58 protein-coding genes (1 of these 58 running past the window's edge) are annotated in these 54311 nt (G+C 65.3%); 23 read left to right on the forward strand and 35 right to left on the reverse strand.

All coding sequences use genetic code 11. The features are described from left to right. A protein-coding gene (locus tag O3301_RS18925) for an ATP-binding cassette domain-containing protein (protein ID WP_289915840.1) crosses the window boundary here: on the forward strand, nucleotides 1-428 show its 3' portion. The gene continues 412 nt to the left of window position 1, outside the view; 428 of the gene's 840 nt are visible here — the last part of the coding sequence; its start codon lies off the left edge, out of view; it ends in the stop codon at nucleotides 426-428. Here the strand turns inward: O3301_RS18925 and O3301_RS18930 are convergent. Next, nucleotides 373-1095 (reverse strand): HAD-IA family hydrolase, encoded by a 723-nt coding sequence (locus O3301_RS18930; protein ID WP_289899006.1) that lies wholly within the window; start codon nucleotides 1093-1095, stop codon nucleotides 373-375. The two genes, O3301_RS18925 and O3301_RS18930, sit on opposite strands and share 56 nt — an antisense overlap. Before the next feature lie 55 nt (nucleotides 1096-1150). Beyond that, nucleotides 1151-1606 carry an META domain-containing protein gene (locus O3301_RS18935; RefSeq protein WP_305057152.1) on the reverse strand — a complete coding sequence of 152 codons (456 nt, stop codon included), beginning with the start codon at nucleotides 1604-1606 and terminating at the stop codon, nucleotides 1151-1153. Nucleotides 1607-1755: 149 nt separating this feature from the next. On the opposite strand from O3301_RS18935, the gene O3301_RS18940 reads away from it, so the two are divergent. The 5 genes from O3301_RS18940 (at nucleotide 1756) to O3301_RS18960 (ending at nucleotide 6890) form a co-directional block, all read left to right on the forward strand. After that, nucleotides 1756-2706 (forward strand): hypothetical protein, encoded by a 951-nt coding sequence (locus O3301_RS18940; RefSeq protein WP_289915836.1) that lies wholly within the window; start codon nucleotides 1756-1758, stop codon nucleotides 2704-2706. Continuing rightward, on the forward strand, nucleotides 2703-4178 hold the full coding sequence (locus tag O3301_RS18945) for a PLP-dependent aminotransferase family protein (RefSeq protein WP_305057153.1): 1476 nt from the start codon (nucleotides 2703-2705) through the stop codon (nucleotides 4176-4178). The genes O3301_RS18940 and O3301_RS18945 overlap by 4 nt, the downstream gene beginning before the upstream one ends. A 177-nt stretch (nucleotides 4179-4355) precedes the next feature. Beyond that, nucleotides 4356-5492: a benzoate/H(+) symporter BenE family transporter gene (locus O3301_RS18950; RefSeq protein WP_305057247.1), complete on the forward strand. Its 1137-nt coding sequence runs from the start codon at nucleotides 4356-4358 to the stop codon at nucleotides 5490-5492. 91 nt (nucleotides 5493-5583) lie between these two features. Then, nucleotides 5584-6315: a CPBP family intramembrane glutamic endopeptidase gene (locus tag O3301_RS18955; protein WP_305057154.1), complete on the forward strand. Its 732-nt coding sequence runs from the start codon at nucleotides 5584-5586 to the stop codon at nucleotides 6313-6315. Between the two features lie 35 nt (nucleotides 6316-6350). Then, complete coding sequence (locus tag O3301_RS18960; RefSeq protein WP_289905544.1) at nucleotides 6351-6890, forward strand: gamma carbonic anhydrase family protein; 540 nt, start codon at nucleotides 6351-6353, stop codon at nucleotides 6888-6890. Between the two features lie 4 nt (nucleotides 6891-6894). Here the strand turns inward: O3301_RS18960 and O3301_RS18965 are convergent, their stop codons facing one another. The 9 genes from O3301_RS18965 to O3301_RS19005 form a co-directional block, all read right to left on the reverse strand. Continuing rightward, entirely contained in the window at nucleotides 6895-7254 is a 360-nt protein-coding gene (locus O3301_RS18965) for a hypothetical protein (RefSeq protein WP_099664554.1), read from the reverse strand. Next, nucleotides 7236-7631 (reverse strand): helix-turn-helix domain-containing protein, encoded by a 396-nt coding sequence (locus O3301_RS18970; RefSeq protein WP_305057155.1) that lies wholly within the window; start codon nucleotides 7629-7631, stop codon nucleotides 7236-7238. Before O3301_RS18970 ends, O3301_RS18965 begins: the two co-directional genes overlap by 19 nt. 75 nt (nucleotides 7632-7706) lie before the next feature. Continuing rightward, on the reverse strand, nucleotides 7707-8627 hold the full coding sequence (locus O3301_RS18975) for an acyl-CoA desaturase (RefSeq protein ID WP_305057156.1): 921 nt from the start codon (nucleotides 8625-8627) through the stop codon (nucleotides 7707-7709). Beyond that, complete coding sequence (locus O3301_RS18980) at nucleotides 8627-8944, reverse strand: DUF3144 domain-containing protein (protein WP_092712778.1); 318 nt, start codon at nucleotides 8942-8944, stop codon at nucleotides 8627-8629. Before O3301_RS18980 ends, O3301_RS18975 begins: the two co-directional genes overlap by 1 nt. A gap of 71 nt (nucleotides 8945-9015) precedes the next feature. Continuing rightward, nucleotides 9016-9486 (reverse strand): gluconokinase, encoded by a 471-nt coding sequence (locus tag O3301_RS18985; RefSeq protein ID WP_305057248.1) that lies wholly within the window; start codon nucleotides 9484-9486, stop codon nucleotides 9016-9018. A gap of 38 nt (nucleotides 9487-9524) precedes the next feature. Next, the gene (locus tag O3301_RS18990) at nucleotides 9525-10028 is read right to left on the reverse strand and encodes an OmpA family protein (RefSeq protein WP_305057157.1); all 504 of its coding nucleotides are present in this window, start codon (nucleotides 10026-10028) and stop codon (nucleotides 9525-9527) included. Between the two features lie 16 nt (nucleotides 10029-10044). Next, nucleotides 10045-11304, reverse strand: a complete 1260-nt coding sequence (locus O3301_RS18995; RefSeq protein ID WP_305057158.1) for a diguanylate cyclase domain-containing protein — start codon at nucleotides 11302-11304, stop codon at nucleotides 10045-10047. An 8-nt stretch (nucleotides 11305-11312) separates the two neighbouring features. Continuing rightward, entirely contained in the window at nucleotides 11313-11894 is a 582-nt protein-coding gene (locus tag O3301_RS19000; RefSeq protein ID WP_257218658.1) for a YfiR family protein, read from the reverse strand. A 195-nt stretch (nucleotides 11895-12089) separates the two neighbouring features. Further along, nucleotides 12090-13742, reverse strand: coding sequence for a Na+/H+ antiporter (locus O3301_RS19005; RefSeq protein ID WP_289911619.1), 1653 nt, complete (start codon nucleotides 13740-13742; stop codon nucleotides 12090-12092). A gap of 194 nt (nucleotides 13743-13936) precedes the next feature. On the opposite strand from O3301_RS19005, the gene O3301_RS19010 reads away from it, so the two are divergent. From O3301_RS19010 to O3301_RS19025, 4 genes are all read left to right on the forward strand, one after another. Beyond that, nucleotides 13937-15235 carry a cytochrome c gene (locus tag O3301_RS19010; protein WP_305057159.1) on the forward strand — a complete coding sequence of 433 codons (1299 nt, stop codon included), beginning with the start codon at nucleotides 13937-13939 and terminating at the stop codon, nucleotides 15233-15235. 16 nt (nucleotides 15236-15251) lie between these two features. Next, a complete protein-coding gene (locus O3301_RS19015) occupies nucleotides 15252-15719 on the forward strand; it encodes a (2Fe-2S)-binding protein (protein ID WP_305057160.1) in 468 nt (155 codons plus the stop codon). Then, complete coding sequence (locus O3301_RS19020; protein WP_305057161.1) at nucleotides 15712-18030, forward strand: xanthine dehydrogenase family protein molybdopterin-binding subunit; 2319 nt, start codon at nucleotides 15712-15714, stop codon at nucleotides 18028-18030. The genes O3301_RS19015 and O3301_RS19020 overlap by 8 nt, the downstream gene beginning before the upstream one ends. Nucleotides 18031-18207: 177 nt before the next feature. Further along, nucleotides 18208-18873 carry a dienelactone hydrolase family protein gene (locus O3301_RS19025; protein ID WP_077402643.1) on the forward strand — a complete coding sequence of 222 codons (666 nt, stop codon included), beginning with the start codon at nucleotides 18208-18210 and terminating at the stop codon, nucleotides 18871-18873. Nucleotides 18874-18882: 9 nt separating this feature from the next. Here O3301_RS19025 and fghA read toward each other — a convergent pair whose 3' ends face one another. The 9 genes from fghA to O3301_RS19070 form a co-directional block, all read right to left on the reverse strand. After that, entirely contained in the window at nucleotides 18883-19749 is an 867-nt protein-coding gene (gene fghA, locus O3301_RS19030; RefSeq protein ID WP_305057162.1) for an S-formylglutathione hydrolase, read from the reverse strand. Nucleotides 19750-19805: 56 nt separating this feature from the next. Then, nucleotides 19806-20669 (reverse strand): NAD-dependent protein deacetylase, encoded by an 864-nt coding sequence (locus O3301_RS19035; RefSeq protein WP_305057163.1) that lies wholly within the window; start codon nucleotides 20667-20669, stop codon nucleotides 19806-19808. Nucleotides 20670-20717: 48 nt separating this feature from the next. Continuing rightward, a complete protein-coding gene (lepB, locus tag O3301_RS19040) occupies nucleotides 20718-21389 on the reverse strand; it encodes a signal peptidase I (RefSeq protein WP_305057164.1) in 672 nt (223 codons plus the stop codon). A 156-nt stretch (nucleotides 21390-21545) separates the two neighbouring features. Beyond that, nucleotides 21546-21791, reverse strand: coding sequence for a hypothetical protein (locus O3301_RS19045; protein ID WP_251351185.1), 246 nt, complete (start codon nucleotides 21789-21791; stop codon nucleotides 21546-21548). Next, a complete protein-coding gene (locus tag O3301_RS19050; protein ID WP_289905532.1) occupies nucleotides 21788-22039 on the reverse strand; it encodes a hypothetical protein in 252 nt (83 codons plus the stop codon). Before O3301_RS19050 ends, O3301_RS19045 begins: the two co-directional genes overlap by 4 nt. Before the next feature lie 126 nt (nucleotides 22040-22165). Then, complete coding sequence (locus O3301_RS19055; protein ID WP_369812209.1) at nucleotides 22166-23794, reverse strand: oleate hydratase; 1629 nt, start codon at nucleotides 23792-23794, stop codon at nucleotides 22166-22168. Nucleotides 23795-23873: 79 nt separating this feature from the next. After that, nucleotides 23874-24413: a GNAT family N-acetyltransferase gene (locus O3301_RS19060; RefSeq protein ID WP_305057166.1), complete on the reverse strand. Its 540-nt coding sequence runs from the start codon at nucleotides 24411-24413 to the stop codon at nucleotides 23874-23876. 123 nt (nucleotides 24414-24536) lie between these two features. Beyond that, nucleotides 24537-25121, reverse strand: a complete 585-nt coding sequence (locus O3301_RS19065; RefSeq protein WP_289905528.1) for a DinB family protein — start codon at nucleotides 25119-25121, stop codon at nucleotides 24537-24539. Between the two features lie 3 nt (nucleotides 25122-25124). Beyond that, entirely contained in the window at nucleotides 25125-25325 is a 201-nt protein-coding gene (locus O3301_RS19070; protein WP_305057167.1) for a hypothetical protein, read from the reverse strand. Between the two features lie 34 nt (nucleotides 25326-25359). Between O3301_RS19070 and O3301_RS19075 the strand changes: the two genes are divergently transcribed. Together O3301_RS19075 and O3301_RS19080 are read left to right on the forward strand one after the other, a co-directional pair. Next, on the forward strand, nucleotides 25360-26277 hold the full coding sequence (locus O3301_RS19075; RefSeq protein WP_289911603.1) for an HDOD domain-containing protein: 918 nt from the start codon (nucleotides 25360-25362) through the stop codon (nucleotides 26275-26277). Between the two features lie 262 nt (nucleotides 26278-26539). Continuing rightward, a complete protein-coding gene (locus O3301_RS19080) occupies nucleotides 26540-27004 on the forward strand; it encodes an alpha/beta hydrolase (protein WP_305057168.1) in 465 nt (154 codons plus the stop codon). Here the strand turns inward: O3301_RS19080 and O3301_RS19085 are convergent. The 8 genes from O3301_RS19085 to O3301_RS19120 form a co-directional block, all read right to left on the reverse strand. Beyond that, a complete protein-coding gene (locus O3301_RS19085) occupies nucleotides 27001-27702 on the reverse strand; it encodes an ABC transporter ATP-binding protein (protein ID WP_305057169.1) in 702 nt (233 codons plus the stop codon). The two genes, O3301_RS19080 and O3301_RS19085, sit on opposite strands and share 4 nt — an antisense overlap. After that, complete coding sequence (locus O3301_RS19090; RefSeq protein ID WP_305057170.1) at nucleotides 27695-28408, reverse strand: ABC transporter ATP-binding protein; 714 nt, start codon at nucleotides 28406-28408, stop codon at nucleotides 27695-27697. Before O3301_RS19090 ends, O3301_RS19085 begins: the two co-directional genes overlap by 8 nt. Continuing rightward, nucleotides 28401-29363 (reverse strand): branched-chain amino acid ABC transporter permease, encoded by a 963-nt coding sequence (locus O3301_RS19095; RefSeq protein WP_305057171.1) that lies wholly within the window; start codon nucleotides 29361-29363, stop codon nucleotides 28401-28403. Before O3301_RS19095 ends, O3301_RS19090 begins: the two co-directional genes overlap by 8 nt. Beyond that, nucleotides 29360-30232 (reverse strand): branched-chain amino acid ABC transporter permease, encoded by an 873-nt coding sequence (locus O3301_RS19100; protein WP_035817692.1) that lies wholly within the window; start codon nucleotides 30230-30232, stop codon nucleotides 29360-29362. Before O3301_RS19100 ends, O3301_RS19095 begins: the two co-directional genes overlap by 4 nt. 105 nt (nucleotides 30233-30337) lie before the next feature. Then, complete coding sequence (locus O3301_RS19105; RefSeq protein ID WP_305057172.1) at nucleotides 30338-31504, reverse strand: ABC transporter substrate-binding protein; 1167 nt, start codon at nucleotides 31502-31504, stop codon at nucleotides 30338-30340. 60 nt (nucleotides 31505-31564) lie between these two features. Continuing rightward, on the reverse strand, nucleotides 31565-33103 hold the full coding sequence (locus O3301_RS19110; RefSeq protein ID WP_305057173.1) for a class I adenylate-forming enzyme family protein: 1539 nt from the start codon (nucleotides 33101-33103) through the stop codon (nucleotides 31565-31567). Nucleotides 33104-33114: 11 nt separating this feature from the next. Further along, nucleotides 33115-34269 (reverse strand): acyl-CoA dehydrogenase family protein, encoded by a 1155-nt coding sequence (locus O3301_RS19115; protein ID WP_034782861.1) that lies wholly within the window; start codon nucleotides 34267-34269, stop codon nucleotides 33115-33117. Nucleotides 34270-34308: 39 nt separating this feature from the next. Then, nucleotides 34309-35133 (reverse strand): IclR family transcriptional regulator, encoded by an 825-nt coding sequence (locus O3301_RS19120; RefSeq protein ID WP_099664531.1) that lies wholly within the window; start codon nucleotides 35131-35133, stop codon nucleotides 34309-34311. 277 nt (nucleotides 35134-35410) lie between these two features. Between O3301_RS19120 and O3301_RS19125 the strand changes: the two genes are divergently transcribed. Both O3301_RS19125 and O3301_RS19130 read left to right on the forward strand, forming a co-directional pair. Next, nucleotides 35411-37417, forward strand: coding sequence for a TonB-dependent siderophore receptor (locus tag O3301_RS19125; protein WP_305057174.1), 2007 nt, complete (start codon nucleotides 35411-35413; stop codon nucleotides 37415-37417). 30 nt (nucleotides 37418-37447) lie between these two features. After that, nucleotides 37448-37984: a molybdopterin-dependent oxidoreductase gene (locus O3301_RS19130; RefSeq protein ID WP_305057175.1), complete on the forward strand. Its 537-nt coding sequence runs from the start codon at nucleotides 37448-37450 to the stop codon at nucleotides 37982-37984. A gap of 51 nt (nucleotides 37985-38035) precedes the next feature. Here O3301_RS19130 and O3301_RS19135 read toward each other — a convergent pair whose 3' ends face one another. The 3 genes from O3301_RS19135 to O3301_RS19145 are packed head-to-tail and all read right to left on the reverse strand — an operon-like array spanning nucleotide 38036 to nucleotide 40917. Beyond that, the gene (locus O3301_RS19135; protein WP_305057176.1) at nucleotides 38036-38965 is read right to left on the reverse strand and encodes an alpha/beta hydrolase; all 930 of its coding nucleotides are present in this window, start codon (nucleotides 38963-38965) and stop codon (nucleotides 38036-38038) included. Further along, nucleotides 38962-39828: an alpha/beta fold hydrolase gene (locus O3301_RS19140; RefSeq protein ID WP_289905513.1), complete on the reverse strand. Its 867-nt coding sequence runs from the start codon at nucleotides 39826-39828 to the stop codon at nucleotides 38962-38964. The genes O3301_RS19135 and O3301_RS19140 overlap by 4 nt, the downstream gene beginning before the upstream one ends. A gap of 27 nt (nucleotides 39829-39855) precedes the next feature. Then, complete coding sequence (locus tag O3301_RS19145) at nucleotides 39856-40917, reverse strand: sugar phosphate isomerase/epimerase (RefSeq protein WP_305057177.1); 1062 nt, start codon at nucleotides 40915-40917, stop codon at nucleotides 39856-39858. 139 nt (nucleotides 40918-41056) lie between these two features. Between O3301_RS19145 and O3301_RS19150 the strand changes: the two genes are divergently transcribed. Next, a complete protein-coding gene (locus tag O3301_RS19150) occupies nucleotides 41057-41656 on the forward strand; it encodes a TetR/AcrR family transcriptional regulator (protein ID WP_152255998.1) in 600 nt (199 codons plus the stop codon). Nucleotides 41657-41693: 37 nt separating this feature from the next. On the opposite strand, the gene O3301_RS19155 is transcribed toward O3301_RS19150, so the two are convergent. After that, the gene (locus tag O3301_RS19155; protein ID WP_305057178.1) at nucleotides 41694-42065 is read right to left on the reverse strand and encodes a flagellar basal body protein; all 372 of its coding nucleotides are present in this window, start codon (nucleotides 42063-42065) and stop codon (nucleotides 41694-41696) included. A 168-nt stretch (nucleotides 42066-42233) separates the two neighbouring features. Here O3301_RS19155 and O3301_RS19160 point away from each other — a divergent pair, with 168 nt between their 5' ends. From O3301_RS19160 to O3301_RS19180, 5 genes are all read left to right on the forward strand, one after another. Next, nucleotides 42234-43421 (forward strand): dienelactone hydrolase family protein, encoded by a 1188-nt coding sequence (locus O3301_RS19160; protein ID WP_305057179.1) that lies wholly within the window; start codon nucleotides 42234-42236, stop codon nucleotides 43419-43421. Nucleotides 43422-43532: 111 nt separating this feature from the next. Beyond that, the gene (locus O3301_RS19165; RefSeq protein WP_305057180.1) at nucleotides 43533-45038 is read left to right on the forward strand and encodes an NYN domain-containing protein; all 1506 of its coding nucleotides are present in this window, start codon (nucleotides 43533-43535) and stop codon (nucleotides 45036-45038) included. Between the two features lie 136 nt (nucleotides 45039-45174). Beyond that, on the forward strand, nucleotides 45175-45792 hold the full coding sequence (locus O3301_RS19170; protein WP_152282767.1) for a hemolysin III family protein: 618 nt from the start codon (nucleotides 45175-45177) through the stop codon (nucleotides 45790-45792). Nucleotides 45793-45883: 91 nt separating this feature from the next. After that, nucleotides 45884-46765, forward strand: a complete 882-nt coding sequence (locus O3301_RS19175) for a LysR family transcriptional regulator (protein WP_099664521.1) — start codon at nucleotides 45884-45886, stop codon at nucleotides 46763-46765. Nucleotides 46766-46774: 9 nt separating this feature from the next. Continuing rightward, entirely contained in the window at nucleotides 46775-47020 is a 246-nt protein-coding gene (locus O3301_RS19180; RefSeq protein WP_305057181.1) for a hypothetical protein, read from the forward strand. Here O3301_RS19180 and O3301_RS19185 read toward each other — a convergent pair. Both O3301_RS19185 and O3301_RS19190 read right to left on the reverse strand, forming a co-directional pair. Then, a complete protein-coding gene (locus tag O3301_RS19185; protein WP_305057182.1) occupies nucleotides 47010-49889 on the reverse strand; it encodes an EAL domain-containing protein in 2880 nt (959 codons plus the stop codon). The two genes, O3301_RS19180 and O3301_RS19185, sit on opposite strands and share 11 nt — an antisense overlap. Nucleotides 49890-50043: 154 nt before the next feature. Beyond that, a complete protein-coding gene (locus O3301_RS19190) occupies nucleotides 50044-50814 on the reverse strand; it encodes a transferase spermidine synthase (RefSeq protein WP_305057183.1) in 771 nt (256 codons plus the stop codon). Between the two features lie 154 nt (nucleotides 50815-50968). On the opposite strand from O3301_RS19190, the gene O3301_RS19195 reads away from it, so the two are divergent. Together O3301_RS19195 and O3301_RS19200 are read left to right on the forward strand one after the other, a co-directional pair. Beyond that, nucleotides 50969-51244 carry a hypothetical protein gene (locus O3301_RS19195; protein ID WP_034757372.1) on the forward strand — a complete coding sequence of 92 codons (276 nt, stop codon included), beginning with the start codon at nucleotides 50969-50971 and terminating at the stop codon, nucleotides 51242-51244. A 37-nt stretch (nucleotides 51245-51281) separates the two neighbouring features. Beyond that, nucleotides 51282-52433 carry a diguanylate cyclase gene (locus tag O3301_RS19200; protein ID WP_289911574.1) on the forward strand — a complete coding sequence of 384 codons (1152 nt, stop codon included), beginning with the start codon at nucleotides 51282-51284 and terminating at the stop codon, nucleotides 52431-52433. A 6-nt stretch (nucleotides 52434-52439) separates the two neighbouring features. Here the strand turns inward: O3301_RS19200 and O3301_RS19205 are convergent, their stop codons facing one another. Further along, nucleotides 52440-52769: a hypothetical protein gene (locus O3301_RS19205; RefSeq protein WP_251351213.1), complete on the reverse strand. Its 330-nt coding sequence runs from the start codon at nucleotides 52767-52769 to the stop codon at nucleotides 52440-52442. Nucleotides 52770-53064: 295 nt separating this feature from the next. Here O3301_RS19205 and O3301_RS19210 point away from each other — a divergent pair, with 295 nt between their 5' ends. Further along, a complete protein-coding gene (locus O3301_RS19210; protein WP_099664517.1) occupies nucleotides 53065-54147 on the forward strand; it encodes a calcium:proton antiporter in 1083 nt (360 codons plus the stop codon). Nucleotides 54148-54311 lie beyond the last annotated feature (164 nt).

A 54311-nucleotide genomic window follows, 5' to 3' on the forward strand; every position in this document is an offset into this window, starting at 1 on the left:
CGGCGGCCGCCTCGCTGTGGACGGTGGGCCTGGCCGAGCGGGCGGACGACTGGCCGTCAGCGCTGTCGGGCGGGCAGAAACAGCGCGTGGCGCTGGCGCGCGCGCTCGTGCACGAGCCGCAACTGCTGCTGCTCGACGAACCCCTGGGCGCGCTCGACGCCCTCACGCGCATCGAGATGCAGCAGCTGATCGAGTCGCTGTGGCTGGCGCGCGGTTTCACGGCCGTGCTGGTGACGCATGACGTGGCCGAAGCCGTGGCCCTGGCCGACCGGGTGCTGCTGATCGAGGATGGACAGGTCACCATGGACGTGCCGGTGGACTTGCCGCGCCCGCGCCAGCGCGGCCATGCGGCGTTCGCCGCGCTGGAACAGGCTATCTTGTCGCGCGTGCTGCAACCGCAGGGTCAGATAACTGCGCCAGCACGATGAAGCCGTCGCTGTCGAGCGTCGCGACGATGGCTTCATAATTGTCGATGGCCGGGTGGCGCGTGGCCAGCGGATGCGCATGCGTGGCGGTGACGACGATGACCTTTGCTCCAGCCGCTTCGCCCGCCTCGATGCCGACGGAGGCATCTTCGAACACCAGGCAATCGGAGGGCGCCACGCCCAGTTTTTCCGCCGCCAGCAAATAGCAATCGGGCCGGGGTTTGCCCGCCTTGACGTCTTCCGCCGTCACCATGATGGCGGGTATCGGCATGCCGGCCGCCTTCAGGCGGGCCGTGGCCAGCGCGCGCGGCGCCGACGTGACGATGGCCCATTGCGCGGGCGGCAGCGATTGCAAAAAGCGCAACGCGCCCGCGATTTCAATAATTCCTTCCACATCGATGATTTCGGCGTCCGTGATGCCCTGCGATTCGCGCTGCGCGTCGACGCCGGGCAAGCGCAGTTTGGCGATGGTGTCGACCGAGCGCGCGCCGTGGATGGTGGGCAGGAAGGCTGCCACGTCGAGGCCCTGGCGCTGCGCCCAGGTGCCCCAGATGCGTTCTGCGGCGGCGATGGAATTGATGACGGTGCCGTCCATGTCAAAAAGAAAAGCCCGGTAGCGGCCGGCGGCCGATGGTGTCGGGGATGAAGACGGCGAGGGCAGTGCGGACATGGCTTCCTTCCGGATGATGGACTGGAAGCCATTGTAACGGCAGTCGATTTTTATTTCACAGGTAGACCGATTCAAACCTGGCCACGGGTGAGCCATCCTTGAGCAGGATCAGGTACTCGCCATCGAAACGGTAACCCGTCACGCTGTTCAAGTTGGCCAGCACGGTGCTTTCCAGCTGCATCAGGGGCGGCGGGCAGGCCATGCGCGTGCCGGCCAGCTGCGTGAAGCGCAGGGCAGTGCCGGCCAGCGTGTAGCCGCCCATGACCTGGTTGCAGCCCGTGAAACCATGGACCTTGCCATCGTCGGTGAGGGTGATGCGCACTTCGCGCTCCTGCTGCGGCGCCATCGTCACCGGGGCGCCATCGAGTTCCGTCAGCTTCCAGTAGGTATTCGTCAGGCTGTAGCTGGGCGTCAGGCCGGTGTCCGGCTTGGCGCTGTCGGACGTGGCGGCGCAGCCGCCGGCCATGGCGATGGCGGCGGCGAGGGACAGGTTTGTGAGGCGATGCAGCATGGGGCGCTCCTGTGAGGGGGAAATGCCTGCACACTAGCAGATTTTTCGCACCGGTCCGCGTACCGCAGCGGCGAATGTTTCCATTTTGCCAGTACTGGCATTACACTCATGCTTTCTGCTGTTTCAACCTTGATCGGGGAGCCGGGCCGATGCTGCAAGCGCAAGCGCTGGATAATCGACTGGTCGCCACCAGTGCCGACGACGTGCTGGTCGACCGCATCGTGCCGGGCGCGCCGCTGGTGATCGCTTTCGGTTTTGTTTCGTGGACAACGCGTCCCGCCTTCGATTTTTACGGGCGCCTGCGCAAGCTGGAGCAGGCCAGCGGCCAGCACCTGAACAAGATCCTCGTGCGCGATTCGGGCAACGCCTGGTACCACCGCCGCATCGCGGGCCTGGGCAATCATGTGGATGAAACGGCGCAAGCCCTGCGCGAGCTGGTGCGCCGCATCGCGCCCGGCCAGGTCAGCACCGTCGGCCAGTCCATGGGCGCGTACGCAGCCGTCATGTATGGCTTGCTGCTCGAGGCGCGGCAGATCGTTGCCTTCGGACCCTTGTCTTTTCTGGACGTGCAGCAGGCGCGCCTGTACCACGAGCTGCGCTGGCTGCCCGTGATGGAGTCGCTGGCGCAAGACCCGCCGCCGTCTGGCTACTACGACCTGGCCGCCCTGTGCCGCGCCAGGGCGACGGCCGATACGCAGCTGCACCTGGTGTTCGGCACGCGGCCTGACGTGGCCCGGCCCGACGTCGCCAATGCGGGCGCCAGTGCCAGCGAATCGGTGAACCTCGACGCCATGCACGCGCAGCGCCTGGCCGCCTTCGGCCGCTGCACCCTGCACCCGTATCCCCAGTCGGGCCATGCGGTGGTGCAGCACCTGATCGACACGAAGCGCATCAACGGCTTGCTGGCCAGCTGCATACTCGGTCTCACGCTGGAAGAAGAACCCATGCCGGAGATCGGCGCCGCCTGGCAAGACTGGGTGGCGGAAAACCTGCGTTTGGGCTGCGCCGGCGAGCAGCTGGTGGCGGTGCTGCAGCAGCATGGGTTTTCGCTGGCCAGCAGCATGGCCGCCGTGGATGCGGCCCGCGCCAAGGCCCTATGACGCCGCAGTTCGAACTCGACACCCTGAAAATCCGCATCGCCGCGCCTGAACTGGCGGCGCTCGACTTGCGCGTGCGGGTGCAGCGCGCGCTGCGCCAGTTGATACTCGACGGCGTACTGGCGCCCGGCCTGCGCCTGCCGGCCACGCGCGCGCTGGCGCAGTCGCTGAGCGTGTCGCGCGAGACGGTGGAAATGGCGTATGCGCAGCTGCGCCTCGATGGTTATGTGCGGCGGCAGGCGGGATCGGGAAGTTTTGTCTCGCCGACGATAGGCGCGAGCTTGCAGGGCAAGCCTGCGACTGCGTTGCCGCCCTTGTCCGCGCAGCCGGTGGCCCTCAGCGCGCGCGGTGCGCAGATTCTCGCCAGCGGCGGCGTGGCCGACCAGCAGAGCGTGAAGGCCTTCGCCACGGGCTTGCCGGAAACGCGGGCCTTTCCGCTCGACGTGTGGGAGCGCTTGCGGCGCCAGGCCGCCGGCGAACACCAGGCCGGCGTGCTGCTGCACGGCGACCCGCAAGGCGCGGAACCGCTGCGCCAGGCCATCGCCGACTATGTGAACCTGGAGCGGGGCGCGCGGGCCACGGCGGACCAGGTGCTGGTGCTGAGCAGCACGCGCCAGGCTCTGTACCTGTGCGCGCAAGTGCTGGCCGACGCGCACGGCCCCATCCTGATGGAAGACCCCGGCTATTTCGGCGCGCGCAAGGCGTTCGAGATGGCGCAATTGCGGGTGATTCCAGTACCCGTCGATGCGCATGGCTTGTCCATCGAGCACCTGCGCGCGGACCGCAGCGGGGCCAACACGGTGTACGTCACGCCCTCGCATCAGTACCCGACGGGCGCCACCCTGGCGCTCGAGCGCCGCCTGGCCCTGACTGCCTGGACCGCCGAGCGCCAGGGCTGGATCATCGAGGACGATTACGACAGCCAGTTTCACTACGCGGGCTTGCCGACGGCGTGCGTGCAGGGACTAGACACGCAGCAGCGCACGATTTACCTGGGCACCTTTGCCAAATCGCTGTATCCGGGGCTGCGCATCGGCTACATGGTGCTGCCGCCCGCGCTGGTGAAACCGATGACGTATGCGCGCAGCATCCTCGACGGGCATACGCCGCAGCTGGACCAGCTGACACTGGCCCGTTTCATCGCCGATGGCCATTTCGCGGCCCATGTGCGCGCCATGCGCAAGGTCTACGCCGTGCGCCGCGATGCGATGGCGCAGGCCGTGCAGCGGCATTTGCCGCACGTGGTCGCGGCGCAGCTGCCGCCGGGCGGCTTGCAGATGCCGTGTCTGCTGCACGGGGGCAGGGACGAGCTGGAAACGATACGCCTGGCGGCGCAGGCGGGCATCGTGCTGCCGGGCCTGAGCCGGCTGTACGCGAGGCCGCCGGAGCGGGGCGGCTGGCTGCTGGGCTTTGCCGCGCTCACACCGCACGAGATCGACAGCGGCATCGTCCGCCTGGCCCGCGCGCTGGGGTGATCGCTCAAGTGGTCTGTTATGCATGCGTAAAGTGGCCTGCCTGAGCAGTCCATGCGGCCGTTAAGATGCCCCTTTTGAACCTCAGGCAAGGGCACACGCATGCAGACCAGTTCCACATCATCGGCGTCGATCGACAACACGGCACGGGCGCGCTGGCGCGACCTGGCGTCCCCCGCCATGGCAGCCTTCATCTCCGTCCTCGTCAACTATGGCGGCACCTTCGTGCTGGTATTCCAGGCGGCCCAGCTGGCCCAGCTGAGCGCCGCGCAGACGGCGTCCTGGGTCTGGTCGCTGAGCATCGGCGTGGGCGTGACGGGCATCTGGCTCAGCTACCGTTACCGCGCACCCATCATCACGGCCTGGTCCACGCCCGGCGTGGCCTTTTTGGCCACCGTCATGCCGCATACGCCGTATGCCGAGGTGATCGGCGCCTATATCGTGTCTGCCATCGCCTTCATCTTGCTGGGCATGTCCGGCGCCTTCGAGCGCCTGGTGCGCCTGATACCGGGCGGCATCGCCGCCGGCTTGCTGGCCGGAATCCTGCTGCAATTCGGCGTGAACGCGTTCGGCGGCGCCAGCGCCGATCCGCTGCTTGTGGTGGTATTGCTGCTGTCGTACGCCGTGCTGCGCCGTTTCACGGCACGCTTTGCCGTGGTGGGCATCATGCTGATCGGTCTGGCCCTGCTGCTGGCGCAGGGGCGCATCGATACGCAAGGCATAGCACTGGCCCTGGCCGCGCCCGTGTTCGAGATGCCGCGCTTTTCCGTGGCGTCTCTGCTGGGCGTGGCGCTGCCCCTGTTCCTGATCACCCTGACGGGGCAATACATGCCCGGCATGCTGGTGTTGCGCAATGACGGCTACCAGGTCAGCGCCAATCCCATTTTGACGGTGACAGGACTCGGTTCGCTGCTCATGGCGCCATTCGGCGCGCACGCCTTCAATGTGGCCGCCATCACGGCCGCCATCTGCACGGGCAAGGATGCGCATGCGGACCCGTCGAAGCGCTATGTGGCGGGCCTGGCGTGCGGCGTGCTGTACATTCTGGTGGGCATCTTCGGCGTCACCCTGGCCAGCCTGTTCATGGTCTTGCCGCGTCCCTTCATCACGGCGCTGGCGGGCCTGGCCTTGCTGGGCGCCATCGGCAACAGCCTGGCGCAGGCGATGGCGGACGTGCGCATGCGCGAAACGGCGCTGATCACCTTCCTGGCCACGGCCGCAAACGTGACCCTGTTGGGCGTGGGCGGCGCCCTGTGGGGGCTGGCGGCCGGGCTGGCGGCGCATGCGCTGATGCATGGCTGGCGCAAGGCGGCTTGACGGCGGCATCGCCGGACAGCTTGCCCATGTTGCCGGCCGCCGCATACAATTGCTGCGCCCGTGCCCGTTGGCACTATTGAACGATTGAACGATGCCCGAGATCACTTCCCTGGCGCAGTATCTGCTGGCGATCACGCCCGCCTTCCTCGTCTGCGCCGCCTTGCTGCTGGCCGTTCCCCGGACGGTGCCGCTGCTGCGCGTGCTCGTGCACATGCTGTTTTTCGTGCTGGCGCGCGACGCGATGACGGCGCATGGCTATTGGCAAGTGGCGGCGGGCGGCTTGCGTTTCACGGCGCCGCCGCCGGTCTTGCTGGCGCTGGGCGCCATGTCGCTGGCCCTGGTGGCGAGTACTTGCTGGCTGGAAAGCGAGGCGCGCCGCCAGATCCGCTGGCTGGGCACGCGGCCGGCCCTGTCCGTGTTGCTGGGCGTGGCGGGCGCCATACTGATCATTGCGCTGGCGACGGGCTTGAAAGCTTTGTCCGGCTTGCCGTCCCTGGCGCCCGTCGCGCCATCCGCGCTGCCCTTGCTGCTGGGCTTTGCGCTGGCGGCCAACTGTTATGAGGAATTGCTGTTTCGCGGCTTGCTGCAGCAGCAATTGCGCGCCTGGCTGCCGGCCTGGCGCGCGGCGCTGGTGTCGGGCCTGCTGTTTGGCCTGTGCCACGCCTTTCTCGCCACCACCGTCACGCAGGTGGGCGTGCCCATCCTCGTGTTCACCGTGATCGAAGGCGTAGTGGCGGGGCTGGTATATTGCCGTGCCGGCTTGCTGGGCGCATCCCTCGCGCATGGGTTGGCGATTTTTGCGCTGGCCGCCGGCTGGGTGTGAATCCTGTTGTTTAATGTTAAAGAAACGAGAAGACAATGCCTGTAAGCTCTTACCTGAATACCCGCCCCGTACTGGGCGAGCGCGTCTACCTGCATGACACGGCGCAAGTGATTGGCGACGTGCAGATCGGCGACGACTGTTCCATCTGGTGCAACAGCGTGCTGCGCGGCGACGTCAACCGCATCGTCATCGGCGAAGGCAGCAATATCCAGGACTTTTCCATGGGTCACGTGTCGCACAGGAATGCGGCCAAGCCCGACGGTTCACCGTTGACCATCGGCAAGTACGTCACCATCGGCCATTCCGTGATCTTGCATGGCTGCACCATCGGCGACGAGTGCCTGATCGGCATGGGCAGCATCGTCATGGATGACGTGGTGGTGGAAAAACACGTGATGCTGGGCGCGGGCAGCCTGGTGTCGCCGGGCAAGGTGCTGGAAAGCGGCCATTTGTACGTGGGCCGTCCCGCCGCCAAGGTGCGCGCGCTGACCGAGGCCGAGATCGCCTACCTGCGCTATTCGGCCGAGCACTACGTGCGCGTGAAGAACAATTACCTGGCCGGCGAGCCGGACTGATGCGTCAGGCTGGCGCCGTGGCCAGCGCATTGATGCGCGCCGCCATGGCGCGCGCGTCAGGCACGCCGAGTACCAGGCGCGCCCACTTTTCGCCCTGCAATTCGATGACGAGCGGCTGCGTGCCGCGCGTCATGAAGACAAACTGGCGGTCGCCACCCTTGTGGTAGGTGCCCGCCGAAATGACGCCAGGCAGGTTGGTGCCCGGGGCGCGCAAGCCCAGGGCCGTGCCGCGAAAGCCGTCATCGTCGGTGGCGCCACGCACATGCTGCAGGGGAATACGCAGGTTGCCGTGAAAGGAGGCCAGCTTTTCCCACAGGGCCAGGCGGATGGTCAGTGCATCGTCGTTCAATTCGAGGACAGGCATGGTGTCTCCTTTGGTGGTTGATCCAGATGGCTTAACAGGCGTTCGCCCAGCAGGCGGGCCGTCCCGGCGCCCGTGTCCAGCACGGCGGCGCGGCACAGCGCCGTGATGGCGGCGTCGGAGGGCGCCAGTTCCTTCAAGGCGATGATCAGCAAATCGACCGCTTCTTCCCGCGCCGGCCAGCCAGGCTGCAGCGCCTGCGCCAGCACGCGCTCGAACAGATGGCGCTTGGAGCCGAATGCCTTGTACAGGCTGCCGCGCAGCAAACCGGTCGCCTTGACCAGGTCATCGATCGATGCGGCGTTGTAGCCCAGGCTGCCAAAGACGGCGGCAGCCTGGCCGATGACGGTCGTTTCGTCGAAGTTGCGCGGTCTGGCCATGGTGCGTATGCAATGCGTGCGGCGGGGCGGGATGTCCCGTATCTGCTTCCACTATATGCATTGGTGAACGATTGGTCAATAACTATCGGCGGGCAGCCGTTGGCGCAGTTCCGGCCGCGGCGCCAGGTCGTGCGGCAGGCGCAGGCCGGAGACGAGGCCCAGGCGCCGCAACAGCAGCAGCATCCACCAGCCCGGGTCCCATTCGCCCGGCAGCAGGCCCAGCCTGGCTGAACCCGGATACGCGTGATGGTTGTTGTGCCAGCATTCGCCCATGGTCAGCAGCGAGGTCAGGCGGATATTCCGGCCTTGCACGGCGGCGCCGTCGACATGGAAGTGCATTTGCCCATGGTTGTGGGCGAAGTAGCCGATCAGCCAGTGGCCCAGCACGCCGGCGCTGACCCGCGCGCAGATGCCCCAGCAGACGAAGCCCCAGCCGCCCCAGACGTAGAACAGCACGGCCCACGGCAATTGCTGCAGCATCCAGGTTCTTTCCAGGAAACGATAAAAGCGGTCGTGCGCGATGCGTGGCTCGATGGCGATGCGCGGCGGGTGGTCGAGGTCGAGGCGGCAGTGGAGTTGCCACCAGGCATCGCGCCAGAAGCCGGCGCCGTGGCGCAGATAGGGGTGGCAGTCGGGCAGGCGCTGCGCATAGTCGCGCAGCTCGTGCTGGCGCAGCAGGCCCAGCGGGCCGCTCAGGCCCACCAGCACGCCCAGGTACACGAGTACATATTCCAGCCATTTCGGGCACTGATAGCTGTCGTGGATCAGTTTGCGGTGGCTGCCCAGCGAGTGGCCGAACAGCAGGACGATGGCCGTGCTGACGATAAACAGCGCCACGCCCGTCCAGCTGAAGAAGAACACGGCGCCAGTCACGGCGCCGGCCAGCATGGCCGTCAGCCACAGCGATGGCGGCGGCGCGTAGCGCACCACGCCGTCCAGCACTTCGCCAGCGTGGCTGGCGCGGACGCGGTGACTGTCCAGGCTGGCCGTTGGCATCAGCCCTTGGGGGCCGACGACGGTTGCGTGTACTTGTCGAAGTTGGTGATGTAATCGTTGAAGTTGTCGGTCAGCATGCGTTTGTACTGTTCCGTGAAGAAGGCCACGGCGCCTTCCTTCTCTGCCTGCATCTTGGCCACGTCGTTGCTCTTGCTGGCGACGAGGAAGGCGTTGAAGCGGGCGGCCGCGTACAGCAGCGAGGTGGCCACTTCATTGCCGCCGCTGTGCATGCATTGCTCATTGGCCAGGGCGATGACCTGGTCGGCGCGTTCCCAGAATTCGGGGCCCGGTGCTGGTTTTGTCGTTGGTGTGCTCATAGAAATCCTTCATGAAAGTGCGCGCCAGTCTACACAGGGGGCCGCGGACTGTCCAGCCGCACGGCCGCCAGTCAGGGCGTTTGCAGGATCTGTTCGAGCAGCACGGCCAGCGGCTGGCGGATATCGAGCACGATGCCGGCCTCGTCCGACTGCAGCGGTTGCAGGGTGGCCAGCTGGCTGTCGAGCAGGCTGGCGGGCATGAAGTGGCCCGGGCGCTGCAAGCGGCTTTCCAGCACGGCGCGCGGGCCGTCCAGGTGGACAAAGCGCAGGGCCGGGTCGCCTGCGCGCAGCACGTCGCGGTAGGCGCGCTTCAGGGCCGAGCAAGAGACGACGAGGCCGCTGCCTTGCGCGCGCGCCGTGGCGATGCGCTCGCGCAGGGCGGCCAGCCAGCCGGCACGGTCGGCATCGTCGAGCGGGATGCCGGCCGCCATCTTGGCCACGTTTTGCGGGGAATGCACGTCGTCGCCTTCCACGTAGGGCACGTGCAGGGCCTCGGCCAGCAGGCTGCCGACGGCGCTCTTGCCGCAGCCGGACACGCCCATCACGACCCAGCGCACGGCGGGCACGTCCAGGTGCAAGGTCAAGGCGCCGAGACGATGACGGTGACGCGGCGGTTTTCCGCCTTGCCCGTCTTGCTGGCGTTCGAGGCGACCGGTTTGCTCATGCCCAGGCCCTTGACGGTGATGTTGTCGCGCGGAATGCCCGATGCGCTCATGGCGTCGGCTACCACGTTGGCGCGCGCCAGCGACAGCTTGTTGTTGTACGCTTCCGTGCCTTCGTTATCCGTATGGCCTTCCACGCGCATGTGGGTAATGCCCACTTTCAGCAGGGCGGCGCTGATTTTCTGGATGGCATTGCGGCTCGGTGCCGTCAGCTTGGCGGCGTCGAATTCGAACAGCAGCTTGTCCGTAAAGCTCAGTTCCCAGCCTTCGTCGGTCTGGTTGAAGCCTTGCTCCTTCAAGGTGGCGACTTGCTCGGCGTTGAACAGCGGTTTGACTTCTGGCGTGCTCTGGCAGGCGGCCAGCAGGCCCAGCATGAACAGACCGAGGACGCCGCGGCGTAATTGTGTGTAGAGAAATTGCATGGTGTTGCTCCTTGGTTCAGGGGTGAATATGGGGTTGCGGCAGGCGCGCCACCTGGCACGTGCCGCGCTGCGCCTGCTTGGCGCGGTACATGGCTTCATCCGCCGCGCCCACCAGCGAGACGGCGTCGATGGCGTGGTCGGGGAAGACGGCCACGCCGATGGTCAGCGAGCTGACGATACTGTTGCCAGTGGGCAGTTCAATGGCTTGCGCCATGGCGGCGATGATGTTGTCGGCGATGTGCATGGCGTCGCTGCTGTTGCGCAGCGGCTTGAGCAGGATGGCGAATTCGTCGCCGCCCAGGCGCGCCACCAGGTCGCCCTCGCGCAATTGCTGCTTGATGCGCGCGGCGATCGTCACCAGCACCCGGTCGCCCGAGGCATGGCCGAAGGTGTCGTTGATGTATTTGAAGCGGTCGCTGTCGAGGAACAGCACGGCCACCTTGCCATTGCCGACCCGCGCTTCGAGGATGGCGCGTTCCAGCTCCGCTTCCATGAAGGCGCGGTTCGACAGGCCCGTCAGGCTGTCGTGGTTGGCGCGGTGCGACAGCGAGGCGTTTTCCTTTTGCAGATGGCTTTGCCATGCTTCCAGTTCGTCGAGCAGGGCGTTGAAGTCGTCATTGATCTGGTTCAACTCGGCAATATTGGCTGGCGGCACGCGCAGTTCGAACGAGCGGTCGCGCCGCACGCGGTGGGCCGTTTCCGCCAGGTGGCGCAGGGGCGACGTGATTTCCGTTTCCATGCGGCGTGACAGGCGCACGGCGACGGCCAGGCTGAGCACCAGGCAAGCGAGCAGGCAGGCCAGGCCGCTGAGCAGGAAGGGCAGCAGGCTGCGGCTGTGCGGCACCAGGGTGATGTTGCCGATGGCCTGGTCATTGCGCGTGATGGGGAAAGTCAGCGAATCGGGCAGCATCCAGCCCGTCAGCGCGCGTTCGATGTAGTAGCGCGTGCCATGTTGCCCACGTTCCCAGCGGGCCAGCACCTTGCCGGCCGTGTCGCTCACCTGCGCCTGGTCAATATCTTCATTGACGCCGATCAAGGCCAGCGCTTCCCTGGCGGCCTGGGAGTCGCCAAAGACGACGGCCCCTTCCACCGTGTAGCTCATCGAGCGGGCCACCAGGCGCAGGTTCTGGTCCGAATACACGCGCAGGGCCAGCAGCGCCACGGCCGTCAGGGTCAGGCCGGCCGCCAGCACGGCGATCAGCGACACGCTCAGGTGGGCGCGCCGCAGCACGCTGTCGAGCGTGGGGCGGGGCGCGCGGGCAGGCTTGGTGCTCATGCGGGCGCTCATGGCGGCGGTCCCTTGCGACGTGCAATTTGCAAGGCGTTCGGATGCACGCGCAGGCCGCTGCGGGCGATGGCGTCGAGGTTGACGTCAAAGCCAATCTGCGCCTCGTTCAGGCGCAGGCAGAACATGGTGCCCACGGTGCAGGACGTGCCGGGTTCGGCGACCGATAAAATCGGCTTGCCGATGAGCTGCGCCAGCAAGTGCTCGCGCTCTCCCTCGGGCAAGCTGCCCAGGTAGACGACGTCGCATTCGCTGGCCGCGCTTGCCGCCGCCGGGATTTTCACGCGGATGCGCTGGCCCAGGCTGGAGGCGGGCGTGTCGACGATGGCCGCGCCGTAGCGGGGCGCACCGACCATGCAGACGCGCACTTCCTGGCGCGCCACGGGCCAGCGCACATAGCTGACGATGCCAAACAGGACCTGGGCCACCTCGGCGGGACGCCTGGCGTCGGCCGCCGCGCCCGCTTGCGCCCATGCCGCGCACGGCGCCAGCGCGGTGCCGGCGAGCAGCGAAGCCAGCAGCACGACAGCGAACAGGGCTGGCGGCGCGGAGCGCTGCCGGTGGCGGGGGGAGGAGGGCACGGCGTCGGTGTCTTTATTCGGGTCGGGTGGCTACTTCTATTGTTACTCAGCAACACAGACTCTACGGAAGTCCCGGTTGAAAGTAAATCACGGCGCTACGCCATACAACCTTGCATTATAAACACGAATGTGAAAACTTGCATTCTTTACCATGAGAATTACTTGTCAACACTGCCGTGGCACGCCAGAGTGTTGCTATTCTTCCAGTGTCGCTTCCAGCAAGTCGATTTCGCGCAGCAGGCGCAAATGGATGGTGTCGTCCAGTTCGCCCGAAATGCGGCGGCGGAACAGTTCATCGCGCTCCGCATTCAGCCCTTCCAGGCGCAGCGCGCGCTCGGCCTTGGCCAGTTCCTGCAAGCGCATCGCCTCGTCGTTGCTGCTTTCGCCATACGCGAGGCGGCGCCGGTAGGCTTCGATCAGGCGGTTGGCCGCTTCCGTGACGACTTGCTGCTTGTCATTCTTGTCGATGCCTTCGCACACTTTTTCCAGCCGCGCGATGGCCGCTTCGGCGGCTGCGGCGCGGGCATTGCGCTCTTCCGTCGAACGGCGCGCGGGCGGCGCGAACACCAGGCCCTTGGTCAGCAGGGGCAGGGTGACGCTGGCCAGCAGCAGCGACAGCAGGATCACGCCCATGGCCAGGAAGATGACGAGGTCGCGCGCCGGGAAACGATTGCCATCGGGCAAGAACAGGGGCAGGGTCAGGATGCCGGCCAGGGTCAGCGCGCCGCGCACGCCCGCGAACGACGCCACCAGCAGCAGGCGCAGGCTGGGGCGCGCCAGCAGCGCCGCGTCCTTCGGTTCGCCCGCGATTTTCTTGTGGTGCTTGAACAGGGTCAGTTTCATGGAAATGAAGACCCAGAGGAAACGCATGAAGGTCAGCCCCACCGTGATGGCGATGACGAACAGGGGCAGCTTCCAGGCGCTGCCGGCGCCGATTTCGGCGGAGGCGGCCGGCAAGCCGGCCACGGTGGCGGGCAGTTGCGCGCCCAGCATGACGAAGATCACGCCGTTCAAGACCAGTTGCACGGTATCCCACACGGCCTTGCGCTGGGTGCGCGTGGCGGCCAGCGGGCGGCCGATCAGGTCGGCGTAATGCATGGACACGCCCGCCGTGGCGGCGGCCAGGATGCCGGAACCGTGGATTTGCTCGGCGCCCAGGTAGGCGGCGAACGGAATCAGGATGCTGATGAGGATTTGCAGGCCCGGCTCTTCGCCCACCTTGCTCACCAGCCATTTATTCGCCAGGCCCACGCCCCACGAGATGGCCAGGCCGATGACGATACCGCCGCCCGCTTCCTGCAGGAAACTCAGCGAAGCGGCGCCGATGGAAAAGCCGCCCGTCATCATGGCGCCCACGGCAAACGTGAAGCAGACCAGGCCCGAAGCGTCGTTCAGCAGCGATTCGCCTTCGAGGATGTGCATCAGGCGCGGCGGGATCGGGTTGCCGGCGGCGATCGCCGAGACGGCCACGGGATCCGTCGGCGACAGGATGGCGCCCAGCGCGAAGGCGACGGCCAGCGGCACGCTGGGGATCAGCCAGTCGATGAAAAAGCCCATGCCCAGCACGGTAAACAGCACCAGGCCGATGGCCAGCATCAGGATCGAGCGCGCGTCGGAAAAGAAGGCGCCCTTGGGGATGCGCCAGCCGTCGAGAAACAGCAGCGGCGGGATGAAGAGCAGGAAGAAAATGTCGGGATCGAGCGGCACTTGCACGCCAAACAAGGCCAAACCCGTGCCGCCGGCGATCTGGATCAGGGGCAGCGGCAGCTTGACCCAGCGCGAGCGGGCGAGAAAGCCGCACAGGACGACGGTCAGGACGAGGATGAGGATGATGGTAACGGTATGCATGAAGGAGCGGCGGCGTGCTGAAACGCTGATTATAAGGCGCAGCCCGCCTGCGGCGTTGCCTGCGTGTCATTGCGTACATACAACAAGTCACAATCGCGGTAAGATTGTCACCGTGGCCCTGTTGCCGCCGCCGTTGGCCGGCGGCCCGTGCGCCTTGCTTACACCCTGGCCTTTACTTTTCACTGGTTCCTGTTTTGCTCAAGAAAATCTTCACCGGCCTGCTGTTGTCGCTGGCATTGCTCATCGTGGCGGCCCTGGCCGCGTATCTGTATTACTGGCGCCCCGCGCTGGCGCCCATCGATCCGCCTGCCGCCACGGCATTTTCCCCGCAAGTGGTGGAGCGGGGCCGCATCCTGGCGGGCATGGGCAATTGCGCCGCCTGCCATACGGCCAGGGACGGCGCCGATTACGCGGGCGGCCACGGCCTGGCCACGCCGTTCGGCACGATCTATGCGACGAATATCACGCCCGACCGGCAAACGGGCATCGGCCGCTGGTCGCTGGCCGCCTTCCAGCGGGCCATGCGCGAAGGCGTGGGCCGCGATGGCGCCCATTTGTATCCCGTCTTTCCGTACACGCATTTCAACCTCGTCTCGGATACGGACTTGACGGCCCTGTACGCGTATTTCATGACGCGCCCGCCCGTGTATGCGGCGGCGCCCGCCAACAGCGTGCCGTTTCCCCTGAACTTGCGGCCGCTACAGGCGGGATGGAAGTTGTTGTTTTTCAAGCCAGCGACATTCCAGCTTGATCCTGCGCAAGGCCTGGACTGGAACCGGGGCCGTTACCTGGCCGAAGGCCTGGCCCATTGCGCCGCCTGCCACACGCCGCGCAATGCGCTGGGCGCCGAGCTGGCCGGTTCGTCCTACCTGGGCGCGGCCATCGACCACTGGTATGCGCCGGCCTTGACCAGCGCCAACACTGCCCCCTTGCCATGGACGCAGGACGAGCTGTACGCCTTCCTGCGCACGGGCGCGACGGCCCTGCACGGCGTGGCGGCAGGGCCCATGTCGGCCGTCGTGCACGAAGGCATGGGCGCCTCGCCCGATAGCGATATCCGCGCGCTGTCCGTATATTTTGCCGGCGTGGCCGGCGCTGAACAACGCCAGGTCGATACGGATGGCGTGGTCAAGGCCGGCATCGCCCGCTCGCAGAGGGTCAGCCTGGTCGACAACGACCGTGGCGCCAGCCTGTACGTGGCCGCCTGCGCGTCGTGCCACTCGAACAGCGATGGCCGGCCCGTGGCCCTGCGCCCGGAACTGAGCCTGAACAGCGCCGTCAGCGCGCCCGATCCCGCCAACCTGATCCAGGTGATATTGCACGGCATCAGCAAGGATGCGGCCATGCCCGGCGTGCTGATGCCCGGCTTTGCCGCCTCGCTGACGGACAATGACGTGGCCCAGCTGGCCGCCTATCTGCGCCGCAGCCGCAGCCACCAGCCGGCCTGGACGAACCTGGAAGCGGCCGTGGCGCGCACGCGCGCCGGCAAGTAACTCTTGAAAGTTTCTTATGTATAACATTACCATCAATGGCCAGCCCTTCGGCACCGAGACCGACGCCGAAACGCCCCTGCTGTGGGTGCTGCGCGATGAAGTCAACTTGAAGGGCACGAAGTTTGGCTGCGGCATCGGCATGTGCGGCGCCTGCACCGTGCACGTGGATGGCCGCGCCATGCGCTCGTGCATCACGCCGATTGCCGCCGTGGCCGGCTGCGCCATCACCACCATCGAAGGCCTCTCGCCCGATGGCACGCATCCTTTGCAGCGGGCCTGGCTGGCCACGCAGGCGCCCCAGTGCGGCTATTGCCAGTCGGGCCAGATCATGCAGGCGGCCACCTTGTTGAAAGATTATCCGCAACCGACGGATGCGAATATCGATGCCGTCATGAGCGGCAACCTGTGTCGCTGCATGGCGTATGTGCGTATCCGCAAGGCGATCAAGCTGGCGGCCGGCATGCAGGAGGCGCCCGGTGTTTAAGTTGCCGAAAGAAAATTCTGCTGCCCGTCCCAGCTCGTTGGGTCGGCGCGGTTTCCTGATCGCCGCCGCCGGCACGGGGTTTACTTTGGCCTTCCTGCGCGCCGACAGTTCCCTGGCCGACAGCAAGGTGGCACGCGTGCCGCCCGCCAAGCCGGCCGCGCCCGCGTTCGACCCCAGCATCTGGTTCCAGATCGGCCGCGATGGCATGATCACCGTCAATATCGCCAAGGCGGAAATGGGCCAGCATATCGGTACGGCCCTGGCGCGCATCGTCGCCGAAGAGCTGGAAGCGGACTGGAGCAAGGTACGCCTGCATTATGTGGACACGGATCCGAAATGGGGCTTGATGGTGACGGGCGGCAGCTGGTCCGTCTGGCAGAATTTCGACCCGCTCAGCCGTGCCGGCGCGGCCGGGCGCCTGGCGCTGGTCGAGGAGGGCGCGCGCCTGCTGCGTGTGCCCGTGTCCGCCTGCCACGCCAGGCTGGGCGTCGTGCATGGCCGGGGGCGGTCGATCAGCTATGGCGACATCGTGCACCGTGGCAAGCTGGCGCGCCAGTACACGCCGGAACAATTGAAAGCCATCGTGCTGAAAACGCCGCAGCAGCGCAGCCTGATCGGCCAGCACGTGCAGGCGCTCGACATTCCCGCGAAAATCAATGGCGCGGCCGTGTACGGCATCGATGCGCACGTCGAGGGCATGCTGTATGCGCGCCCGAAGATCCCGCCCACGCGCTACGGCGCGAAAGTGGTGTCCATCGATGATGCGGCCGCGAAAAAGGTCAAGGGCTACCTGCGTTCGTTCGCCTTGCAAGACCCCAGCGGCACGGTGCCCGGCTGGGTCATGGTGGTGGCCGAAACCTATGCGGCCGCCATGCGCGCGGCCGACCTGGTGCAAGTGAAGTGGCGGGCCGGCGCGGCCGCCCACGTGGCGGAGCAGGATATCCTCAACTACGCAACCAAGCAGCTGGCCGATGCCAGCCTGGGCGCCCGCGTGGTCGATGATGATGGCGTGGAGCAAGCGTTCAAGGATGCCAGCCTGCAACTGGAGCGCCACTACACGACCAGCACCGTGCTGCATTTCCAGCTGGAACCCGTGAATGCCCTGGCGCAGGAAATCGACGGCGTCTGGCACATTCATGCGGGCAACCAGTGGCAATCGTTGATCCTGCCCGTGCTGGCGCAAGCGCTGAAGGTGCCGGAGAGCAAGGTCATGCTGCATACCTATCTGCTGGGCGGCGGCTTCGGGCGGCGCCTGAATGGCGATTACTGCGTGCCGGCCGCGCTGGCGGCGCAAGCCGTGGGGCGCCCCGTCAAGATGATCTGCACGCGGGCCGACGATGCCCGCTTCGATTCGCCCCGTTCGCCGTCCGTGCAGCATGTGCGCATGGCGTTCGACGACGCGGGCAAGGTGTCGGCGATGGTGCACGAGGCCAGCGCCGGCTGGCCCACGCAAGCGATGATTCCCGCCTTCCTGGCCAAGGATAAGCAGGGCCATCCGTACGATCCGTTCGCCATCGCCGGCGCCGACCATTGGTATTCGGTGGGCGCGCAGCGCGTGCGGGCCGTGTCGAACGACCTGGCCAACAGCAGTTTCCGCCCCGGCTGGCTGCGCTCCGTGGGTCCCGGCTGGACGAATTGGGCTGTGGAAAGTTTCATGGACGAGGCGGCGCAGGCGGCCAAGGTCGATCCGCTGGCGTTCCGCCTGTCCTTGCTGCAGGCGTCGGGCCGCAATGGGGGCAGCGCGCCGAACGCCGTCGGCGGCGCCGCGCGCCTGGCCCACGTGCTGCAGCGCGTGGCGGACAAGGCGGGCTGGGGCAAGGCCATGCCGCCCGACACGGGCCTGGGCATCGCCGCTACGTTCGGCCAGGAACGCGACATGCCCACCTGGACGGCGTGCGTCGCCCGGGTCAAGGTAGACCGCAGCACTTGCATGGTGAAAGTCGAAAAATTGTTCATGGTGATCGATGCGGGCAGCATCGTCGACCCCGATGGCGCGCTGGCGCAGGCGGAAGGGGGCGCCCTGTGGGGCGTGAGCATGGCCTTGCATGAAGGCACGGCTTTCCTGAACGGCGAAGTGAAGGATACCAACCTGAATACCTACACGCCCCTGCGCATGGCCGACGTGCCCGAACTCGACATCGAATTCGTTGCCAGCACGCACACGGCGACGGGCATGGGCGAACCGCCCACGACGGCCGTGGCGCCGGCCATCGGCAACGCCATCTTCGCCGCCGTGGCGTCGCGCGTGCGGCATTTGCCAATCCGCCCGGAAGCCGTGCTGAAGGGGCTGGACCGGCACGGCGCCGTATAGTCCTGCCTTGCCGATGACGATGCGCGAACGGCTGCGCAGGAATGGCCGCGGGCTGCTACACTGAAGTTGGCCGCCCGGGGCACGCAGGCTGTCCCCGGCCCGGCAAGATCAGCGTAAAATCAGCGTACAGCTTGACTTCAGCTTTAGCTTGATCCCAGCTCGATTGCGGAGGCAACCATGCAAGAACAATTTGTCAGCATTACGGCCGATGAACTTCAAATGGATGGCGTGCTTGAAATGCCCGAACGGCCGGTGGGCATCGTCCTGTTTGCCCACGGCGCAGGCGCCGACAGCGACTATCTGGGCGCTTCCAGCCACGCCACTTCCCAGGATTTTTTGCGGGCGGGCATCGCCACCCTGCGCTTCGACCAGGGCGGCGTCGAGCCTGGCGGCGGCAGCAATGGCCACGCGTATTTCGTGCGCAGCGATATCGTGCTGCTGGCGCGCCAGCTGGAAAAAGCCCTGGGCTGGCTGCAGCTCGACCCGTCCACGCGGCGCTTGCCCTGCGGCCTGTATGGCTATGGCACCAGCGCGGCCGTCGTGATGCAGCTGGCGGCCTGGCGCAGCGCGGAAATCGCCGCGCTGGCCGTGTGCGATGGCCAGGTGGAAATGGCCGGCAAGGCGGCGCTGGAAAACGTGCGCGTGCCGTCCCTGCTGATCGTGGGCGGGCGCGACCCCGACGTGGCCGGCCTGAACCGCATGGCGTTCGCCACCTTGCGCTGCGACAAACAACTGGAACAGATCGCCGCCCCTGGCGGCCCCGACACGCGCCACCAGGCCGCCTTGCTGGCGACGGACTGGTACACGCGCCATTTCAACGGGCATACCAGCACGGCGCAGTAGCGCAGCAGCTCAGGCGGCGCGCAAGCTCTTCGCATGGAAGCGCACGTGCTCTTCCATGAAGCTGGCGATGAAGTAATAGCCATGGTCGTAGCCGGCATGGCGGCGCAGCTGCAGGGGCTGGCCAGCGTCGCGGCATGCCGCTTCGAAGACGTCGGGGAACAGTTGCTCGGGCAGGAACTTGTCGGCCAGGCCCTGGTCGATCAAGATGCCTTCGGGGAACAGCGGCGGTTGGCCCTGCCGGCCGCGCATCAGCGCGCTGGCGTCGTATTGCTGCCAGCTGGCCTCGTCGCTGCCCAGGTAGCCCGTGAACGCTTTTTTGCCCCACGGACATTGGCTCGGTGCGGCGATGGGGGCGAAGGCGGAAACGGAGCGGAACAGTGCCGGGTTGCGCAAGGCCAGCACCAGTGCGCCGTGGCCGCCCATCGAGTGGCCGAAAATGCCCGTGCGTTGCGCATCGATCGCCAGTTCCTGCTCCAGCAAGGCGCGCAATTCCAGGATGTAGCTGTACATGCGGTAGTGGCTGCTCCACGGCGCCTCGGTGGCGTCCACGTAAAAGCCGGCGCCCACGCCGAAATCCCAGGATTCGCTCTCGCCCGCGATGTTCGCGCCACGGGGGCTGGTGTCGGGGGCGATCAGGATCAAGCCTTCTTCCGCGGCCACGCGCTGCGCGCCGCCCTTGATCATGAACGTTTCTTCCGTGCAAGTCAGACCCGCCAGGTAAAACAGGGCGGGGCGCTTGGTGCTGACTGCGGCGCCTGGCGCCATGTCGGGAATGAAGGCCGAGAAACGCATGGGCAAGCCGATGGCTTGCGCGTCGTGGCGATAAAAGCGTTGTACTCCGCCAAAACAGGCGTGTTCACTCAACAGTTCCAGCATGAATTCTCCTCGTTAATCTCACAGTATAGCGAGAGTAACGCACCGCAGAGGCGGGATCAGTCCAGCATGGCCGTTAATGCAGGCAAGATGTCCTGTGCCGGCGCTTCCGTCTTGAAGGCCAGCAAATGGTCGGCGCGCGTCTTGCCCAGGTTGATGGCGGCCACGGGCTTGCCCGTTTCGGCCGCCATGCGGCACAGGCGAAAGCTGGAATACACCATGACGGACGAGCCCACCACCAGCAGGGCGCCAGCTTCCATCATTTTGCGCTCGGCTTCGGCCGCGCAGGCGGCGGGTACGCCATCGCCGAAAAACACCACGTCCGGCTGCAGGGTGCCGCCGCAGCGGGGGCAGACGGGCAGGTGGAAGGTGGCCAGCTGCGACGGCTCCAGCAAGGCGTCGCCGTCAGGCGCCGGCGTGGCCGTGGCGCCCAGCAGCTGCGGATTGTCGTGTTCGAGCTGATCCTGGATCAGGCGGCGCGTGTGGGTAGCCCGGCAATCGAGGCAGACCACGCCATGTATGCTGCCGTGCAATTCCGTGACGGCGGTACTGCCCGCTTGCTGATGCAGTCCATCCACGTTTTGCGTGACCAGGCCGCCTATTCTCCCGCGCCGGGCCAGTTGCGCGATGGCCAGGTGGCCGGGATTCGGCGTAGCGCGCGCCAGGGTCGGCCAACCCACCATGCTGCGCGCCCAGTAGCGGCGGCGCACGGCTTCCTGGCGGCGAAAATCGGGGCCTTGCACGGGCGCATTGCCGCGCCGCACGCCTTCCGTGTCGCGGTAATCGGGTATGCCGGACGCCGTGCTGATACCGGCGCCCGTCAGCAGCAGCACGTCGGGATGGCGCCGCAGGAACTGCGCCAGCTGATCGAGGGCAAGATCGTCGCTGGCGGACCGCAGGCTGGCTGAGGAAAAATTTTGCATGATGTGCCATGCTAACCGAAAAGCATGGCGCCGTTGCAGGAGGGATGTTTATTCCAGCTTCATGCCGAAGCGCTGCAGCCGCGGCTGCCAATGCTCCTGGATATTGGCCGACACGAGGATGCGCTCGGCCTTGCCGATCAGCAACGCGCGCGGCACGAAGCCGAAGTAGCGCGAATCGGCGCTGTTGTCGCGGTTATCGCCCAGCATGAGGAAATGGTCGGTTGGCACCGTCACGGGGGCAAAGCTGCGCGCCGCGCCCGCGATTTGCGGCAAGACCTGGATGCGGTGCTGCTCGGTCTGGTTGCGTTCGCGGATGCGTTGCGCCGTCAGCTGGCCCACGTGGGCGATGGTTTCAGGGGCCGTATCGAGCGCCGTGTACTGGGCGGGCTGGCCATTGATGACCAGCTGCTCATCGCGCATTTCCACCGTGTCGCCGGGCAGGGCGATGATGCGCTTGATCAGGCGCGTGCCGTCTTTCGGCGAGGAAAAGGTGACGATGTCGCCCCGCTGCGGTTCGCCCAGGCGCTGCAGCACGATATCGGTGAGCGGCAATTTCAGGTTGAAGGCGAGGCGGTTGACGAAGACCACGTCGCCTTCTAGCAGGTTGGGGCGCATCGACGCCGACGGGATGGGATTCCAGTCCGCCACGGCCGTGCGGAACACGCCGAACAGCAGGAGGAACATCAAAAAACCTTTGTTGGCGCGCATCCATGTGCTCATGTCGGCTCTTTCGCTGGGCAGTGCCCGTGAGGGTGAAGGGAAGCGCCATTGCTGCTGGCGCCATATCACGATGCACGGCGAGGCTGAAGCCAGTCTTAAATCAATGCAGGCGCGGCCGATGGCGTGACCATTGTTGCGTGCACGCATCACCCTGTCTCAGGGATGCCGGCACGGCGCATGCGCGTCGTCGTCGCCGTTGCGCCGGCGCTTGCCGTGCATCTCGTCCCACAGCTCGCCGAGTGCCACCAGCAAGCCGCCAGCCACGAAGGGGATCGCCACCAGCCAGGGAATGCTGTCGAGCCAGGGACCCAGCAGGATGGCCGAGGCCACGGCAATGACGATGGCGCTGCACCAGAAGCGGCGCGGATGCCGGAGCGTGAACAGGTAGTGAAGGTCGTTCATAAATCCTCCTTGGTGAGCAGGCGGAACAGCCGGGCGGCCAGAATGCTGCTGACGGCGATGACGATGCAGCCATCCAGGAAAAACAGCACCTTGCCCACCAGGTGCATGCCCTGCACGAGGTAGACGGGCAATTCCTGCGCTTCCGCCCACTGCGTCATGCGTGCCAGCACGATGGCGGCGGCAAAGATGACGACGGCCAATGCCAGCACCAGCAGCACATGTTCGAACAGGCGTAGCCGCACTTTCATGTTGGACTTTGCAAGATAGATAAGATTCCCGAACCTTGACGTTATCAGTCCATTATCACGGCGCCTTGCGCTGCCACAAAGTCGCGGCCGATAGCCTGAAAACGGCCTTGAGCCCGCAAAATTCGCCTATTTTAACGCCTTGATGACGGCGTCCAGCTTGACCTTCAGCGACTTGTCGTGCGCGTGGATGGCCGGCACTGCGCGCTGCACGCCCAGCAGCTGGTAGACGGCCGTCTGCGCCGCACGCACCGAGTATTCCACGGTGAAGACGACATCGTCGGCGATTTCCACGAACTGGCTGACGAAGGCCAGGTTGACGGAGTTGGCCGGCACGGGCAGGGGACGGTCGCTCTTCGCGCGGGGCATGAACATGCTGGTGATGTACGGCATGCGGCAGGGAATGCAGTTCGCCGTGGCCATGATGTCGAGGTCGAAGTTCAGGTGGCCGCACAGCTCGCGCAGGATGTCCTCGCCGCTGCAGTCGGACATGGGCTTGGCGACGAAGTTGCCGATGCGGTCAGGGTGCAGCGCGTAGCCCCAGAATACTTGCACGCCTGCGGGCTGGCCGGCGAAATGGGGCTGGTGCGCCAGCACGATGGACATGAGCCAGTTGCTGTCCTTGAATGTGACGAGGCCGCCCGTGCCCGCGCTGTTGCCCGTGAAGCGCTCCATCCTGTCAAAGAAGGCACTGTCCTTCAAGGTGACCGTGTACGAGGCCCAGTACGATTCGGGGATGCTGCTGTTGAAGGCGGCGGGACGGCCCAGTTGCGGGCGTCCCTCGGCCAGCTTTTCCCACAGGCGCCAGCCATGGCTGTCGTGCTTCGTGCGCCTGGCGGGCGCGCGGTGCATGCTGCCATAGCTGGACGCATCCGTCATCGAGGCATTCTGGAAAAACACCAGGTCGCCCGCGGCGACGGGGACCACGTCTGCCAGGCCGCGGCGCTGGCAGGCAATGGCGGTGGCGCTCAGGCGGCCATCGGATTCTTGCACCTCGATATCGGTCACCGTGCAATCCATGATGAGGTTCACGCCTTGCGCCTGCAGCCAGGCGACCAGCGGGCGCACCAGCGAATCGTACTGGTTGTAGACGGTGCGCTTGACGCCGGCCAGGGTTTCGATGCGCGAAAACTCCAGCATGAAGCGGTGCAGGTAGCGCTTGAACTCGACGGCGCTGTGCCAGGGCTGGAAGGCGAACGTGGTGGCCCACATGGTCCAGAACCGGGTGTCGAAGAATGCAGACGAGAGCCAGTCCGTGATGGCGCTGCTGCCCAGCGTGTCTTCGTCCGCTTCCGTCAGCTTCAGCAGTTCCAGCCTGTCCTGCATGGAAAAGCCCATGCTGCTGACGTCGACCTTGAAACGGTTGCGGTCGACCAGCCGCGCGCGCGAGTGGGGAAGGTGCCGTTCGTTGAAGGCGACGGTTTCGTCGTAGACGCTCTGGCCCGCATGCTCGAGCGAGGGGATGCTCTTGAACAAGTCCCAGGTGCACTCGTAATTGTCGGTGGTCAGCATGCGCCCGCCGCGCAGGGTATAGCCATCGTCGGCATTGCCGCCGCCGTCGAGGCTGCCACCGGTCACGGGCGACGCTTCGAAAATGGTGATGTTGCTGCCTTGCATGCCGCCGTCGCGTATCATGAAGGCGGCCGCGGCCAGCGAGCCGATGCCGCCGCCGATGAGGTAGGCTTTTTTGTCTGTATTGCGCATGTTGTTCCCTGAGTGTGAGTGCATCCGCGTGCGCGAAAGGCTGGCAAGCGACATGGCCGACGCCGCGCCATATTTGCCTATTTTACAACATCAGGTAAGGGGTGCCTGCTTTAGGGAGCAGTTGCTCGGTTTTTCAGGCGCCCGCGTGTTCCTTGCGCCGTTCAAAGTACAGCAAGTCCGACCAGGCATCCTGGAAGCGCATGGCTTTTTCCGAGCGGCCATACTGGTGAAAGCCGTTGCGCTGCATGACGGCGACCGAGCCCAGGTTTTGCGGCCGCGCCGTTGCTTCCAGGCGCCACAGTTCCAGTGTGCCGAAAGCCTCTTCCAGCAGCAGGGCCACCACGCGCGTGGCGTAGCCGCGTCCGCCGAACCGTTCGCCGATGCGGTAGCCGAGCGTTGCCTTGTTGAAATAGGGGCGCGTGACGGCCGTCAGGTTGACCCGGCCGATGATTTGCCCGTCCAGCTTGGCCAGATACTGGTAAGCGAGGTCTTGCTGGCGTTCGCGCTGCGCCTGCTCGATGGCGGCGGCGATGGCTTCCTGGTGGTAATAGGACGGCGCGCGCGCCGTGACCCAGTTTTCAAAATACGCGCGGTTTTCCAGTTCGAAGGCCAGCAAAGCGGGAAGGTCGGCGCTGGAGGGCGGGAACAACTGAAGGCGGTCGAGGTCTGGCATGGGATCTGGTCGAAATGCGATGCGTCATTATAAGCAGCTGGCGCATTTCGCCGCACATCATCTGCCACACGGTCCCATTGCCCCGCCGCTTGCCACGGCATTGCAGCCTGAGCGAGGAAGGCGTCAACGCAGTCCCCAGACGTCGTCTTCCGTCCACCCCAGTTCCGCAAAATCCTGCGCCCGCTCGCCAGCTTCGCCGGCGCAATAGAATTCGTCGAGCTGGGGCGGCGCGATGCGCGTGCCGGCCAGCATGGCGTGTACTTGCCCCCGGTGGTGGATCTGGTGCTGGAACAAGTGCGCGAGCATGCGCTGGCGCGTGTCCACTTGCGGCGTGTCGCGCAGGATCGTCACGGGCCGCGCCAGGTCGGCATCGCACAGGCTGCGGCAGTGGGCGATCAGGCGCGCGTCGGATGCATGCTGGGCCGCCTGCAGCGTGGCGCAGTCGGTAAAAGGCTCGTCCTGTTCAAAGAAGGCATAGCAGTCGGCATGCGGCGCCTCGCCGCGCAGCTCGCGCTCCAGCGCGTCGAGATAAAACCAGTCGCATGTGAGGATGTGGTTCAGGGTGAACTGGATGGTGGGGAAAAAACTGACGCGCGTCGCCTGGAATTCGGCCAGATTTAGCTCGCCGCAGGCTTTCAGCAGGCGGTGGTTGCTCCAGGCGTTGTTGTACGCCTGGGTGGTGACGTAGCGGGCCAGCATATTGCTCATGATTTACCTTGCAAAGAGGGGGAACTGCGAGAGCGCCACTGTAGCACTTTGCGGCAGGTGGACCAAGGCGGCCACGCCCGCCGCACCGGCACGGCTGTCATCAAGTAAAATCGCGCAGCGGATGTCGCGATAGTGATGCATATAGGGCTGGAAAAGCAAAATGGGTTGGATAGGAAAATTACTGAATGGCGGCGAAAAAAGCAAGCTTGCGCCAGTCACGGCAGCGGCGGCGCCCGAGATGACACGGCAGCCAGCGACCATCACCGAAATCGATGCCATCTACTACCGCTGGCTGGCGGCCGCGGGTTCGGCGCAGGCGACAGCGCAGGCCGAACAGCAGATTCTGGACGAATTGACGCGCCTAGCCAGTGAACCGATCGCTGGCGCTGCGCTGGTGCCGCGCATTCCGGCCATCATTCCGCAGTTGATGCGTACCTTGCAAAACGAAAACATGAGCGCGGCCGAGCTGTCGCGCCAGTTGGCCCAGGACGTGCCGCTGGTCGCCGAGGTCTACCGCGAAGCGAACCGGCCCCGCTACCATTCGCGCTACAACGCCAGTCCGTCGATCAACAATATGGAAGGCGCCATCATGCTGCTCGGGCAAAACGGCATGCGCATGCTGCTCGCCCGCGTCGCCTTCCGCCCCATCGTCAGCATGCAAAGCGGCGGGTTGACCATACGCACGGCGCCGCTGATCTGGCGCCAGTCCGAGAAATGTGCGCTGGCGGCCAACCTGGTCGCGCCCGCAATGCAGGCCAACGCCTTCGACGCCTATCTGGCGGGGCTGATGGCCAATGTGGGCCTGGTGGTGGCGTTCCGCCTGATCGACCAGATGCACGCGCCCGATGCCTTCCCGCAATCGGACGCCTTCATTGCCCAGGTGTTTGCGCAAGCGCGCCTCTTGTCGGTACGGATCGCCGAGTTATGGGAGTTTCCCGAGTCCGTGACCCGCGCGATCGGGCAGGCCGGCGCCGATGACCACGCCGATCCGCAGGCGCAAGCGCTGGCGCTGGGCGATCGCTTGAGCAAGCTGCGCATGCTGGTCGATACTGGCCGTTTTCCTGCCGATGATCCCTTCGTGATGACGGGATTGAGCAAGGCCGAGCTGCAGGTGTTTGACAAGCTGGCCGATGACGAGGACGAGGACGACGAGTGACGGCCGCAGGCCGGTCGAACTGCGCCCCGGCCCTGTGGCAGATTCTTGCGGCCAGGGCCGCGATTGCGTGCTAATCTGGCAACTAAATGAGTGGCCCGTCTGCCATTCCATCCTGTCGTATGCCCATGCTGCCGAGGAGGTTCCTTGCTTCCATTTCGCCGTTCCATGCTTGCCGCCGCGTGTTTGATAACGGCGGCGCAGCCCTGCGCCGCCGCGCCGGACACACTGCCCGTCAAACCGGCCTTCGCACCGTCCGCAAGGCTTGCTGCCATTGCTGCGCAGCGCTCCTTCCAGCTTCAACTGGGGACTGCGCCTGTCGATCTGGTGCGGCGAGGAGATGCCGTTCGAGCAGCCCGACCGCATGGCCGTGCAAGTGGCGCCGGCCCTGGGGCTGGGCGGCATGGATAACCGCACGGCGACGCCCGGGATGTGCGGCGCCTGGCGCGTTGCAGCGGCTGCGGCGCAGGCAAACGATGCCGTGAAGAGCGACGTGCCGGTGCTGATCCTGGCCGGCGAATTCGATCCCGTCACGCCGCCAGCCTGGGGCCGGCGCCTGCTGCGCAGCATGCCCAACGCACGCTTCGTGCAGGTTCCGGGCCAGACGCATGGCGCCATGTTCAACCGCTGCGGCGGACAGCTGACACTGGCATTCCTGCGCGACCCGCGCGCGCCCTTGAACCTCGATTGCGTGGCGAAGATGCCGGGGCTGGTGTTTGCCGCCGACTAGCGCGCAAAGTAGAGCGCATGCAGGTGCTCGAGGTCGACCTCGGCAGCAGCCTGCGACAGCGCCACCTTGCCGCTTTGCATCAGGTAAACGTGATCGGCCACGCCGACGGCGCGCGCCGTGTTCTGTTCGACGAGGATGATGGTGCGCTTGCCGTCGTTCAGGCGCGCGAGGATGTCGAACAGCTCGTTGACCACCAGCGGGGCCAGGCCCAGCGACGGCTCGTCGATGATCAGCAGCGACGGGTCCGACATCAGCCCGCGCGCCATGGCCAGCATCTGCGCCTCGCCGCCGGACAGTGAGCCGGCCAGCTGCTTGCGCCGCTCGTGCAGGCGCGGGAACATGGCGTAGGCTTCCGCCAGGCGCGCGGACATGTGGCTGCGGTGCTCCTTCGGAAAGGCGCCCATGATCAGGTTTTCTTCCACGCTCATGTCGCGGAACGTCATGCGCCCCTCGGGTATCATCGTGACCCTCGCGTCGCTCATCTTCCACGTCGGCGTGCCGTTGATGGGCGTGCCATCGAGCGCGATGCTGCCCGCGCCCACGGGCAGCAGACCCATGATAGCGCGCAGCAGGGTGGTCTTGCCGGCGCCGTTCGGGCCGATAATGGTGGTCAGCTTGCCCTTCTGGATGGACAGCGACACATCCCACAGCACATTGATGGCGCCATAGCCGGCGCGCAGATTCTCTATGTTAAGCATGCGCGGCTCCCGTGTAGCTTTCGATGACGGCCGGATCGCGGAAGACCGCATCGGGCGTGCCGTCGGCGATCAGCTGGCCGAAATTGAGCACGGCCACGCGCTGGCACAGATTGCTGATGGTTTCGATATCGTGCTCGATCATGACGATGCCCACGCCAAAGGCGGCATGCAAATCCTTCAGCATGCCCATGAAACGGCGCTTGCCATTCGTTTCCAGTCCCGCCAGCACTTCGTCGAGCAGCAGCAGTTTCGGGTTCGTCGCCAGCGCCTTGGCCACTTCCAGCGCCTTCAATTCCGTCAGCGCCAGTTCGCTGGCCGCGTCGCGCTGCGCCTTGTCCGCGAGGCTCGTGAAGTCGAGGATTTCATCGATCTTGCGCATGTCCACTTTGCCGGTGCCGAAACGCTGCGCCACGACGAGGTTTTCGCGCACCGTCAATTCATGCATGGGCTGCGGGATCTGGAAGGTGCGGCCCAGCCCCAGGCGCGCGCGCTGGTACATGGGCGTGGCCATGATGTCGCGCCCCTCGAAGCGGATGCCGCCGCTGGTGGGGCGCACCAGGCCGGAAATGGCGTTGAACAGGGTGGTCTTGCCCGCGCCGTTCGCGCCCACCAGGCCGATCACGTCGTGGCTGCCCACCTTCAGGGTGACGGAATCGACGGCCGTCAGGCCGCCGAAGCGCACGGACACATTATCGAGTTCAAGCATGTGCTTCTTCCTTCGCTTTGACGAGTTTGCGCAGCAGCGGCAGCAAGCCGTTCGGACTGAAGACGATCATCGCCACCAGCAGCACGCCCAGCACCAGCTGGTGGCCCGTGGGGATCAGCGACTTGAAAATCAGCTGGTCGACCAGGTATACCACCACGGCGCCCAGCACGGGGCCGAGTATCGTGCGGTAGCCGCCGAAGATGGCCGCCACGATGGGCAAGGTCACCCACAGGCTGTTGAAGGCGTAGTCCGGTTCCAGGAAATTGATGTAGTGGGCGTTGAAGGCGCCGAACAGGCCCGCCATGAAGGCCGACACGAGCAGCATGGCGCCTTTCAGCAGGGTGCTGTTGACGCCGACGACGCGCGTGGCGTCTTCGCTGTCGTGCATGGCGCGCAGGGCGATGCCGTAATGGCTGGCGCGGATGCGGCTGTAGGCAAACGCGCACGCCACCACCAGGGTCAGCACCACCAGGTAGGCGCCCGTCTTGCTGGCCAGGTCGAAGCCGAAGACGGCGGGCAAGGCCGGGATATTGTTGATGCCGCCGGCGCCGCCCGTGACGGAACTCCATTCCGTGGCCAGGATGCGGAAGATGTGGGCGTAGGCGAGGATGGCCAGCGCAAAATACGGACCGCGCAGGCGCAGCACGGGCAGCATGATGACGGCGGCGATGGCCGCGCCCGCGCCACCGAGCAGCATGGCGGCAAACACGGGCAAGCCCAGTTTCACGGTGGCCAGCGCGGAGACATACGCGCCTACGCCGAAGAAGGCAGCGTGACCGAAGCTGACCATGCCGCCCAGGTTGCCCAGCAGGGCCCAGGACATGGCCACGCCGCCGACGATCAGGGCCGCCACCACCATGCTCATCACATACTGGTTGGCGCCCAAGGCCAGCGGCACGACGATATACGCGGCCAGCAGCAGGCCCGCCGTGGAAATCAGTGTCGAGCGCTTCATCCGCGCCTCCGTTGTGCGCCGAACAAGCCGTTCGGCATGATGAACAGCACCAGCAGGAACAGCACCATGCCGGACAATTCCTGCAGCGCGGAGCTGGCGAGGGTGACGGTCAGCGCCTCGGCCACGCCCAGCAGCACGGCGGCCAGCAGCACGCCGGGAATGGAACCGATGCCGGCCAATACCGTGATGATGAAGGCTTTCACCGTCAGCGCGCCGCCGTAGGCCGGCTGGATCACGCCATAGCTGAACAGGGCGACGCCCGCGAAGGCGGCCAGGATGCCGGCGACGAGAAACGACACCAGTTCCGTGCGGCCCGGGTCTATGCCCATCAGCTTGGCCGCGTCGCGGTTGCTGGAGACGGCGCGCACGGCGCGGCCATACCAGCTGGTGGACAGCCAGCGCCACAGCGCCGCCATCAGCACCAGGCTGACGCCAAAGAAAATCACTTCGCTGCGCATGCTGAAAAACGGGCCGATTTCAAACCCTTCCTGCAGCCAGCTGGACGACGTCGAGCGGATGTCGGCCTTCCACACGAGCAGGATGAAATTGGTGAGGATGACGCCGATGCCGTAGGTGAGGATCAGCGAATTGATTTCGCGGTCCTTCTTGATGCGGCTGACGATCAGATACACGCCCACGGACGTCAGGCTGACGATCACCAGCGCGATGGGAATGGCGAACATGGGACCGAGTCCCAGGCCGGATTCGACGCTGTAGGCGATGTAGGCGGCCAGCAGCACCAGTTCACCGTGCGCCAGGTTGATCACTTTCATGGTGCCGAAGACCAGCGCCAGTCCCAGTGCGATCAGGGCGTAGGAGCCGCCCTGCAGCAAGCCCGAATACAGGGCCTGCAAGATTAATTCTGTCATGTCGTCATCCCGTCAGGCAGCCCAAGGGCATCGCGAAGATGCGCCAGGGCTGCCGTTCATCGGTGCGCGCCCTGGCGGACGCGCGCGTGCGCAGCGGGAGGCTGCCTACCAGGGCAGGGCTGGATAGGCCAGCTTGCCCGTCGCGTGTTCCTTCGGCCAGACGATCACCACTTTCTTGTCCTGGTGCTGCGCCATGCGGTGCACGAAGTTCTGGTTGTCGCCGTTGGCGGCGAACTGCACGCGGCCGATCAGGGTTTCGCGGTCCGTCTTGCGCATTTCCTCGGCCACGCCGCCTTTCTTGATGGTGCCCTTGTCGGCCGCGCGCGCGATGGCTTCGAACAGCAGCATCGACTGCACATAGCCGAACTGGCCCAGGTAGTCCGGCTCCTTCTTGTACAGCTGCTTGTAGGCGTCGCTGAAGGCCTTGCCGTCGGCCGTCTTGAATTCCGTGGGGAAGGGCAGCAGGGCCGTGCCGAAGACGTTCGGCATCAGGTCGGGGAAGTCGGCCGCCATTTTCGGCGTAGCCAGCGACCACACGCCCACCATGGCCTTGATCTTCGGCTTCAGGACGCGGGCGGCGCGGATGATGCCCACATAGTCGTTTTCATAGCCGACCATGGCCACCACTTCCGATTTGTCCTGCAGCTTGATCTTGTTGATGATGGGTTTGAAGTCCGTAATCGCCGGGTCGAACGAGTGCGTCGTCACTTTCACGCCCTTGGCTGCCAGGGCCTTTTCCACGTCCTTCGCCAGGCCCGTGGTGGCATCCTTGGTCGAGTACACGATGGAGACGGACTTGGCGCCCACGTCCTGCAGCAGTCCCAGCATGGCTTTTTCGTAGCCGGCCGTGTTATTGATGCGGAAAAAATTCTTGCGCCCGCTGGACACCAGGCTGTCGTCCACGCCGCCCGAGGTGATGTAGACGAGGCCCAGTTTGTTCGCCGTGTCAGAGGCGGGTGAGATATTGTTCGAGCCATAGCCGCCCGTGATGGCCACCACGCCCTGGCTGGCCAGCTTTTCCACGGCGGCGATGGCCTTGGCGGGTGCCGATTCGTCGTCGACGGTGATGATCTTGATGGTGTGCTTGCCGTTGGTCTTGTTGAAGACTTCGGCCGCGACCATGATGCCTTCCTGCATGCCGGCGCCGACCCTGGCTAGGTTGCCCGTCAGCGGGATTTCCGCGCCGACCAGGAATTCGTCGGCGCTGGCCTGCGTTATCCAGGCGCTGGCAACCAGTGCTGCCATGGCGATGCGTGTATAGGTGCGTTTCATCGTGTCTCCTCCGGTGATGTGGCTTGGTTTTATTGTCGGTTCTGGTACTACATGGTCAACTTATCGTGCATTCTGCGCCATTTGCCGCAGCTGCCCCTTTAAAATCTTGCCCGTGGCGGCGGCCGGCAGCGCGTCCATGACGATGATGGCGGACGGGCATTTGTACGGCGACAGGGTCTGCGCCAGCCAGGCCTGTAATTGTGCCACGCTGGCGGGCTGGCGCGGGTCCAGCTCCACGTAGGCGATGACGTCCTCGTTGCCATCGGCCACAGTGCGTCCCACCACGGCCGACTGCACCACGGACGGGTGGGCGTTCAGCGCCGTTTCCACCTCCAGCGGATACACATTGAAGCCGGAGCGGATGATCAGCTCCTTGGTGCGGCCGACGATGAAGAGGGCGCCGTCGGGATCCTGGCGCGCCATGTCGCCCGTATTGAGCCAGCCGCCATCGCGCATGGTGGCCTCCGTCATGGCCGGTTCGCGGTAATAGCCGGCCATGACGTTCGGCCCGCGTATCCACAGTTCGCCTGGCTCGCCCGGCGCCACATCAAGGCCGTCAACGCTCACCACGCGCACTTCCACGCCCGGTATCGGTGTGCCGACGGAATCGTCGCGGCGCGGCGCTTCCAGGCGCGTCTGGCTGATGGTGGGCGCGCTTTCCGTCATGCCGTAGCCATTGTGCAGCGCGGTGCCCAGCAGCTTTTCCACCTCGTGCTTGAGCGACGGCGCCAGCGGCGAGCCGCCTGCATACGCGAAGCGCAGCTTCGTCGGCAGCGGGGTATCGGCGCCGCCCAGGGTTTGCAGCAGCTTGGCGTACATGGCGGGCACGCCCTGCACGATGGTCAGCTCGTCGTCCTTCAGGGCCGAGAGCAGACCGTCGACGGAAAAGCGCGGCACCAGGTACAGGGCGGCGCCCGCATACAGGGTGCCGAGCGCCACCGAGGCCAGGCCATATACGTGCGAAATCGGCAGCACGCCGTAGGCGCGGTCGGTGCTGCTCAATCCCCGCAATGTGCTGGACACGGCGGCGATGAACAGCAGGTTGCGGTGCGTGAGCATCACGCCTTTCGACTGGCCCGTCGTGCCTGTCGTGTAGATCAGCGCGGCCACCTGTTCGTTGCCGGGGACCGTGTCTTCGACGATAGTTGTCTCGTTCAAGTCGCCGACCAGCAGCTCGCCCATGCCGTCGACCGTGGCGCTGGCCGCGCCCAGACGTGCAGCATGCGCGGCAGCTTCCGGCGAGGCGCCGGCCAGGAACAGCACGCGCCGCGCGGAACTGTGCGTGGCGATGGTATCGATTTCGCGCGCCGACAGCCGCGCGTTGACGTTGACGATCCACGCGTCGATGCTGGCGCAAGCGAAGATCAGCGCCACCTGCAGCGCGCCGTTCTCGCCCACCACCATCAGGCGGTCGCCGGCGCGCACGTCCAGCTGACGCAGCAGCCGAGCGGCATCTTCCACACTGTGCTGCAGCTGCGCATAGGTCCAGCTGCGGCCAGCTTCATGCAGCGCGGGCGCGTCCGGCGCGCGTGCCGCCCAGTGGGCGGGAATGGCCGACAGGCGCGCCGGCAAGCCGGCCAGCAGGGCGGGAATGTCCATGGCGGCCTCCTTCACTTTTGCGCTGCCTTGATCATGTTGCGTGCGATGACGATCTGCTGGATCTGCGTCGTGCCTTCATAGATGCGGAACAGGCGCACGTCGCGGTAGAAGCGTTCGGCCGCGTATTCGCTGATATAGCCGGCGCCGCCGTGGATCTGCACGGAGCGGTCGGCCACCCTGCCGCACATTTCGGAGGCGAACAGCTTGCAGCACGACGCTTCCGTCGAAATATCTTCCTTGTTGTCGCGGCGGCGCGCCGCGTCGAGCACCATGCTGCGCGCCGCGTAGATTTCGGCCTTGCTGTCGGCCAGCATGGCCTGGATCAGCTGGAATTCGGCGATGGGCTGGCCGAACTGCTGGCGTTCCATCGCATACGCCAGGGCGTCGGCCAGCATGCGTTCGGCCGCGCCCACGCAGACGGCGGCGATATGCAGCCGGCCCTTGTCGAGCACTTTCATGGCCGTCTTGAAGCCCACGCCTTCCTTGCCGCCGATGATATTCGCGGCCGGGACGCGGCAGTTCTCGAAGATGACGTCGCAAGTATGCGCGCCTTGCTGGCCCATCTTTTTATCGATCTTGCCCAGCGAGAGGCCGGGCGTGTCCTTTTCCACGATGAAGGCGGAAATGGCCGAGGCGCCCCGCTTGACAGGGTCCGTGCGGGCCATGACGGTGAAGATGCTGGCCTCGGGCGCGTTGGTGATATAGCGCTTGCTGCCGTTGAGGATATAAAAGTCGCCGTCGCGCACGGCCGTCGTGCGCAGGGACGCGGCGTCGGAACCCGATCCCGCTTCCGTCAAAGCGAACGAGCCGATGATCTCGCCGGCCGCCAGCTTAGGCAGATAGTATTGTTTTTGCGCTTCCGTGCCGTCGATAACGATGCCTTGCGAGCCGATGCCGTTGTTCGTGCCGATCAGCGAACGGAAGGCGGGCGAGGTGCGGGCGATTTCAAACGCGACCCGGACTTCCTCTTCCATGCTCAGCTCCAGGCCGCCGTAGGCTTCCGGGATGGACAGGCCGAACAGGCCCAGTTCGCGCATCTGCGCCACGATGGCGGGCGGGATGGTATCCGTTTCGGCCACCAGCGCCTCGTTCGGCACCAGCACTTCGCGCACGAAACGGGCGATGCTGTCGAGCAGAATGTTCAGGGTTTCTTCGTCGCGTATCATCGGGGTCCTCGGTACTGTAATTAAGAGGGGGCGCGCAGTCTAACCGCGGCCCAGGTTTTTTTCCACTGTCTTGACCAGGGCGACCAGGCGCGGTCCCAGGTCGGACTCGAGTTTTTCACGCGACAGCAAAAAGGCGGGGCCGCCGCAATTGAAGGCCATCACCTGTTCGCCGTCGGCACCCAGCATGGGCACGCCCACGGCATGCACGTCGTTCTGCCATTCTCCGGCCGAGATGCAAAAGCCCCGGTCCTGGTAATCCTTGAAGCCTTGTTCGATGCCGGCCTTGATGCGCGGCCAGCGTTCCGTCTCGTGCACCCTGGCGTGATCCATCAGGTAGTCGCGTTCGGCCTGCGGCAGGATGCATAGCAGGGCCTTGCCCATGGCGGTCGTCATCAGGGGGATGCGCGAACCGACGTCGAGGCGCAGGGTGACGTTGGCGCTGCTGCGGCACGTTTCCACGTACACCATGCTGAGGCGGTCGCGCGTGCCTAGCGAGACGGACGCTTGCGCATGTTCGGCCAGTTCTTCCATCAGCGGGCGCGCCATCTTGCGCACGTCCAGGTTCGACAGCATGCGGTAACCGAGGGCCAGCACGCCGGCGCCCAGCTGGTACTTGCCCAGGCTGTCCGAGTAATTCAGGTAGCCCAGTTTGGTGAGGGTATAGGTGAGGCGTGAAATCGTCGGTTTCGGGATGCCCGTGCGCTTGGCCATGTCCGCGTTCGACAGGAACACTTCGCCGGGACGGAAGCAGCGCAGCACTTCCAGCCCGCGCGCCAGCGCGTTGACGAACTGGCGGTCCTTGCCTTCCTCGTCATCGCTGAAGACGATGAGTTCCGGATCTGCGGCGGTCTGAATATTTGTCATATTTGCATTCATTTTCAGGCTCCCTGGAAATCAGTTTGCCTAGCCGAATCTGGCATGTCAACCGTTTTGTGAAACATTCGTTCGCACAGCGAAATGCTGCGGTGCATGAAAAAAGCGTGAAAAATTGACCTGCGCGCGTGCTTTTGGTCTTGTCGCTTGAGCATCGCTATATACGTCTGTATATTGCGCTGTTGGGTGACGGCCACCGCATGCGTGGCCGCTTTTTTGAGTATCGCTATATAAGACGATATATAACGAGAGTGGAAAGATCTAGACGATGTTGAAACAGGTAATGGCTGGCGCCGTGATGCTGGCGCTGGCGCAAATGGCACAGACGGCGCAGGCGCAGCAAACGGCGGGCAACGATGGCGTGGATGCGGCGGCGCCGTTCGTGCTGGGCACGGTGACGGTGATCGGCCAGCGCGAGCAGGCAGGCCAAATGGAACAACAGGTGGGCGCGCAAGTGAACCGCGCCGAGATGCGCCGCTTTAACCGCGACAATGTGGGCGATGCATTGAATCTGCTGTCCGGCGTGTCGCTGTCGACCAATTCGCGCAATGAAAAAACCGTCGCCATCCGCGGCTTCGATGCGCGCCAGGTGCCGCTGTACATCGACGGCATTCCCGTCTACGTGCCGTACGACGGCTATGTCGATTTCAACCGCTTCACCACCAACGACCTGGCCGCCATTCAGGTGGCCAAGGGCTACAGTTCCGTGGCGTATGGCGCCAATACCCTGGGCGGCGCCATCAACCTGGTGTCGCGCAAGCCGTCCGCGCGGATGGAAGGCGATACGTCCATCGGTTTCGGCTCGGGCAGCGAGCGCCGGGTGTCGGCCAACGTGGGCACCAACCAGGGCCTGTGGTATCTGCAGGCGGGCGTGTCGTATATCGACAGCGACGGTTTTCCCATGTCGTCGGACTTCCGCCCCACGGCCACGGAAGACGGCGGCACGCGCAACAATTCCTATCGCAAGGATCATAAACTGTCGTTCAAGGTGGGCTACACGCCCGATGGCGCGCAGGCAGGCGACGAGTATGCACTGAGCTACTATAAGCAGCATGGCGAAAAGGGCCAGCCGCCATCGACCAATCCCGTGGGCGCGCGCTACTGGCAATGGCCGTACTGGAACAAGGAAAGCGTGTACTTCGTCTCGCAGACGCGCCTGGGCGACGCCGAGCGCCTGAAACTGCGCCTGTACCACGACAGCTACGACAATGAAATCACCTCCTACACGAACGGCAGCTACGCGACCCTGAAAACCAGCGGCCAGGGCAGCGTCAGCGGCGGGCGCAGCATCTATAACGACCGTACGAATGGCGGCGCGGTGGAACTCGAATCGTTCCGCCTGGCCGCGCACAGCCTGCGTTTTGTGGCCAGCTACAAGGCCGACGAACACCAGGAACTCGATGCAAAAGGCGTGCGCACCACCTGGTACAAGGATGCCTTGTGGACCCTGGGCGCGGAAGACAGCATCGCCCTCGATGCGGCGACGGAACTGTCGCTGGGCATCTCTCGCAATGAACTGCGCCCGGACACCGTCTACAGTGCGGGCAATGCCTACACCTTGCCAGCCAATCAATCGGCCACGGACCTGCAGGCGGGACTGTTCCGCAAGGTCGGTCTTGATGCGCGCGTGTACGCCACCGTGGCGCGCAAGTCGCGCCTGCCGACCCTGAAGGACCGCTACTCGCAGCGCCTGGGCACGTATATCGAAAACCCGGCCCTGCGCGCGGAAGAGGCGATGAATTATGAGCTGGGGTATCAAGGAAACGTGCAGGGCGCCAAGGTGGAAGCGGCGCTGTTCTACAGCGATGTGAAGGACAAGATCCAGAGCGTGGCGAATGTCTCGGGCGTGCGCTCGCAGATGCGCAACGCGGGCAGGGCGCACATCAGCGGCGTGGAACTTGGCTTGCGCGGCAACGCCGGCGCCTGGCTGGATTTCGGCGGCAATTACACCTACACGGACATGAAGAACATCAGCGACCGCGCCACGCGTCTGACGGACGTACCGCGCCACAAGCTGACGGCGCACGCCGTGCTGCACGCGGCGCGCCAGGTCGACGTGGTGGCCATCGCGGAAACGAACAGCGGGCGCTGGGTCTCGAACACCCTGGAACTCGGCGGCTTTACGACCGTGAACCTGAAGGCTGTGTACCGCCCCTTGCCGGCCTTGACCCTGGAAGCGGGCGTGGCGAACCTGGGCGACCGCAATTACGCGCTGGCCGACGGTTTTCCCAGCGCGGGACGCACCTGGCTGGCCAATGCGCAGTACCAGTTCTGATTTTTTGAATGTTTCATGAAAGGACACAGCATGTTGAAGACAATATTGACAAGCCTCGTTTCGGCGGCACTGCTGGCCGCGGTGCCCGCATGGGCAGACCCGGCGCCGGCGCGCGACAACATGAGCCACGCGCTGACCGTGACGGGCGTGGTGGAAACGCCCTTGACCTTGAAGGTGACCGACCTGCGCCAGCTGCCGCCGGCCAACGGTGGGAAAATCGCCGTCACGCGCCATAACGGAGACAAGGCCGAAACCATTACCAGCTACAAGGGCGTGCTCCTGCGCGATATCCTGGACAAGGCGGTGCTCGATGCGCCGGGCCATAACGACGTCAAGAAGCTCGCCATCATCGCCACGGCAACCGATGGCTATGCGGTGGTGTTTTCCTGGGGCGAGCTGTATAACTCGCCGGCCGGCGAGGGCGTGATCGTCTACTACGAAAAGAACGGCAAGGCGCTCGACGACAACGATGGCGAGATCGCCCTCATTTCGGCGAAGGACATCCGCACGGGTCCGCGCCACGTGAAGTGGTTGAACGGCATCGAGGTGCGCAAGCTGGTGGAGTGACGATAAGCTGATGGAAAAAACGCGCCGTGGAGCCATCCCCGGCGCGTTTTTTTATGCCGCCAGCGCTTGCCGCATGGCCTGGCCCGCCACGTCGAACAGGCCGCGCGCCGCTGGCGTCAAGCCCAGCATGTGGATCGACGCATGGATCATGCCGTCGAGCTGCACGCATTGCGCCGCCACGCCGTCGTCGCGCAAATACCGCGCATAGGCCTCGCCTTCGTCATGCAGCGGGTCGTACTCGCACACCAGCACGGTCGCCGGCGGCAAGTCCTTCAGCGACGTTGCCCGCAGGGGCGCCGCATAGGACTGCGCGCCGTCAGCCGGCTCGTTCAGGTAGGCCGACCAGCAAAAGCGCATGGCTTCCCGCGTCAGCGAATGGCCTTCCGCATAGCGCTGGTAGGACGGCGTGTCGAAGGCGAAATCGAGCGCCGGGTACAGCAGCAGTTGGTGCGCCAGCGCGGGACCGGCCTGGTCGCGCGCCATCAGGGCCGCGGCCGCCGCCAGGTTGCCGCCCGCGCTGTCGCCGCCCACGGCCAGCCGCTTCGCATCGATGCCGAGCGCCTCGGCATGGTCCGCCACCCAGCAGACTGCCCGGTAAAAGTCGTTCAGCGGCACGGGGAACTTGTGCTCGGGCGCCAGCCGGTAGTCGACGGAAAAGATCACGCAGCCGGTGGCGTTGGCCAGTGCGCGGCACGGATTGTCGTACAGGTCCAGCGAGCACAGGCACCAGCCGCCCCCATGCGCAAAGACGATGGCCGGCAGGGGCTTGCTTGTGTCCGCGCCGGCGGGCACGTAGGCGCGCACGGTCAGCGCGTGCTCGCCAGGCAGCACGTAGTCCTTGATCGAGGCGACGTCTTCCAGCGGCCCGTGCAGCTGGCGCAGCCCCGTTTCCGTGGCGGCCCGCAAGTCCGCCAGCGAGGCGGGCGGCGGCGCATTCCTTGTCTGTTCCAGCCAGGCGGCGATCAGCGGATCGAGGCTCATGCGGCTTCTCCGGCCAGGAACGGCAGCAGGTGGGCGATGAACGCTTCCGGCTGTTCTTCCATGATGAAGTGGCCGCATTCGGCGACGATGGCGCCTTTCAAGATGTCCGCCTTGCCCTGCATGGTCAGCAGAGGCGCGTCATTCGTCGCATGGTCGGCGCCGATGGCCAGCACGGGCATGGCCAGGCTCTTTTTCGCCCGCTCCAGGTTTTGCCGGATGGTTTCCGGAATGGCGCGGTAGTAGGCGAAACCGGCGCGCAGGGCGCCCGGCGTGGCGTAGGCGTCCGCATATACGTCGACGGCCACCTTGTCGCGGCGGTACGACCAGCGGTCCAGGATGAAGCGGATGTATTCGCGCTCCTTGCCGGCCGTGAGCATCTCCGGCAAGTCCAGCACCTGGTTGAACATGAAGTGCCACAGGAAGATGTTGTCGGACGGCGCGACAAAAATCGGCGGCGCGGGTGCCAGGCCGGGAATGACGGCTTCCGTCAGCGCCAGTTTCGTCACGGCCTGCGGGAAGTCGCTGGCCAGCGCATAGCCGACCCACATGCCGATGTCGTGGCCGACGACATCGTACTGCGCATGGCCCAGGGCCAGCATGGCGCGGTGCAGGGTGGCGGCAACGGCGCCCGTGTCGTAGCCGCCGGCCGGACGTTCCGAGTGGCCGCTGCCGGGAGGATCGATGGCGATCGCCTGGTAGCCCTGGGCGGCAAGGGCCGCCATCACGTAGCGCCAGGCGTACCAGGTTTGCGGCCAGCCGGGGATCAGCAGCACCGGTTTTCCTTCGCCGGCGATGACGCAATGCAGGCGCTGGCCGTCGATGCGCACATAGTCGTGGGTGTAGCTGTCTTCATTCTGATGCATGGCAAGTCCTTGTATTGATTCAGTTAATTAGTTGTGCGTGATGCCGAGCAGGGTATTGATCTGCTGCGTGCTGACGGGGGCGCCGGCGAAGTCGTCGAAGATCTTGTCTGTCACGGGAATGATGTGGGCATTGATGAAGGCCACGCCTTCACGCGCACCCACTTCCTGGTCCTTCAGGCAGCATTCCCATTCCAGCGTGGCCCAGCCCGCGTAGTCGTTTTGCGCCATCTTCGAGAAGATTGCCTTGAAATCGACCTGGCCGTCGCCCAGCGAGCGGAAACGTCCGGCGCGGTTTTCCCACGACTGGTAGCCGCCGTAGATGCCTTGTCGTCCCGTCGGATTGAATTCCGCGTCCTTTACATGGAACATGCGGATATGGTCCTTGTAGATGTCGATGAATTCCAGGTAGTTCAATTGCTGCAGCACGAAGTGGCTCGGATCGAACAGCATCTTGCAGCGCGGGTGGCGGCCCACGCGCTCGTAGAACATCTCGAAGCTGATGCCGTCATGCAGGTCTTCGCTCGGGTGGATCTCGTAGCACAGGTTGATGCCCTGTTCTTCGCATACGTCGAGGATGGGCAGCCAGCGGCGCGCCAGTTCGTCGAAGGCCGCCTCGATCAGGCCGGGCGGGCGTTGCGGGAACGGGAACAGGTAGGGCCAGGCGAACGAGCCGGAGAACGTGCCCATGTCGGTCAGGCCCAGGCGCTTCGAGGCCATGGCCGCCAGTTTCACTTGCTCGATGGCCCACTCGGTGCGCGCCGCCGGCTGGCCGTGCAGGTGCGCCGGCGCAAAGCTGTCGCACAGCGCGTCGTAGGCCGGGTGCACGGCGACCAGCTGGCCGAGGATGTGCGTCGTCAGTTCGCTGATGACCAGGCCATGGCTGGCCAGCATGGCGACGAGGTCGTCGCAGTATTGCTGGCTGTGGGCTGCTTGCGCCACGTCGAACAGGCGTGCATCCCAGGCGGGGATCTGCAGGGCCTTGAAGCCCATGCCGGCCGCCCACTCGGCGATGGCGGGCAGGGTGTTGAAGGGCGCCGTATCGGCGGCGAATTGTGCCAGGTGCAGGCTTGGTCCTTGGATGGTTTTCATATCGGCTCCTATTGTTTGTCGATCGACAAAGAATAGGCGAAATTTTCTGCGCGGTCAAGGCCGTGATGCAAAATAAATGCGGAATCGGTGTGGCTTGCAAGCGTTATACTGGCCGCCAGTTTGCAAGCAAAGGATGAAAATGGCAGGAAGACCGAGGGAATTTGACCGCGCGCTGGCGCTGGCAAAAGCGCGCGACGCGTTCTGGACGCGCGGCTATGAAGGCGTATCGATGGCCGACCTGGTGGCGGCGCTGGGCATCGCCTCGGCGCGCATCTATGCGGCGTTCGGCTCGAAGGAGCAATTGTTCCGCGAAGCCGTGGAACTGTATGAAACGGGCGAGGGCGCATTTGCCGTGCATGCGCTGGCGGCCAGCCTGAATGCGCGCGACGCCGTGGCGCGTATGCTGGAAGAAGCCGTGCTGTTGTATACGCGCAGCGGCCAGCCGCAGGGCTGCATGGTGGTCACGGCCGCCACGAATACGAGCGCGGACAACGCGGGCATCGCCGACTGGCTGGCGCAGCACCGCCGCGCGCGCACGCAGGCTGTCATCGAGCGCCTGCGCGCGGCGCAGCTGGCGGGAGAATTGAAAGAGGAGGCGGACGTGCAGGCGCTGGGCGACTATTATGCGGCGCTGCTGCATGGCCTGTCGGTGCAGGCGCGCGACGGCATTCCCGCCGAACGGCTGCTGGCGCTGATCACGCCGGCGATGGCGCCCTTGGCGCTGGAAATGAAAAATTAGACTATCTTGCCGATAGTCGCCGTGGATGTTTGCTGCATCAGGTCTTGACGTCGATCAGGCTGCCCAGGGCCTGGTCGGCCGCCTTGACGACATTCGCCGACAAATTAAAACCGGCCTTGTAGACGAGGTTATCCGTCAGTTCTGACGCCAGGCCCACGCCGTTCGGCCGGCTTTCCGCAGCCTTGGCCGCGTTGGCATTGGCGCCGCTGACGCTTTCGCCGGCGGCCAGCTTGCGCCCTTCGACGGAGAGGGTGACGCCCGTGCCGGCCGGGCTGGCTTCCTGGAACTCGGCTTGTTGCGGCTGGAAGCCCGGCCTATTCGCATTGGCGATATTGTTGGCGGCCACATCCAGCGCGCGCTGGTTGGCGGTCAGCCCCGAGGTACCGGTGGTGAGGGCGGATATGGACATGGCAACTCCTTCAGAAGGCTCCTAGTTTACTCCCATGCGGGCGCTATGTGGTTGGTGCAAGGCAACATTTTTCCGCGCCGTCGATGACTGCAAAAAAAGTTACCCATCCATAATTTTTTAATATTGTCCTGCGCCCTTTCACTGCCTAGACTGGCTGGGAAATCTCGCATGGAGCCTGCCATTTTCCCCCTCGTACGCCGCCTTTGCCTGGCTTTGCTGCTCAGCTGGCCTTGCCTGACCCTGCAAGCCCAGCCTGCTTCTGCCTCACTGCCGCTCGATGCGCGCTTGAACGAGCAAATCATCATGGTGCCGGCCGGCGACGGCTTGCGCGACGTGCTGGAAACGACGGTGTTCCGTCCCGCCGGCCCCGGCCCGTTTCCCCTGTTGCTGATGAATCATGGCAAGCAGGCCGGGCCTGCGAAACTGCAGGCGCGCGAGCGCTTCATCTATATGGCCGCCGAATTCGTGCGCCGCGGCTATGCGGTGATGCTGCCCATGCGCGCCGGTTTTGCGCGCTCCACGGGTGCCTACCGCGATTTCGGCTGCGACATGCTGGGCAACGCCCAGGGCCAGGCGCGCGACGTGCTGGCCGCGCTTGCGTATGCGCGGCGCCAGAGCTGGGTCGACCCGGAACGCATCGTCGTCGCGGGCCAGTCGTATGGCGGCATGGCGGCGCTGGCGCTGGCCACCCGGGTGCTGCCCGGCGTGCGGGGCGTGCTCAATTTTTCCGGCGGCCTGCGCGTCGACATGCCCGGCTGCGACTGGCAAGGGGCGCTGGCCAAGTCCTTCGCCACCCTGGGCGCCTACAACCACATCCCCAGCCTGTGGCTGTATGGCGCGAATGACTCGTATTTTTCGCCGGCGCTGGTGCGGCGGCTGTTCAATTCCTTTACCGGTTCGGGCGGCCGGGCGCAATTGCTCGCCTATGGCCCGTTCAAGCGCGACGCGCACCTGACCCTGGGCAGCCGCGACGGCGTGGCCGTGTGGTTGCCCGCCACCGAGCGCTTCCTGCAGAAAATCGGCATGCCGGTGCGGCAGGTCTACCGCGTGGCCGATGCGCCGTCTCCGCCCGCCACGCATTTCGCGCTGCAGGACGATATCGCCGCCGTGCCCTACCTGGAAGAGCAGGGGCGCGCCGCCTACCGCGTCTTCCTGGAGAAAACCGCGCCGCGCGCCTTTGCCCTGTCGGCCAGCGGCGCCTGGGGCTGGGCCGAGGAGGGCGAAAGTCCCGATGTGCGCGCGCTGGCCTCGTGCCAGCGGCGCAGCAGCCTGCCGTGCCAGCTGTATTCGGTCGATGAAAGCGTCGTTTGGCCGCTCGCCGGCGCCAGCGCAAGCGCCGCCGGCGGCGCGCAATAGGCCGCCGCGCACGATAGTTGTCGCCGAAACGGGGGATGGGCGAATATACTAGGCGAAAAGGGAGGCGTTGCGCTTCCCGTCCGCCCTTATCATCAGCGAGAATTCACCCTTATGGCGTCATCCCCAGAAAACCTCAGCATGGCCGTGTTTTGCGACTTCGAGAACGTCGCGCTCGGCGTGCGAGATGCAAATTACGAAAAATTCGATATCAAGCCCATCCTGGAACGCTTGCTGCTCAAGGGCAGTATTGTTGTCAAGAAGGCATATTGCGACTGGGACCGTTATAAAAGTTTCAAGGGTACCATGCATGAAGCGAACTTCGAACTGATCGAAATTCCCCACGTGCGCCAGTCCGGCAAGAATTCGGCCGACATCCGCCTGGTGGTCGATGCGCTGGACCTGTGCTACACCAAAGCCCACGTGAATACCTTCGTCATCATCAGCGGCGATTCCGATTTTTCGCCGCTCGTGTCGAAACTGCGCGAAAACGCCAAGCAGGTGATCGGCGTGGGCGTCAAGCAGTCGACCTCCGACCTGCTGGTGGCCAACTGCGACGAATTCATTTTCTACGATGACCTGGTGCGCGAAAGCCGCCGCACAGCCGCCAAGCGCGATGCGCGCGACACGCCTGCCGCCAAGCGCTCGCCGGACGAGGAAGTGCGCCGCAAGGAAAAATACGAGTCGCGCAAGACGGAAGCGATCGAAATGGCTGTCGAGACCTTCGACGCGCTGGTGTCCGAGCGCGGCGACAGCGGCAAGATATGGGCCTCGATGCTGAAGGAAGCGATCAAGCGCCGCAAGCCGGACTTCAGCGAGTCCTATTACGGTTTCCGCACCTTCGGCAACCTGCTGGAAGAAGCGCAAACGCGCGGCTTGCTGGAATTTGGCCGCGATGAAAAATCGGGCGCCTATGTCTACCGCAGCAGCGGCCTGGTGGCCGTGCCGGCTGCCGCGAACGCGGATACCGCCAATGAGGTCAGCGGCGAGACCGGCGTGACGGCGGAAGAGGGCAATCACCGTGAAGGCGGCAGCCGCCGCGATTCGCGCCGCAATGGCCGTGGCGGCCGCAAGCAGAACGAGCAACGCCGCGGCGAGTCCGCGCCACAGGCCTTCGTGCCGGTGGCCGACGCCGAAGCCGTCGTCATCGAGCAGTATGCGCCGGCGCCGCAGCCGGAAGTGCAGCACGAAGTGGCCGAAGCCGCCGCCGAAGCGGTGGCCGAGGTGGTTGCAGAAGAGGGCAACGCCAAGCGCGGTTCGCGCCGCAATGGCCGCGGTGGCCGCAAGAATGGCGATGGCGCCCGCGAAGCGCGCGCCGAAGTCGTCGCCGTCGAGGTGGCGCCGGTGGTGGAAGCCGTGCCTGCGCCTGAGGCGGTAGCCGAAGTGCCGGTGGAAGCCGCCGCCGAAGCCAAGCCAAAGGCCAAGCCGCGCACGCCGGCCCGCAAGGCGGCAGCGGCGAAGAAACCGGCCAAGAAGGCGGCAGAAGCTGTGGTGGAAGCTGCGCCTGTCGTTGAAGCGGCGCCGGTGGAAGTGGCTGTCGTGGCGGAAGACAAGCCGGCCAAGGCGCCGCGCAAGACGCCGGCGCGCCGTCCCGCGCGCAAGAAGGCGGAAGCTGCCTGATAGCCTGAGCGGCAACAAGCGGGGCGGCAAGCGCATGCGCCCCCGCTTTTCCGGTCCCTGCCTTGCGCAAACCGCGCACCCCGATCTCCCCAAGCGTGTACGATGAGCCTGTTTTTAACGCGGCGGGCGGTCAAGCATGTACCACGGTGAACGGTTCAACAGCATTTCCCATACGGTGGGCGCCGCGCTGGCGGCCATCGGCGGCGTCATCCTGATCGTCGCGGCGGCCCGCACGGGCGATCCCTGGAAAATCGTCAGCTGCAGCGTGTATGCGGCCATGCTGCTCACGCTCTACCTCACTTCCACCCTGTACCACAGCGTACGCGGCAAGGCCAAGGCCGTGCTGCAGCGGCTCGACCACTGCGCCATCTACCTGCTCATCGCGGGCACTTACACGCCCTTCATGCTGGTGACCCTGCGCGGGCCGTGGGGCTGGTCGCTGTTCGGCGTCGTCTGGGGCCTGGCCTTGCTGGGCATCGTGCAGGAATACGTGTACGCGAAAGGCGCGCGCATCCTGTCGCTGGTGATTTACGTGGCCATGGGCTGGCTGATCGTCATCGGTATCAAGCCGCTGCTGGCGGCGCTCGAGTGGAACGGCTTCCTGTGGCTGGTGGCAGGCGGGCTGTGCTACACGGGCGGCATCGCTTTCTATGCCACCGACCACAAGCTGCGCCATGGCCACGGCATCTGGCACCTGTTCGTGCTGGCCGGCAGTAGCTGTCATTTTATCGCCATTTTGTTCTACGTTGCCTGACGTTATCCCTTGCCATCACTGTTGCCATGATTCCATTATAATGGCGCGATATGTGAAAATAGCGCAACAATGCGGCAATAATAAGGCAACAATGGATATCAATTCGGACGACCTGAAAATCTTCGTCACCGTCATCGACAGCGGCACTTTGAGCGCGGCCGCCGTGCACCTGGGACAAACCACTTCGGGCGTCAGCCGCGCCCTGTCGCGCCTGGAAGACAAGCTGGCCACGTCGCTGCTGACGCGTACCACGCGCCGCATGGAGTTGACGGAAGAGGGACAGCTGTTCCTGGACAAGGCGCGCGCCATCCTCGCGTCGATGGAAGACGTGGAAGAGTCGATCCGCATCCGCCGCCAGAAGCCGGCCGGGCGGCTGTCCGTCGATGCCGCCTCGCCCTTCATGCTCCATTGCGTGGTGCCCCACGTGGCGGAATTTCGCGCCATGTACCCGGACATCCGCCTGGAGCTGACCAGCAACGACCAGATCGCCGACCTGCTCGAACACCGCACCGATATCGCCATCCGCATCGGCGCCCTGGTCGATTCGACCCTGCATGCGCGCCCGCTCAGCGCCAGCCCGCTGCACGTGCTGGCCACGCCCGCCTACCTGGCGCGTCACGGCGAACCCGCCACGCCGGAAGCGCTGTCCGGCCATGCGCTGCTGGGTTTTGCGCAATATGAGCTGGGGAATAACTGGCCGCTGCGCCACGAAGCGGGCAACAGCCTGCAGATCGTGCCGGCGCTGGCCGCGTCCAGCGGCGAAACCCTGCGCCAGCTGGCGTTGCACGATCAGGGCATCGTCTGCCTGTCCGACTTCATGACGAAGGACGACATCGCGGCCGGCCGGCTGGTGCGGGTGCTGCAGCCGTTTTACACGGGCTACCGCCAGCAGATCCACGCCGTCTACTACCGCAACACGCAGCTGGCGCAGCGCATCAGCTGCTTCCTCGAATTCCTGCAACAGAAACTGTAAGGCCTGGACATGAGCGCACATGGCATGCAATGCCCCACCTGCGACGAATATGGCGACCTGGTGCACGCCACGGTCCGCAAGACGGGCCAGCAAGTGATCGTCTGTACGGAATGCGATTTCGTGTGGCCGCATCCGGAGCAGGACATTGATCCGGCGCATGCCACGGATGTGGCTTCCCTGCTGGCGCAATCCGGCCTGGACGACTGGGACGAGCTCGAACTCGGGGCAAGGGTGCCGCCGTCGCCTACAGCATGACGTGCGATTCTTCCGCCCGCAGCAGGGCTTCCACTTCATGGGCGGGCAGCGGCCGGCTGAAATAATAGCCCTGCGCCTCGTCGCAGCCATGGCGGCGCAGGTAATCGAGCTGCTCCGCCGTTTCCACGCCTTCGGCCACCACGCGCAGCTTCAAATTGTGCGCCAGGGCGATGATGGAGACGACGATGGCTGCGTCGTCCGCGTCGCGCGCCACGTCGCCGACGAAACTGCGGTCGATCTTCAGCACGTCGATGGGGAAGGTGCGCAGGTAGGCGAAGCTGGAATAGCCGGTGCCGAAGTCGTCGATCGACAGCTGCACCCCGAGCGCCTTCATGTCGTGCAGCTGGCTGACGGCCAGCGCCACGTCGTGCATGAACAGGCTTTCCGTCAGTTCCAGTTCCAGGCAGGCGGGCGGCAAGCCCGTTTCCAGCAGCACGTCGGCGATCGACGCGACCAGGTTCGGCTCGTTGAACTGGCGCGCCGACAGGTTCACGGCCAAGCGCAAGGTGTCCAGTCCCGCCGCATGCCAGCGTTTCACCTGCGCGCACGCTTCGCGCATGACCCAGGCGCCGATCGGCACGATCAGTCCCGTATCCTCGGCCAGCGCGATGAAGCGCTGCGGCGCCACCATGCCCAGATCCGGATGCTGCCAGCGCAGCAGCGCTTCCACGCCGACGATGCGCCCGCTGGCCAGGTCCACCTGCGGCTGGTAATGCAGCACGAACTGCTCGCGTTCCAGGGCGTTGCGCAGCGCCGTCTCGATGCGCAGGCGCTCCAGGGTGGCCTGGTTCATGGCCGTCGTGTAGAACTTGATGTTGTTGCGGCCCTGTTTCTTGGCGCAGTACATGGCGATGTCGGCCTGCTCGATCAGGTTCTGCGTCTCGCCATTCAGGGTCACGTCGCCGGGCGCGTCGTAGCGCGACATGTCGTAGACGGCCACGCCGATGCTGCAGGTGACGAAAAATTCCTTGCCATCCAATAGCACCGGCTGCGCCACGGCATCCATCACGCGCTGCACGATGGCGCCGCTGAGCACTTCGTCGGCCTGCTCGCACAGGATGGCGACGAATTCATCGCCCGACAGGCGCGCCACGGTGTCGCTTTCGCGCAGGCTGGACTGCAAGCGCGTGGCGATGGTTTTCAGCAGCAGGTCGCCCGCCTTGTGACCGAGGCTGTCATTGACGAACTTGAACCGGTCCAGGTCGATCAACAGCACCCATAATGCGCGGTTCTTGCGGCGCGACAGGGCCATCGCTTGCGCCAGGCGGTCGCGCAGCAGGGCGCGGTTGGGCAAGCCCGTCAGCACGTCGTGGTGGGCGATGTGCTGGATTTGCTGCTCGGCCAGCTTGCGTTCCGTGATTTCGGACCCCGTGCCCCGGTAGCCGCGAAAGTCGCCCAGCTCGTTGAACAGCGGCTCGCCATTGATGCTGAACCAGCGCAGCTGGCCATCGCGGTCATGCATCGCATATTCGAGGTTGGAAAAGGGCAGGTGGGCTTCCAGGTTGGCGATGTGCTGCTTGCCCCAGCGCGAATTGCGCATTTCCGGGTTGTTGTCCCACCGCGTCATGCCGATGAAGCGTTCCAGCGGCATGTTCGATTTGTCCGTGAAACCGCTGGTGATGTGGGTGAAGCAGAAGTTGGCGTCCTGTTCCCAGTACCAGTCCGAGGACAGGGCCAGCAGGCGGCGGAAGCGCTTTTCGCTTTCCTGCAAGGCGCGCTCCGTGCGCTGGCGCGCCCGCACGTCGGCGCTGAGCAGTTCATTGCTGCGTTTCAGGTCGGCCGTGCGCTGCTCCACCAGCAATTGCACGCGGCGCGAGCGCTGCGTCAGCGATTGCACGAAGGCGGCCGTCAGTACGCTGAATAGCAAACCCGTGATCAGGGTGAACAGGGAGCCCAGATGGTCGGCCAGGAAGGGGCGCGGATGGGCCACCACGCGCACATGCCAGGGCCGGCCGGCGGAAACGAAGGCCCGGTCGTAATGGCTGTGGTAGGCAAAGTGCAGCCAGCGGGGCAGCGATTCCCAGGCGCCGCCCGGTTCGTCGGCAGGCGCCTGGCCATGCCGGAAGATCAATTGGCGCGGATCGGCGCCGGCGTCCGCGTAGACGCTGAGCTCAAGCTGCGAGTCGCCCAGCAGGTCGGCGCCGGCGAGGATTTTCTGCACCAGTTCTCCGGCGCGCACGATGACCGCCGTATCGCCGATCAGCGCCGCGCGCCGCTGCTGTATCGTTTGCAGGGGCACGCCGTGGCGGTACACGGGGCGCACGATGACGAAGCCCCGTTGCGGCCCTTGCGCCAGGGCCAGCAGGCCGGTGGCGGTGGTCTGGCCGCTGACGATCGCCTGTTCCAGCGCGCGCGCCAGCACGCCGCTCGGGCTGACGTTCAGGCCGAAGGCGGGGCGGTTGCCCTGCAGGGGTTCGAGGTAGTCGACCACCAGGTAGCTGGCGCGCGTCGTCGCAGGCACGACGACGCCGTCGCGCATTTCCGTCATGGCGTAGTCGGGCACGATGCGCCGCAGCTCCGTCTCGAAGGCGGCGCGCTGCGCATGCGGCACGATGCGGTGGAAATTGAAGGCCTGGATGAACGGGTGGCGTTGCAGCAGCGGCGTGGTGAAGTCGTGGAACTGTTCCCGGGTGACGGGCACGACGGCGGCAAACAGCTGGTTTGTTGTCGTCAGCACCTCGACCGCATCGTCGAGCCCCTGCTCGATGGCGGCCACCCTGGCGCCGGCGCGCTGCTGCAGGCTCAGGCCCATCTTGTCGTATTCGAGCTGGCTGATGGCGGCAAACAGCACGGCCGTCACGCTGACGCCGCAGGCAAAGGTCAGCGCGGCCGCGGCGGAAATCGACAATGGCAGGCGGCCACGCAGCATGGTTTTTCCTATCTCACTTCATGGACACTTGGGTTCGGCGGCGCCTGCCGGCCCCACGCAGGCGGTAGTTTGTCATAAACCACATCCATCATGCGGATTTTGCACCAAATTACTGCTAATAAGCAACAATATCTATGACCGGGGAAGACGACTTTCAGTTGCTGCCCGCGCCTGACCGGCGGCGCAAGCGCCACAACTGCCATGCCGGCAGCCAGCGGTTCAGGAAAGCCAGACCGCATACCCGGCGCCAGCGCACCAGGCGCACCACGCGCACGGCGCGGCCGTCGGCGCCTTGCCCGGGCCTGGCGGCGAAGATGATGCGGTTATTGCCGGCGATGCCGTCGAAGTGGCACACGGCGCCACGGAAGGTGAGCATCAGGCGCGCCAGCATGGCGGGGTAGTGCTCGTCATAACTGAACAGGTTGGCTACCAATACGCCGCCGGGCAGCAGGGCGCGCAGGCAGTCCGCGTAGAAGCGCGCGCTGCCCAGTGCCGGCGGCAAGCCCGTTTCGTCATAGCCGTCGAGCAGCAGCACGTCGGCGCAGCCCGGATGCTGGCGGATATAGCTGACGGCGTCCGTCTCGATGATGCGCAGGCGCGCGTCGTCGGGCGGCAGCATGAATTGCTCGCGCAGGGCGATCACGTCGGCGCGCAGTTCCAGCACCGTGATGCGGGTGTCGGGCAGGTGGCGGTAGCAGAATTTCAGCAGCGAACCGCCGCCCAGTCCCACCATCAGGATGTGGCGGGGACGGGGCACGAACAGGGTAAAGCACATCATGGCGCGCGCATAGCGCAGCAGCAGATGGTCGGGGCGCGACAGCAGCATTTCGCTCTGGATCATGCCGGGCTGGAATTCCAGGCGGCGCCGGTCGCCACAGGTATGCACCTGCGGGGCAAGCGGGGTGGTGCTTCTGTTTTCCGGCATGGGACGACTTCGCTGAGTGGACTGGGGGAGATGCTTTGTTGCATTCAGAGAAATCTGATAAGCTCCCGTGAGCATACCCGATTAATCCGCGCCGAGCATGCGTATATCGGCGCGCGGCGGCACGGCCGCGCAGTCGGGCACCATGGAGACAAGCATGTTTTTGGATCACCCCATTATTACGGCGACGAACAGTTTTACGGAGCCCGACCGCATCGAGCGCTTGACGCGCGTGTACGGCTACGCGGCGGCGCTGGCCGACCAGGCCGCCAATGTCGGCTTCATTGAAAAAGTGGCGCAAATCCACGACCACAAGGGCACCCTCATCGTCTTCTGGCACGAGGCGCCCAGCGAGGTGGAAAAACAGTATTTCGTGCAGGCGTGGGCCAGCAAGATCGGCGACGGCAGCACCAATGTCGAACACGAAATCTGACCTGGCCTGCCGCGCCTGCGCGGCGACGGTGTAACCCATGGATATCAAGACCCTGGTACTGGCCCTGGCGCTCGGCAACCTGAGCCTGTGCGCGGCCCTGTTCTTCTTCGAGTATGAGCGCAAGAAGTCGCTCAGCATGTCCACCTGGGCGGTGGCCAAGCAATGCCAGGCCGTGGCCTGGTGCCTGCTGTATTTCCGCGGCGTGCTGCCCGATTTTCTCTCCATCTTGCTGGGCAACAGCCTGCTGTTTGCCGGCATGGCGCTCGATGCGGGCGCGCTGTGGCAGGCGGCCGGGCGCAGCGGCTGGCGCCGCACCGTGCTGCCGGCGCTGGGGCTGTCGGTGGCGCTGTTTGCCGCCTGCTATCTGTTCGACGTGGCGCCGCTGCTGCGCAGCGCCGGCGGTTCGCTGATCGTGGCCGGCTTTTTCCTCGCCGGCGTGGCGGCCTTGTGCCTGAAATGGCGCGAGGCGAGCATGCTGCGCCGCTTCCTCGTCGTCAGCATGGGTATTTTGTCGCTGCTGATCGCCGCGCGCGGCGTGCTGGCCGCCGCCGTGCCCGGCTTCGATGCGGAATTGATGCAGCTGGCCGGCTTCGGCGCCCTGTACCTGATGATGCTGACGAACGCTTTCGGCTATCTGCTGCTGTCGCGTGAAAAGCTGGGCGGCGAACTGGCGCGCCTGGAAGTGCTCGACGCGGCCACGGGCGTGCCGAACCGGCGCGGCTTTTACCAGGCGCTGGCACCGTGGATGGCGCTGGCGCGCCGGCCCGGCTTGCCGACGGCGCTGGTGGTGCTCAATATCGACCACTTTAAGAGAGTCAACGACAGCTACGGCCATCCGGTGGGCGACGCGGTGCTGAAAACCATCGTCGACACCTGCCGCCAGCAATTGCGCGACAGCGACCTGATGGGCCGCCTGGGCGGCGCCGAATTCGCCATCCAGCTGCCGCGCACGACCCTGGCCGATGCGCTGATGGTGGCCGAGCGCATCCGCGCCGCCGTCGAAGTGCTGCCCGTCAAGACGGAGCGCGCCGTGCTGCAACTGACGGCCAGCCTGGGCGTTACCACCATCCGTGCCGAAGACAGCACCGTCAGCCTGTTCAAGCGAGCCGACGAGGCGCTGCAGGCGGCCAAGCAGGCGGGCCGCAACAGGGTCGTCGAGGCGCCAGGCGCCAGTACGCTGGACGTGTAAGCCCGCTTACTTCTTGCGCGAGCCGAGCCAGCTGGGCTCCTTGCCGCATTCCTTGGGCAAGAACAAGGCATCGAGGCCGGGATCGCAGCGATGGTCAGGCGCCTTCATCGGTTCGACGGTCAGCCATTCGCTCTTGGGCAGGATCTTTTCTTCGCGTGGTTCCACGGGCGGCGCGGGCGGCAGGCTGTCTTGCCACCTTGGCTCTGCGGCAGGCGCGGGCGCGGTGGCCCAGTTCGCGTCGACCTGCGCTGGCGGTGTGTCCGCGTGTGCGGCGGCGCTCAGCAAGCTGCCCGCGAGGATGAATGCACGCATGGCGGCGCTGTTTACGGAAATCATGGTCTGTCCTTGGTCGGTGCCGCGAGGGCGGGCCTTGCATTATGATGCCAGCCGGAAGCAAAAACACAAGAAAATTGCAACGGCATGTTACCAAAGGGACTATAGTTACTGGTAGCAAGCAGGTGCATCACAGCAAGGCGCTCGAACGGTGAGCAAGGCGCGAGTCGCCGCTGCCCGAACGTGTGCATTCCCTAACTTTCATTTAAGCTAAGCAAGTTATGCTATCGAGCGCACGCCAGGCTGCCCTGTGCCGTCCGCACCGCAGTTCCTCTTTCTTACTCTTGCCAGGCCCATAATGAAAATGCTCAAATCCCTGCCTGTATGGCCGCTTGCCGCCCCCGTTGCCGGCTGGCTGTTCCTGTTCGGTTCCACCTTCAATGTCGGCGGCGCCTACCAGATCCTGCTGGTGGCTGGCCTGATCGGCAGCGTGCTGGCCGCCGTGTACCACGCGGAAGTGGTGGCGCACCGCATCGGCGAACCGTATGGCACCCTGGTGCTTGCGTTGGCCGTGACCCTGATCGAGGTGGCGCTGATCGTCTCGCTGATGCTGGCCGGCGGACCGGAAACGACGGGGCTGGCGCGCGATACCGTGTTTGCCGCCATCATGATCATCCTGAACGGCATCGTCGGCATCTGCCTGTTGCTGGGCGCCGGGCGCCACCGCGAGCAGAGCTTCGGCCTGCTGGGCGTGAGCGCTTCGCTGGCCACCCTGGCGGCCATCGCCGTTCTGACCCTGGTGCTGCCGAACTACACCTCGAGCGCCGCCGGCCCCTTCTACAATTCCAGCCAGCTGATCTTCATCGCCGTCATTTCCCTGGTCCTGTACGGCACCTTCGTGCTGGTGCAGACGGTGCGCCACCGCGATTACTTCCTGCCCAAGGAAGCCGTCGGCGATGAAGAGGTGCATGCGGCGCCGCCCACGCCCACCGTCGCCTGGGTCAGCGCCGGCGCGCTGCTGGTGTGCCTGGGCGCCGTGGTGCTGCTGGCCAAGTCGCTGGCGCCCGCGCTGGAGACGGCGATTGCCGCCATGGGCGCGCCGAAAACCCTGGTCGGCATCGTCATCGCCGCCATCGTGCTGCTGCCCGAAGGCCTGGCCGCCGTGCGCGCCGCGCGCGCGAATCGCCTGCAAACGAGCTTGAACCTGGCGCTCGGCTCCGCGCTGGCCAGCATCGGCCTGACTATTCCGGCCGTGGTGGTGGTGTCGCTGGCCACGGGCCTGACGATTACCCTGGGTCTCGACATCAAGTCGACGGTGCTGCTGCTGCTGTCGCTGATGGTGGCTACCCTGTCGCTGGGCACGGGTCGCACCACGGTCATGCAGGGTACGGTGCACCTGGTGATTTTCGCCGTTTATTTATTTACCACCATCGTGCCGTAAGCGCCACGGCTGGCCGCCGTTTTGTCACAATCCTGTCACGCCGCTGTCATACGATGAGGGTAGTGTGGTAGGATTTTTAAATCGTTTAAATGATTTATATAGTTTAGTAACTGATTTTGCCAACTTTTTCAGTTGGCACAGTAATGACAAGACAAGAGGCTAGT

The organism is Janthinobacterium sp. SUN211, from assembly GCF_030587315.1.
GTDB classification, from domain to species: domain Bacteria; phylum Pseudomonadota; class Gammaproteobacteria; order Burkholderiales; family Burkholderiaceae_D; genus Janthinobacterium; species Janthinobacterium kumbetense.

Excerpts from the sequence above, each read along its gene's own strand:
- O3301_RS18930 (WP_289899006.1), bottom strand. The coding sequence starts at position 1,095 with ATGTCCGCACTGCCCTCGCCGTCTTCATCCCCGACACCATCGGCCGCC.
- O3301_RS18935 (WP_305057152.1), bottom strand. The coding sequence starts at position 1,606 with ATGCTGCATCGCCTCACAAACCTGTCCCTCGCCGCCGCCATCGCCATG.
- O3301_RS18940 (WP_289915836.1), top strand. The coding sequence starts at position 1,756 with ATGCTGCAAGCGCAAGCGCTGGATAATCGACTGGTCGCCACCAGTGCC.
- O3301_RS18945 (WP_305057153.1), top strand. The coding sequence starts at position 2,703 with ATGACGCCGCAGTTCGAACTCGACACCCTGAAAATCCGCATCGCCGCG.
- O3301_RS18950 (WP_305057247.1), top strand. The coding sequence starts at position 4,356 with ATGGCAGCCTTCATCTCCGTCCTCGTCAACTATGGCGGCACCTTCGTG.
- O3301_RS18955 (WP_305057154.1), top strand. The coding sequence starts at position 5,584 with ATGCCCGAGATCACTTCCCTGGCGCAGTATCTGCTGGCGATCACGCCC.
- O3301_RS18960 (WP_289905544.1), top strand. The coding sequence starts at position 6,351 with ATGCCTGTAAGCTCTTACCTGAATACCCGCCCCGTACTGGGCGAGCGC.
- O3301_RS18965 (WP_099664554.1), bottom strand. The coding sequence starts at position 7,254 with ATGCCTGTCCTCGAATTGAACGACGATGCACTGACCATCCGCCTGGCC.
- O3301_RS18970 (WP_305057155.1), bottom strand. The coding sequence starts at position 7,631 with ATGGCCAGACCGCGCAACTTCGACGAAACGACCGTCATCGGCCAGGCT.
- O3301_RS18975 (WP_305057156.1), bottom strand. The coding sequence starts at position 8,627 with ATGCCAACGGCCAGCCTGGACAGTCACCGCGTCCGCGCCAGCCACGCT.
- O3301_RS18980 (WP_092712778.1), bottom strand. The coding sequence starts at position 8,944 with ATGAGCACACCAACGACAAAACCAGCACCGGGCCCCGAATTCTGGGAA.
- O3301_RS18985 (WP_305057248.1), bottom strand. The coding sequence starts at position 9,486 with ATGGGCGTGTCCGGCTGCGGCAAGAGCGCCGTCGGCAGCCTGCTGGCC.
- O3301_RS18990 (WP_305057157.1), bottom strand. The coding sequence starts at position 10,028 with ATGCAATTTCTCTACACACAATTACGCCGCGGCGTCCTCGGTCTGTTC.
- O3301_RS18995 (WP_305057158.1), bottom strand. The coding sequence starts at position 11,304 with ATGAGCACCAAGCCTGCCCGCGCGCCCCGCCCCACGCTCGACAGCGTG.
- O3301_RS19005 (WP_289911619.1), bottom strand. The coding sequence starts at position 13,742 with ATGCATACCGTTACCATCATCCTCATCCTCGTCCTGACCGTCGTCCTG.
- O3301_RS19015 (WP_305057160.1), top strand. The coding sequence starts at position 15,252 with ATGTATAACATTACCATCAATGGCCAGCCCTTCGGCACCGAGACCGAC.
- O3301_RS19025 (WP_077402643.1), top strand. The coding sequence starts at position 18,208 with ATGCAAGAACAATTTGTCAGCATTACGGCCGATGAACTTCAAATGGAT.
- fghA (WP_305057162.1), bottom strand. The coding sequence starts at position 19,749 with ATGCTGGAACTGTTGAGTGAACACGCCTGTTTTGGCGGAGTACAACGC.
- O3301_RS19035 (WP_305057163.1), bottom strand. The coding sequence starts at position 20,669 with ATGCAAAATTTTTCCTCAGCCAGCCTGCGGTCCGCCAGCGACGATCTT.
- lepB (WP_305057164.1), bottom strand. The coding sequence starts at position 21,389 with ATGAGCACATGGATGCGCGCCAACAAAGGTTTTTTGATGTTCCTCCTG.
- O3301_RS19045 (WP_251351185.1), bottom strand. The coding sequence starts at position 21,791 with ATGAACGACCTTCACTACCTGTTCACGCTCCGGCATCCGCGCCGCTTC.
- O3301_RS19050 (WP_289905532.1), bottom strand. The coding sequence starts at position 22,039 with ATGAAAGTGCGGCTACGCCTGTTCGAACATGTGCTGCTGGTGCTGGCA.
- O3301_RS19055 (WP_369812209.1), bottom strand. The coding sequence starts at position 23,794 with ATGTCGCTTGCCAGCCTTTCGCGCACGCGGATGCACTCACACTCAGGG.
- O3301_RS19060 (WP_305057166.1), bottom strand. The coding sequence starts at position 24,413 with ATGCCAGACCTCGACCGCCTTCAGTTGTTCCCGCCCTCCAGCGCCGAC.
- O3301_RS19065 (WP_289905528.1), bottom strand. The coding sequence starts at position 25,121 with ATGAGCAATATGCTGGCCCGCTACGTCACCACCCAGGCGTACAACAAC.
- O3301_RS19075 (WP_289911603.1), top strand. The coding sequence starts at position 25,360 with ATGACACGGCAGCCAGCGACCATCACCGAAATCGATGCCATCTACTAC.
- O3301_RS19085 (WP_305057169.1), bottom strand. The coding sequence starts at position 27,702 with ATGCTTAACATAGAGAATCTGCGCGCCGGCTATGGCGCCATCAATGTG.
- O3301_RS19090 (WP_305057170.1), bottom strand. The coding sequence starts at position 28,408 with ATGCTTGAACTCGATAATGTGTCCGTGCGCTTCGGCGGCCTGACGGCC.
- O3301_RS19095 (WP_305057171.1), bottom strand. The coding sequence starts at position 29,363 with ATGAAGCGCTCGACACTGATTTCCACGGCGGGCCTGCTGCTGGCCGCG.
- O3301_RS19100 (WP_035817692.1), bottom strand. The coding sequence starts at position 30,232 with ATGACAGAATTAATCTTGCAGGCCCTGTATTCGGGCTTGCTGCAGGGC.
- O3301_RS19105 (WP_305057172.1), bottom strand. The coding sequence starts at position 31,504 with ATGAAACGCACCTATACACGCATCGCCATGGCAGCACTGGTTGCCAGC.
- O3301_RS19110 (WP_305057173.1), bottom strand. The coding sequence starts at position 33,103 with ATGGACATTCCCGCCCTGCTGGCCGGCTTGCCGGCGCGCCTGTCGGCC.
- O3301_RS19115 (WP_034782861.1), bottom strand. The coding sequence starts at position 34,269 with ATGATACGCGACGAAGAAACCCTGAACATTCTGCTCGACAGCATCGCC.
- O3301_RS19120 (WP_099664531.1), bottom strand. The coding sequence starts at position 35,133 with ATGACAAATATTCAGACCGCCGCAGATCCGGAACTCATCGTCTTCAGC.
- O3301_RS19125 (WP_305057174.1), top strand. The coding sequence starts at position 35,411 with ATGTTGAAACAGGTAATGGCTGGCGCCGTGATGCTGGCGCTGGCGCAA.
- O3301_RS19130 (WP_305057175.1), top strand. The coding sequence starts at position 37,448 with ATGTTGAAGACAATATTGACAAGCCTCGTTTCGGCGGCACTGCTGGCC.
- O3301_RS19135 (WP_305057176.1), bottom strand. The coding sequence starts at position 38,965 with ATGAGCCTCGATCCGCTGATCGCCGCCTGGCTGGAACAGACAAGGAAT.
- O3301_RS19140 (WP_289905513.1), bottom strand. The coding sequence starts at position 39,828 with ATGCATCAGAATGAAGACAGCTACACCCACGACTATGTGCGCATCGAC.
- O3301_RS19145 (WP_305057177.1), bottom strand. The coding sequence starts at position 40,917 with ATGAAAACCATCCAAGGACCAAGCCTGCACCTGGCACAATTCGCCGCC.
- O3301_RS19150 (WP_152255998.1), top strand. The coding sequence starts at position 41,057 with ATGGCAGGAAGACCGAGGGAATTTGACCGCGCGCTGGCGCTGGCAAAA.
- O3301_RS19155 (WP_305057178.1), bottom strand. The coding sequence starts at position 42,065 with ATGTCCATATCCGCCCTCACCACCGGTACCTCGGGGCTGACCGCCAAC.
- O3301_RS19160 (WP_305057179.1), top strand. The coding sequence starts at position 42,234 with ATGGAGCCTGCCATTTTCCCCCTCGTACGCCGCCTTTGCCTGGCTTTG.
- O3301_RS19165 (WP_305057180.1), top strand. The coding sequence starts at position 43,533 with ATGGCGTCATCCCCAGAAAACCTCAGCATGGCCGTGTTTTGCGACTTC.
- O3301_RS19170 (WP_152282767.1), top strand. The coding sequence starts at position 45,175 with ATGTACCACGGTGAACGGTTCAACAGCATTTCCCATACGGTGGGCGCC.
- O3301_RS19175 (WP_099664521.1), top strand. The coding sequence starts at position 45,884 with ATGGATATCAATTCGGACGACCTGAAAATCTTCGTCACCGTCATCGAC.
- O3301_RS19180 (WP_305057181.1), top strand. The coding sequence starts at position 46,775 with ATGAGCGCACATGGCATGCAATGCCCCACCTGCGACGAATATGGCGAC.
- O3301_RS19185 (WP_305057182.1), bottom strand. The coding sequence starts at position 49,889 with ATGCTGCGTGGCCGCCTGCCATTGTCGATTTCCGCCGCGGCCGCGCTG.
- O3301_RS19190 (WP_305057183.1), bottom strand. The coding sequence starts at position 50,814 with ATGCCGGAAAACAGAAGCACCACCCCGCTTGCCCCGCAGGTGCATACC.
- O3301_RS19195 (WP_034757372.1), top strand. The coding sequence starts at position 50,969 with ATGTTTTTGGATCACCCCATTATTACGGCGACGAACAGTTTTACGGAG.
- O3301_RS19200 (WP_289911574.1), top strand. The coding sequence starts at position 51,282 with ATGGATATCAAGACCCTGGTACTGGCCCTGGCGCTCGGCAACCTGAGC.
- O3301_RS19205 (WP_251351213.1), bottom strand. The coding sequence starts at position 52,769 with ATGATTTCCGTAAACAGCGCCGCCATGCGTGCATTCATCCTCGCGGGC.
- O3301_RS19210 (WP_099664517.1), top strand. The coding sequence starts at position 53,065 with ATGAAAATGCTCAAATCCCTGCCTGTATGGCCGCTTGCCGCCCCCGTT.